At 65.0% G+C, this 55,181-nt stretch carries 53 protein-coding genes and 1 riboswitch (1 of these 54 running past the window's edge); of the genes, 16 read left to right on the forward strand and 37 right to left on the reverse strand.

What is annotated here, in order from left to right; genetic code table 11:
• Positions 1–419: 419 nt before the first annotated feature.
• The gene (gene thiC, locus ACQRBR_RS02765; RefSeq protein WP_427812262.1) at positions 420–1,706 is read right to left on the reverse strand and encodes a phosphomethylpyrimidine synthase ThiC; all 1,287 of its coding nucleotides are present in this window, start codon (positions 1,704–1,706) and stop codon (positions 420–422) included.
• Positions 1,707–1,763: 57 nt separating this feature from the next.
• Positions 1,764–1,877: riboswitch (TPP riboswitch) on the reverse strand.
• Positions 1,878–2,109: 232 nt separating this feature from the next.
• Between thiC and ACQRBR_RS02770 the strand changes: the two genes are divergently transcribed.
• Together ACQRBR_RS02770 and ACQRBR_RS02775 are read left to right on the forward strand one after the other, a co-directional pair.
• Positions 2,110–3,471 carry a TrkH family potassium uptake protein gene (locus tag ACQRBR_RS02770; protein ID WP_427812263.1) on the forward strand — a complete coding sequence of 454 codons (1,362 nt, stop codon included), beginning with the start codon at positions 2,110–2,112 and terminating at the stop codon, positions 3,469–3,471.
• Positions 3,472–3,578: 107 nt separating this feature from the next.
• Positions 3,579–4,238 (forward strand): potassium channel family protein, encoded by a 660-nt coding sequence (locus tag ACQRBR_RS02775; RefSeq protein WP_303878306.1) that lies wholly within the window; start codon positions 3,579–3,581, stop codon positions 4,236–4,238.
• Positions 4,239–4,297: 59 nt separating this feature from the next.
• Here the strand turns inward: ACQRBR_RS02775 and ACQRBR_RS02780 are convergent, their stop codons facing one another.
• Positions 4,298–5,038 carry a sulfite exporter TauE/SafE family protein gene (locus ACQRBR_RS02780; RefSeq protein WP_427812264.1) on the reverse strand — a complete coding sequence of 247 codons (741 nt, stop codon included), beginning with the start codon at positions 5,036–5,038 and terminating at the stop codon, positions 4,298–4,300.
• 8 nt (positions 5,039–5,046) lie between these two features.
• The gene (locus tag ACQRBR_RS02785) at positions 5,047–5,922 is read right to left on the reverse strand and encodes a M48 family metallopeptidase (RefSeq protein WP_427812265.1); all 876 of its coding nucleotides are present in this window, start codon (positions 5,920–5,922) and stop codon (positions 5,047–5,049) included.
• Between the two features lie 269 nt (positions 5,923–6,191).
• Between ACQRBR_RS02785 and rbr the strand changes: the two genes are divergently transcribed.
• Positions 6,192–6,767: a rubrerythrin gene (gene rbr / locus ACQRBR_RS02790; protein WP_006006079.1), complete on the forward strand. Its 576-nt coding sequence runs from the start codon at positions 6,192–6,194 to the stop codon at positions 6,765–6,767.
• A gap of 355 nt (positions 6,768–7,122) precedes the next feature.
• Here the strand turns inward: rbr and ACQRBR_RS02795 are convergent, their stop codons facing one another.
• The 20 genes from ACQRBR_RS02795 to ACQRBR_RS02890 all read right to left on the reverse strand — a co-directional run bounded on the left by ACQRBR_RS02795 (position 7,123) and on the right by ACQRBR_RS02890 (position 23,643).
• Positions 7,123–7,698, reverse strand: coding sequence for a hypothetical protein (locus tag ACQRBR_RS02795; protein ID WP_303878299.1), 576 nt, complete (start codon positions 7,696–7,698; stop codon positions 7,123–7,125).
• The gene (locus ACQRBR_RS02800; protein ID WP_427812266.1) at positions 7,698–8,156 is read right to left on the reverse strand and encodes a GNAT family N-acetyltransferase; all 459 of its coding nucleotides are present in this window, start codon (positions 8,154–8,156) and stop codon (positions 7,698–7,700) included. The genes ACQRBR_RS02795 and ACQRBR_RS02800 overlap by 1 nt, the downstream gene beginning before the upstream one ends.
• A gap of 14 nt (positions 8,157–8,170) precedes the next feature.
• Complete coding sequence (locus ACQRBR_RS02805) at positions 8,171–10,282, reverse strand: hypothetical protein (protein WP_427812267.1); 2,112 nt, start codon at positions 10,280–10,282, stop codon at positions 8,171–8,173.
• A gap of 243 nt (positions 10,283–10,525) precedes the next feature.
• Positions 10,526–11,113, reverse strand: a complete 588-nt coding sequence (locus tag ACQRBR_RS02810) for a hypothetical protein (protein WP_427812268.1) — start codon at positions 11,111–11,113, stop codon at positions 10,526–10,528.
• 762 nt (positions 11,114–11,875) lie between these two features.
• Positions 11,876–13,219, reverse strand: a complete 1,344-nt coding sequence (locus ACQRBR_RS02815; protein WP_427812269.1) for a hypothetical protein — start codon at positions 13,217–13,219, stop codon at positions 11,876–11,878.
• A 65-nt stretch (positions 13,220–13,284) separates the two neighbouring features.
• Positions 13,285–13,878 carry a hypothetical protein gene (locus tag ACQRBR_RS02820; protein ID WP_427812270.1) on the reverse strand — a complete coding sequence of 198 codons (594 nt, stop codon included), beginning with the start codon at positions 13,876–13,878 and terminating at the stop codon, positions 13,285–13,287.
• Positions 13,879–14,068: 190 nt separating this feature from the next.
• Entirely contained in the window at positions 14,069–14,491 is a 423-nt protein-coding gene (locus tag ACQRBR_RS02825) for a hypothetical protein (RefSeq protein WP_303878287.1), read from the reverse strand.
• Between the two features lie 227 nt (positions 14,492–14,718).
• On the reverse strand, positions 14,719–15,705 hold the full coding sequence (locus ACQRBR_RS02830; RefSeq protein ID WP_204673892.1) for a major capsid protein: 987 nt from the start codon (positions 15,703–15,705) through the stop codon (positions 14,719–14,721).
• A gap of 98 nt (positions 15,706–15,803) precedes the next feature.
• Complete coding sequence (locus ACQRBR_RS02835) at positions 15,804–16,355, reverse strand: hypothetical protein (RefSeq protein ID WP_427812271.1); 552 nt, start codon at positions 16,353–16,355, stop codon at positions 15,804–15,806.
• Positions 16,342–16,662 carry a hypothetical protein gene (locus ACQRBR_RS02840; protein WP_427812272.1) on the reverse strand — a complete coding sequence of 107 codons (321 nt, stop codon included), beginning with the start codon at positions 16,660–16,662 and terminating at the stop codon, positions 16,342–16,344. Before ACQRBR_RS02840 ends, ACQRBR_RS02835 begins: the two co-directional genes overlap by 14 nt.
• Complete coding sequence (locus ACQRBR_RS02845) at positions 16,652–18,445, reverse strand: portal protein (protein ID WP_427812273.1); 1,794 nt, start codon at positions 18,443–18,445, stop codon at positions 16,652–16,654. The genes ACQRBR_RS02840 and ACQRBR_RS02845 overlap by 11 nt, the downstream gene beginning before the upstream one ends.
• 32 nt (positions 18,446–18,477) lie before the next feature.
• A complete protein-coding gene (locus ACQRBR_RS02850) occupies positions 18,478–18,687 on the reverse strand; it encodes a hypothetical protein (RefSeq protein WP_168934540.1) in 210 nt (69 codons plus the stop codon).
• Positions 18,688–18,713: 26 nt separating this feature from the next.
• Positions 18,714–19,292, reverse strand: a complete 579-nt coding sequence (locus ACQRBR_RS02855) for a hypothetical protein (RefSeq protein WP_427812274.1) — start codon at positions 19,290–19,292, stop codon at positions 18,714–18,716.
• A gap of 206 nt (positions 19,293–19,498) precedes the next feature.
• Positions 19,499–20,833: a hypothetical protein gene (locus tag ACQRBR_RS02860; RefSeq protein ID WP_427812275.1), complete on the reverse strand. Its 1,335-nt coding sequence runs from the start codon at positions 20,831–20,833 to the stop codon at positions 19,499–19,501.
• A 23-nt stretch (positions 20,834–20,856) separates the two neighbouring features.
• Entirely contained in the window at positions 20,857–21,102 is a 246-nt protein-coding gene (locus ACQRBR_RS02865; RefSeq protein ID WP_427812276.1) for a hypothetical protein, read from the reverse strand.
• Positions 21,102–21,524: a hypothetical protein gene (locus ACQRBR_RS02870; protein WP_427812277.1), complete on the reverse strand. Its 423-nt coding sequence runs from the start codon at positions 21,522–21,524 to the stop codon at positions 21,102–21,104. Before ACQRBR_RS02870 ends, ACQRBR_RS02865 begins: the two co-directional genes overlap by 1 nt.
• 15 nt (positions 21,525–21,539) lie before the next feature.
• Positions 21,540–21,851: a hypothetical protein gene (locus tag ACQRBR_RS02875; protein ID WP_204625196.1), complete on the reverse strand. Its 312-nt coding sequence runs from the start codon at positions 21,849–21,851 to the stop codon at positions 21,540–21,542.
• Positions 21,851–22,534 (reverse strand): glycoside hydrolase family 108 protein, encoded by a 684-nt coding sequence (locus tag ACQRBR_RS02880; RefSeq protein ID WP_427812278.1) that lies wholly within the window; start codon positions 22,532–22,534, stop codon positions 21,851–21,853. Before ACQRBR_RS02880 ends, ACQRBR_RS02875 begins: the two co-directional genes overlap by 1 nt.
• Positions 22,535–22,844: 310 nt before the next feature.
• Entirely contained in the window at positions 22,845–23,348 is a 504-nt protein-coding gene (locus ACQRBR_RS02885; protein ID WP_427812279.1) for a Mor transcription activator family protein, read from the reverse strand.
• Positions 23,335–23,643 carry a hypothetical protein gene (locus ACQRBR_RS02890; protein WP_303878268.1) on the reverse strand — a complete coding sequence of 103 codons (309 nt, stop codon included), beginning with the start codon at positions 23,641–23,643 and terminating at the stop codon, positions 23,335–23,337. Before ACQRBR_RS02890 ends, ACQRBR_RS02885 begins: the two co-directional genes overlap by 14 nt.
• Before the next feature lie 272 nt (positions 23,644–23,915).
• On the opposite strand from ACQRBR_RS02890, the gene ACQRBR_RS02895 reads away from it, so the two are divergent.
• The 9 genes from ACQRBR_RS02895 (at position 23,916) to ACQRBR_RS02935 (ending at position 37,099) form a co-directional block, all read left to right on the forward strand.
• A complete protein-coding gene (locus ACQRBR_RS02895; protein ID WP_303878266.1) occupies positions 23,916–24,596 on the forward strand; it encodes an XRE family transcriptional regulator in 681 nt (226 codons plus the stop codon).
• A 255-nt stretch (positions 24,597–24,851) separates the two neighbouring features.
• The gene (locus ACQRBR_RS02900) at positions 24,852–25,241 is read left to right on the forward strand and encodes a YgiW/YdeI family stress tolerance OB fold protein (RefSeq protein ID WP_204673880.1); all 390 of its coding nucleotides are present in this window, start codon (positions 24,852–24,854) and stop codon (positions 25,239–25,241) included.
• Between the two features lie 52 nt (positions 25,242–25,293).
• Entirely contained in the window at positions 25,294–25,656 is a 363-nt protein-coding gene (locus ACQRBR_RS02905) for a NirD/YgiW/YdeI family stress tolerance protein (RefSeq protein ID WP_168934529.1), read from the forward strand.
• A gap of 100 nt (positions 25,657–25,756) precedes the next feature.
• On the forward strand, positions 25,757–26,461 hold the full coding sequence (locus ACQRBR_RS02910; protein WP_168934528.1) for a response regulator transcription factor: 705 nt from the start codon (positions 25,757–25,759) through the stop codon (positions 26,459–26,461).
• Positions 26,458–27,765, forward strand: a complete 1,308-nt coding sequence (locus ACQRBR_RS02915; RefSeq protein ID WP_303878264.1) for a sensor histidine kinase — start codon at positions 26,458–26,460, stop codon at positions 27,763–27,765. Before ACQRBR_RS02910 ends, ACQRBR_RS02915 begins: the two co-directional genes overlap by 4 nt.
• Positions 27,762–28,940, forward strand: a complete 1,179-nt coding sequence (locus ACQRBR_RS02920; protein ID WP_427812280.1) for an MdtA/MuxA family multidrug efflux RND transporter periplasmic adaptor subunit — start codon at positions 27,762–27,764, stop codon at positions 28,938–28,940. The genes ACQRBR_RS02915 and ACQRBR_RS02920 overlap by 4 nt, the downstream gene beginning before the upstream one ends.
• A 377-nt stretch (positions 28,941–29,317) precedes the next feature.
• Positions 29,318–32,413: a multidrug efflux RND transporter permease subunit gene (locus tag ACQRBR_RS02925; RefSeq protein ID WP_427812281.1), complete on the forward strand. Its 3,096-nt coding sequence runs from the start codon at positions 29,318–29,320 to the stop codon at positions 32,411–32,413.
• Positions 32,400–35,690, forward strand: a complete 3,291-nt coding sequence (locus ACQRBR_RS02930; RefSeq protein WP_427812282.1) for an efflux RND transporter permease subunit — start codon at positions 32,400–32,402, stop codon at positions 35,688–35,690. Before ACQRBR_RS02925 ends, ACQRBR_RS02930 begins: the two co-directional genes overlap by 14 nt.
• 278 nt (positions 35,691–35,968) lie before the next feature.
• A complete protein-coding gene (locus ACQRBR_RS02935) occupies positions 35,969–37,099 on the forward strand; it encodes an aminotransferase class I/II-fold pyridoxal phosphate-dependent enzyme (RefSeq protein ID WP_427812283.1) in 1,131 nt (376 codons plus the stop codon).
• A 287-nt stretch (positions 37,100–37,386) separates the two neighbouring features.
• Here the strand turns inward: ACQRBR_RS02935 and ACQRBR_RS02940 are convergent, their stop codons facing one another.
• The 4 genes from ACQRBR_RS02940 to ACQRBR_RS02955 all read right to left on the reverse strand — a co-directional run bounded on the left by ACQRBR_RS02940 (position 37,387) and on the right by ACQRBR_RS02955 (position 40,461).
• Complete coding sequence (locus tag ACQRBR_RS02940) at positions 37,387–37,677, reverse strand: HMA2 domain-containing protein (protein ID WP_168934525.1); 291 nt, start codon at positions 37,675–37,677, stop codon at positions 37,387–37,389.
• Complete coding sequence (locus ACQRBR_RS02945; protein WP_427812284.1) at positions 37,677–39,848, reverse strand: heavy metal translocating P-type ATPase; 2,172 nt, start codon at positions 39,846–39,848, stop codon at positions 37,677–37,679. Before ACQRBR_RS02945 ends, ACQRBR_RS02940 begins: the two co-directional genes overlap by 1 nt.
• 13 nt (positions 39,849–39,861) lie before the next feature.
• The gene (locus ACQRBR_RS02950) at positions 39,862–40,116 is read right to left on the reverse strand and encodes a DUF6110 family protein (RefSeq protein WP_168934523.1); all 255 of its coding nucleotides are present in this window, start codon (positions 40,114–40,116) and stop codon (positions 39,862–39,864) included.
• A gap of 105 nt (positions 40,117–40,221) precedes the next feature.
• Positions 40,222–40,461, reverse strand: a complete 240-nt coding sequence (locus tag ACQRBR_RS02955; RefSeq protein ID WP_006006138.1) for a FeoA family protein — start codon at positions 40,459–40,461, stop codon at positions 40,222–40,224.
• Positions 40,462–40,717: 256 nt separating this feature from the next.
• Between ACQRBR_RS02955 and ACQRBR_RS02960 the strand changes: the two genes are divergently transcribed.
• Together ACQRBR_RS02960 and ACQRBR_RS02965 are read left to right on the forward strand one after the other, a co-directional pair.
• A complete protein-coding gene (locus ACQRBR_RS02960; protein WP_320854717.1) occupies positions 40,718–40,939 on the forward strand; it encodes a hypothetical protein in 222 nt (73 codons plus the stop codon).
• A gap of 10 nt (positions 40,940–40,949) precedes the next feature.
• Positions 40,950–41,246 (forward strand): hypothetical protein, encoded by a 297-nt coding sequence (locus ACQRBR_RS02965; RefSeq protein ID WP_320854716.1) that lies wholly within the window; start codon positions 40,950–40,952, stop codon positions 41,244–41,246.
• 132 nt (positions 41,247–41,378) lie between these two features.
• On the opposite strand, the gene acs is transcribed toward ACQRBR_RS02965, so the two are convergent.
• The 4 genes from acs to ACQRBR_RS02985 form a co-directional block, all read right to left on the reverse strand.
• Positions 41,379–43,421, reverse strand: a complete 2,043-nt coding sequence (gene acs / locus ACQRBR_RS02970; RefSeq protein WP_006006145.1) for an acetate--CoA ligase — start codon at positions 43,419–43,421, stop codon at positions 41,379–41,381.
• Positions 43,422–43,816: 395 nt separating this feature from the next.
• Positions 43,817–44,449 carry a Maf family nucleotide pyrophosphatase gene (locus ACQRBR_RS02975; RefSeq protein WP_427812285.1) on the reverse strand — a complete coding sequence of 211 codons (633 nt, stop codon included), beginning with the start codon at positions 44,447–44,449 and terminating at the stop codon, positions 43,817–43,819.
• Positions 44,446–45,027 (reverse strand): phosphodiesterase, encoded by a 582-nt coding sequence (gene yfcE / locus ACQRBR_RS02980; RefSeq protein ID WP_168934518.1) that lies wholly within the window; start codon positions 45,025–45,027, stop codon positions 44,446–44,448. The genes ACQRBR_RS02975 and yfcE overlap by 4 nt, the downstream gene beginning before the upstream one ends.
• Before the next feature lie 8 nt (positions 45,028–45,035).
• A complete protein-coding gene (locus ACQRBR_RS02985) occupies positions 45,036–45,239 on the reverse strand; it encodes a Trm112 family protein (protein ID WP_006006155.1) in 204 nt (67 codons plus the stop codon).
• Positions 45,240–45,459: 220 nt separating this feature from the next.
• Between ACQRBR_RS02985 and ACQRBR_RS02990 the strand changes: the two genes are divergently transcribed.
• Entirely contained in the window at positions 45,460–46,320 is an 861-nt protein-coding gene (locus ACQRBR_RS02990; RefSeq protein ID WP_303878247.1) for a PHP domain-containing protein, read from the forward strand.
• Between the two features lie 544 nt (positions 46,321–46,864).
• Here the strand turns inward: ACQRBR_RS02990 and secA are convergent.
• Positions 46,865–49,456, reverse strand: coding sequence for a preprotein translocase subunit SecA (gene secA, locus ACQRBR_RS02995; RefSeq protein WP_427812286.1), 2,592 nt, complete (start codon positions 49,454–49,456; stop codon positions 46,865–46,867).
• Between the two features lie 586 nt (positions 49,457–50,042).
• Positions 50,043–50,411, reverse strand: a complete 369-nt coding sequence (locus ACQRBR_RS03000) for a molybdenum cofactor biosynthesis protein MoaE (protein ID WP_303878244.1) — start codon at positions 50,409–50,411, stop codon at positions 50,043–50,045.
• 232 nt (positions 50,412–50,643) lie between these two features.
• Between ACQRBR_RS03000 and ACQRBR_RS03005 the strand changes: the two genes are divergently transcribed.
• Positions 50,644–50,988 carry a DVU0772 family protein gene (locus tag ACQRBR_RS03005; protein WP_040369497.1) on the forward strand — a complete coding sequence of 115 codons (345 nt, stop codon included), beginning with the start codon at positions 50,644–50,646 and terminating at the stop codon, positions 50,986–50,988.
• Between the two features lie 326 nt (positions 50,989–51,314).
• On the opposite strand, the gene ybgF is transcribed toward ACQRBR_RS03005, so the two are convergent.
• The 4 genes in view from ybgF to ileS are tightly spaced (at most 19 nt apart) and all read right to left on the reverse strand, a layout consistent with a single transcriptional unit that may run on beyond the window.
• Positions 51,315–52,271 (reverse strand): tol-pal system protein YbgF, encoded by a 957-nt coding sequence (ybgF, locus tag ACQRBR_RS03010; RefSeq protein ID WP_427812287.1) that lies wholly within the window; start codon positions 52,269–52,271, stop codon positions 51,315–51,317.
• A gap of 19 nt (positions 52,272–52,290) precedes the next feature.
• Positions 52,291–52,491: a PLDc N-terminal domain-containing protein gene (locus ACQRBR_RS03015; protein ID WP_006006176.1), complete on the reverse strand. Its 201-nt coding sequence runs from the start codon at positions 52,489–52,491 to the stop codon at positions 52,291–52,293.
• Positions 52,488–52,988, reverse strand: a complete 501-nt coding sequence (gene lspA, locus ACQRBR_RS03020) for a signal peptidase II (protein ID WP_168934511.1) — start codon at positions 52,986–52,988, stop codon at positions 52,488–52,490. The genes ACQRBR_RS03015 and lspA overlap by 4 nt, the downstream gene beginning before the upstream one ends.
• A protein-coding gene (gene ileS, locus ACQRBR_RS03025; RefSeq protein WP_427812288.1) for an isoleucine--tRNA ligase crosses the window boundary here: on the reverse strand, positions 52,988–55,181 show its 3' portion. Its footprint extends 626 nt past the window's final position; only the last 2,194 of its 2,820 coding nucleotides appear in the window; its start codon lies off the right edge, out of view — the gene reads right to left on this strand; it ends in the stop codon at positions 52,988–52,990. Before ileS ends, lspA begins: the two co-directional genes overlap by 1 nt.

Genomic DNA, 55,181 nt, shown 5'->3' on the forward strand with positions numbered 1-55,181 from the left:
GTCCCCGCACCCCTCCCTTCCAAAAACTTTTGCCGCTGAGTCTGTGTTTTGCCAGCGGACCTGTGCATGGATGAGAATGCGGTTGCCTTGGCTGTGCAGATGCTCAAATCGAAAATGGTGTAAGGCAGCGGTGTTGCCATCGAACATTCAGCAATAGTGTTTGATTTCCGGGCCTGGCACGGAAAGCACACGATGGTATTTTATGGACCATCAGGCCTTTTCAAGGCGTCCTTCCCCCTACGGGCTGGTGATGGGCAGAATTTTTTTCAGAGCAGGAACATCCCTCAACTTGCGCCAGCCATAAAAAAGACTGCCTGTGATGCAGGCAGTCTTGATGGGCGGTTTTGGGGGAAGAGGGGGTGAGGGGGAGTGCCCCCTTTTCCTTACGGAAAGGGGCTCACTCCCCGCCAAAGGTTTTCCTAGTCCTTTTTCTGGTCCTTGAGCATCTTCACGGCGCAGAATTTGCCGCACATGGCGCAGACATCTTCATGCTTGTGATCTTCGCGGCGTTTGTCCAGCTGCTGGGGATCAAGGGCGGCTTCGCGCATCATGTCCCAGTCCAGGGCCTTACGGCCGGCGTTCATGGTGGCTTCGCGGCGCACGGCACGTTCGCGGCCCAGGGCCACTTCGCCCACATGGGCGGCCACGCGCGAGGCCATGACTCCGGCGCGCACATCTTCTTCATTGGGCAGGGTCAGGTGCTCGGCCGGGGTCAGGTAGCAGAGGAAGTCCACACCGGCTTCCACGCCCAGGGCACCGCCGATGGCACCGGCAATGTGGTCGTAGCCCGGGGCGCTGTCGCAGCACAGGGGGCCGAGGACATAGAGGGGAGCGTTGTTGGTCAGGCGCTTGATGCCCTGGATCTGGGTGCGGACCTGGTTCATGGGCACATGACCGGGACCTTCGATCATGCACTGCACGCCCTGTTCCAGAGCATACTTGGCCAGACGGCCCAGGGTGATGACTTCTTCCCACTGGGCGGCATCACCGGCATCCACACCGGCACCGGGGCGCAGGCCGTCGCCCAGGGACAGGGTGACGTTGAACTGGCGACACACGTCGATGAGACGGTCGAAATATTCCAGCAGGGGATTTTCCTTGCCGTTTTCCAGCATCCAGCGGGCCAGCATGGAGCCGCCACGGGAGACGACCCCCATGACGCGGTCCTGCTTGACGGCCATTTCCGCGCCGCGCTTGGTCAGACCGCAGTGCACGGTCATGAAATCCACGCCCTGGCGGGCCTGCTTTTCGATCTCGGCGAACAGGTCGTCAGGCTGCATGCTGGCGATGTTCCGGTCATTGTCCAAGATCTGCTGGCCCACGGAATACATGGGCACAGTGCCCAGCGGGCGGGGGCAGGCAGCCAGCATGCCGGTACGGATGGCATCCAGATCACCGGCGATGGAAAGATCCATGACCGTATCGGCCCCGGCTTCCAGGGCCACGGCCAGCTTGCGTTTTTCGGTGTGCAGACAGTTGCACAGCGGCGATGTGCCGATATTGGCGTTGACCTTGATGCGGGAAGGCTGACCCACAACGATGGGCGCCAGGCCCGCGTGGGCGGGGTTGCCCAGCAGGACCATGCTGCCGGCTTCGATGGCGCTGGTGATGGTTTCAGGGGCAAGGCCCTCTTCCTGGGAAAGGGCGGCCAGATGCTGGTCGAGAAGGCCGCGCAGGGCGGCGTTACGGGAGAGGATGGAAGACATGGGTTTGCATCCTTGGGTTTGGACGCAGGGCGCAAAAAAAGCCACAACCTGTCTTTCGCGGGTGCGGCTCAGCTTCCCTACGGCAGTGCGAACTGCGTCAGGTTCACAGGGTCTGGGACTATCCCACTCTCAGCCGTGCAACTGCCGTTCACGGCTCCCCTAGCTGGCGGGCACTGTAGCGGGCTTTGCTCCGGCTGTAAAGTATGCCCTCGGAGGCGCGGCTTGCAATAGCCGGGCAGCTGGACTAGGGTCAGGCGTCATCGCCCGGCTGCTGCAACCATTTTTTCAGGATGGCGGCAGGCCGGGATCGATGTCTGCTCAGGGCGCCGCGCGGCCCGGCTTTCGCTGTTCATGCGGAGGCCGTCTGCCGGATGGATGATGCGTCCTGGGCCCAGAGGAGAGCATGCAGCGTAAACGTTATCTCACCCCCCTGACATGGCCGGCCATCTCCTTTGCGGCCATGATCCTGCTGGGGACACTGGCCCTGTGCCTGCCCGTCTGTCATGGCGAGGGCGCTTCCCTTTCCGTGGTGGATGCTGCGTTCCTGTCCACTTCCGCCGTCTGTGTGACCGGCCTGTCCCCGGTGGACATCAGCCAGGTGCTGAGCCCTGTGGGACAGGGGGTGATGCTGGTCCTCATCCAGGTGGGCGGTCTGGGCGTCATGACCTATACCAGCCTGATCTTTCTCCTGTGGCGCAAGCAGGTGCCCTTCACCAGCCGCGAGGCCGTGAGCCAGGCCTTGCTGGGCGGGGATTTCAATATGGGGCAGTTCCTCCTGCAGGTCGTGTGCATCGTCCTGGGCGTGGAGCTGCTGGCCGCGCTGGTGCTGCTCCTGCATGATCCGGTATTCTTTTCTCCCTTCAGTGCCCTGTTTCATGCGGTCTCGGCCTTCTGCAACGCCGGTTTCGCTCTGGCGCCGGACAATATGGTCGCCTTCCGGGAAGATGGCCTGGTCTGCACGGTCATCTGCATCTGCATCGTCCTGGGGGGCATCGGTTTCGGCGTGCTGCGGGAATGCCTGGGCATCCTGAGCCGGGGGCGTCTGGCGCCGGTGACGCGTCTGAGCCGTCTGAGCCGCCTGGTCATCAATACCAGCCTGTTCCTCATCGTGGCCGGGGCGCTGCTGATCTTCGTGGTGGAGTGGCGTCGCGCCGGCAACGAGGATCTGGTGGGGGACGGCCTCCATCTGTTCCTGATCTCACTGTTCCACTCCATCTCCGCCCGAACCGCCGGTTTCAATATGGTGGACATGGCCAACTGGAGCCACGCGAGCTTGATGGTCCTGATGGTCCTGATGTTCATCGGCGGCGGACCGGGATCGTGCGCCGGCGGTATCAAGATCGTGACCTTCCGCCTGCTGGTGGGGTATGTGGTGGCCCAGGTGCGCGGGGATCGTCAGATCGTTTTCCACAAGCGGGGCGTGCCGCCGGAGAACCTGACGCGGGCCCTGACGCTCTTTTTGCTGTATACCCTGAGCATCTTTTTTTCCGTCTTTTTGCTGACCATCACAGAAAACGGCATCTTGCACCGGGTCGAGGGGCAAAGCATGGCCTTCGTCAATTTGCTGTTCGAGGTGGTCTCAGCGCAGGGCACCGTGGGACTGAGCGTGAATCTGACTCCGCAGCTGACCAGTGAAGGGAAGTGCATCCTGATATTCAATATGTTCGCCGGACGAGTGGGGCTACTCTCCCTGCTGCTGGCCCTGCGCAGCCTGCAGCCCAAGAAGGCCTATGCCTACGCGGAAAGTCAGCTGCCCGTGGGGTAACACCGGAGAAGGATAGTTTTGAAAGGACGCGGCCAAGACCGTGTCCGCGGCTGTTCCCGAAGCTGCCCCCGCGGGCGGCATCGGCGCCATCGTGACAAGGAGCCTGCATGGCAGAGAAAACTTTGGAAATCGGCATCATCGGTCTGGGGAAATTCGGCCTGCGCATGGCCACGACTCTGGCTTCCATGGGTCATACGGTCATCGGCATCGACATGTCCGATGCCCGTGTGCAGCTGGCCGAAGAGCTGCTGGACACGGTCTACAAGGCCGACGCCACCAGCCTGAGCGTCCTGCGCTCCCTGCATGTGCAGGATCTGGACTGGGTGGTCATCAGTGTAGGCGAAGGGGTGGAACAGTCCCTGAGCATCACGCTCAACGTCCAGGAGCTGGGCGGCCCCAAGATCTGGGTCAAGGCCTCCAATGAGGAACACAAAAAGATCCTGCAACGCCTGCATGTGGACAGGGCCATCGTACCCGAGATGGAAGCCGCCGTCATGGCCGCGCACCAGCTGTGCCATCCGGGTATGCTGGACCTGATCCCCAAATACGGCGGCATCGCCATCCAGGAGCTGCGCGTCAACAACTGGCACGGGCGCACGCTGGTGGACCTGAACCTGATCCAATCTTTCGGGGTCATGGTCATGGGCATCCGCCCGGCAGGCGAGCGCGCCTTCCAGTTCGTCCCGCCGGCACTCACCGTGCTGCACAAGGGCGATACGCTGGTGGTGGCCGGCAGGGCCGATGCCGTGCGCAAACTGGAGCCGTAGCCCTGCTTTGCTGTTTTTGACCAATAAAAAAGGACGCCGTGATGGCGTCCTTTTTTCGTTCAGCTGTCCAGCAGGGCCCGCGTCAGGATGGAGAAGCCCGACAGCCCTATGACGATGGCCAGCAGGCGTTGGAAGCTGGCCTCGCCGATCTTGCGGGCCAGAGGATAACTGATGAGCAGGCCCGTGCAACATCCCAGCAGGCAGGGGATCAGGCCCTGGAACACGGGGCCGGTATAATAGCCCGCCAGAAATTGCATGAGGACCAGAGGCAGGGAGAGCCCCAGAAAGTACAGGCTGATATTGCCGCGGGTGCGGTCCTTGTCCCAGTGGGCCAGCTGGGCATACATGCCGATGGCCGGGCCGCCAAGGCCGCTTACGGCCTGGATGAATCCGGCCAGCGCCCCGCTGACCGATCCCCAGAGCAGGGGGGAGCGCAGGGGACCCGGCCGGTGGGCCAGCAGATGCCAGGTCATGTGGGCCATGAGCATGATCCCCAGGCCCATCTGCAGGGCACGCGCGGGGATGAGCGGCAGCAGGGCCACGCCCAGCAGGGCACCGGGGATGGTGCCCAGGAGCAGCAGCCGGAGATCGGCCATGCGGTAATGATGGCGGAACTGCCAGCCCAGGATGGCAGGCAGCGGGATGCAGATGATGCAGGTGATGAGGGAGGCCGTCTTGATGTCCGTGACCAGCAGGACGATGGGCAAGGCGAAGATGCCCGCGCCCAGTCCGCTGATGCCGTTGACGATACCGCCCAGGGTCCAGCCTGTGAAACAGATGAAGAATGATGCCCAGTCCATAGGGGCAGTTACCCGGTTATGGTGGATGACGGAGAGGGCGCGTCGTCGTACAGCAGGGCCTCATATGCCGTCCAGGCGGGCAGACTCGCGTAGCAATGGCCCAAGGCTTTTTCCTGTTCCCGGCAATGCGGGGAACATTTCTCCAGGAACCTCCAGAATGCGGGGCCGTGGTTGGGGTGCCGCAGATGGGAGAGTTCGTGCCAGTACAGATGGTCCAGCAGGGCGGGCGGCAGCAGCACGGCCCGCCAGTTGAGGCGGATGCTGCCATTGGCCTTGGTACAGCTGCCCATGCGGAACTTCTGGTCCCGGATCGACACCCGCTGTAGCCGGAGGCCTCTTTGCGTCGCCAGTGCCCACAGGCGGGGCGGCAGTAAAAGTTCGGCCTGTCGGCGGCACCAGCCCCGCAGCAGATGGATGGCACTCTCGACGTCGTCGGTACCGTAGAGCTGCAGCTCGTCCTCCCTAACAAGGGCCAGCATCCTCGTGGTATCCTTGCGGAGGAGGAAGGGCGCTTCCCGGGCACTGTCCACGGCGCGGCGCCCCTCGGCCAGCGTGCCCGCGCGACGGATGTTCAGGACATCGCCGCGCAGGGGAAGGGCCACGGTGTCCGGCAGGGTCACCACGAGCGGCTCCGGGGCCAGGGGCAGCCATTTCTCCAGGGTGTCGAAACTGAGCGGCAGCAGATGGGGTATATCGGTGGCCGGGATATACGTCGGGAAGGCCAGAGCAAGGCGTCCGTCCTTTTTCCGCCGTACGGCCGGAATGCGCATGTGCGGGGAACGGACGATGGGCACACGCTTACGGCTGCCGTCCGCGAGTTCAAAGACGGCTTCCTTGAAGTGGGGGGCCACGGTGAAGCTGGTAATGGGAACTGGAGTTGTCATGGTCGTACGTTGCCACAGCGTCCCGGTGATGTAAACGGATGAAAGTAAATAAAAGATATAATAATTCAAGCGTGTTGTTTGTAACACTACTTGTTTTTTATGGATTTTGACGCTATGCAGACGACAGGCAGCCCGATAATTTTTTCGGGAAAATGGAAAAAGTGCTTGCATTCGCTAATGAGATTTATTATCAATAGCTCAACGGGGAACGAAACAAGACCTCCTCAACACCAAGCACACCAACAGAGCCACGGCTCGGGAGACAGCATATGAAATCTTTGAAAGGTACCCAGACCGAGAAAAACATCCTGACCGCTTTTGCCGGTGAATCTCAGGCCCGCAACCGTTACGACTTCTTTGCTGCCAAAGCCAAAAGCGATGGCTACGTCCTGGTCCGCGACATCTTCCAGGAAACCGCCCTGCAGGAAAAGGAACACGCCAAGCGCCTGTTCAAGTTCCTCGAAGGCGGCGATGTGGAGATCGTGGGTGCATTCCCTGCCGGCATCATCGGCGCCACCGAAGCCAACCTGCTGGCCTCCGCTGCCGGTGAAAACCACGAGCACACGGAAATGTATCCTTCCTTCGCCGCTGTGGCCGAAAAGGAAGGTTTCTCCGAGATCGCCGCTGTGATGCGCAATATCGCCGTGGCCGAAGCCTACCACGAAAAGCGCTTCCTGGCCTTGGCCAAGGACATCAAGGAAGGCCGCATGTTCATGCGTGAAAAAGCCACCGTGTGGCGCTGCCGCAACTGCGGTTGCCTGGTGGAAGGTACCCACGCTCCCGATCTGTGCCCGGCCTGTGCCCATCCCAAGGCCCACTTCGAAGAACTGAACTACACCTTCTAGTCCTTTCCTGACGTAGCCTGCCCGCTACAGTATGGATACCCGGGGCCGTGGCGAGATGCCGCGGCCCCTTTTTGTATACCGGGCAAAAAAGGCCCTCCCTTCGTAAAGGGAGGGCCTTTTGCGTTGCAAAGGAATATGCCTCAGGTGCAGGGCCGTCGCGGGGAGGACTTTTCCTGGCAAGGCGAGGTCTGACAAGACGTCTCTGCCGGGATGCGGATATGACGGGACAGAAAAGCAGACAAAGCAAAGCGGGCAAGCCCGCAGCTGGCGCGTCGCTGAGGCTGTCCGGCATCCCGCGCCCTTCCGGCATCAGGCAGCGCCCGGGAACCGTTTCACACCCTCTCCGCCACTTTCTTCAGGGCAGACGCGGCCCCTGGCCCGAGAACAGGTCAAAGTTGTTGCCCAGGCGTCCGGCACCATTGAGCAGGGTCTTGCTCAGGGAAAGATAGTCCGTGCTGCTTTTGCTGCGCAGCTGCCGTTCCCGGGCCTGGGCTCCCTGGGCGGCATTGCGCTGGTTCCAGGCCTGGACTTCCTGATTGTAGGCCGCGCGTTCGCCCTGTTCCTCAATGGACAGGGCATCCAGTTCTCCCTTTTCCCGCAGGTCGAGCTGGCTGTCTAAATGGCTGCCGCTATCGATCTGTGCGCCCGAGGCCCCGGCCTGTGCCCGCTGTTTGCCGACCAGCAGGGATGTTTCCTGGCGTTTGCGCACCGCCTTATCGTAACTGTCTGCCCGGGTCTGCCGGGCTTCTTCTTCGGCCATGCGGGCATTTTCTTCAGCGACCTGCGCATTGCGTCGGGCCATGTCGGCGGAGAATTCCGCCTGCTTGCGCTGCTCTTCCTGACGGCTCACGGCACTCCAGGTGCCCACGGCGGTGCTGGCAAGGGTCACGGCGGCCCCCAGCAGGGCCGCGGTACTGCTAGCCACGGCCATCAGCGCAGCTCCTTGTGCCAGACGCTTTCCGTATGGCGGGCCCCCAGGCGGCGGTACAGGGCGTCACAGGGGCGGGAGGCCGGGGAACTGTACTGGATTACGTCCGTACCACGTTCCTTGAGCCCGGCCTCGGCCGCACGCAGCAACTTCAGGACGGTCAGGCCCTTGCGGGCGGCTGGTGCCAGATACAGGCCATCCAGAGCGGCCAGACGCTTTCCCGGACGGTGCGGGCAATCCGTCAGGGTGAAGGCGGCGTAGCCCTGCAGGCTGCCGGAGCTGTCCCGGGCCGTCACCACATGCAGCATGCCCAGCCGCTCCCAGCAGGCATAGCGTTCCGTGTCCAGGGCGTAGACCTGCGGGCCGAACAGGGCGGCCTCGCTCTCGTCCCAGTGGGCCTGCAACAGGGGCGGCAGCTCCGGCAGCAGGCGTTCGAGCGGTTCACAGTGACAATGGATCATGCTCTCTCCTTGGTTCATATCTCCGCAAATTCCACATCCAGGCTCAGGGCCAGCAGATGGAAGGGCAGGGGACGTTCCTGTACCAGCCAGATGGTGGCCGAGGGGCTGTGTCCTCCGGCGGGCAAAAAATCCACATCGCCGCTGAAAGGTTGGCAGGCCTCATCCCAGCGCCGGGGCAGGAAGGGGATGTCGTAAAGTTCGTCGCGGCCGGCTCCGTAGCGCCCGCCCACGCTGCGGTACAGGCGCAGGCAGCAGCGGCCCAGCGCTCGTTGCCGTCCCAGTGTGCTGCCGGATTCGCCGTTGCCCTCCACGGGCAGGGGCGACAGGACGGAGGCATAGGGCAGGCCTGCCTGGACGATGCGGGCGGCAAAGGGCAACCGGATGCGGCCCTGCCGCACCACGCAGCCTTCCACGGGGCTCCCGTCCGCCAGCACGGCCAGGGACTGGCCTTCCAGATGGTCGAGCCCGTCCACGTCGTTGACCGCTTCTTCCCGGTGAAGGCTCAGACCGCAATCCACGAAGAAGGCTTTCTCCACAGGGTCGCTGTCCTGCCACTGGGGGGCCAGACGTTCCAGACAGTAGCGGGTGCCGCCGTCCGTATCCCGGCGGCGGACCACCAGCAACAGTTCGTCGCTGTCCGGGCCGGAGATGCTGCACACGGACAGCACCTCTCCGGCCGTGGGATGGCGGCTCCAGCCCCAGATGTCGTGCTCCTTGAGATAGGTCAGGGCCAGCAGCAGGCCGTCGTCGCGTACGATCCAGAGCACGGATCCCGGCGTCTGCTGGTAGGCCCACTGACGCAGGCGGTGGCCTTCGAACAGATGCGGCGCCAGGATGGAAAGGTCATTGCCCGCGTAGCCGTCTTTTTCCAGCGAATAGAAAAGGTCGCGCACATGGGCGCCATGGCGCTGCACATGCAGGATGGCATTGCCGATGATGATGGGCGCAAGGCCCGCGCTGCCCCAGTAGGACTGGGCCGTGATGGTGATGTTGCTTGGAGTGATGGCACTGCCGTTGCCGCCGGCCTTGTATTCGCTGCCCGAGGTGCCCAGCAGCAGGTCCCCGAAGCTGGCGGCCCAGGCGATGGCGTCGATGGAGCCGGACGCGATGAGGTATTCCACCGGGTCGTCGTCCTGCAGGGGGCGGGACTTGCGGAAGTTCTCGAAGTCCCCGCTGCGCGAAAGGTAGAAGGCCTGCGGGCTGTCGCGTGTGCCCGCCAGGACCATGCGCTGCTGGTGGAAGGCCACCACGGACGGATTGTTGCCGTCGGCGAACGGGTCCCAGTCCTCGCGCGGGGTATCGGCGGTGTCTGTCTGATAGTTGTTGTCCGAAAATGTCGTGCCGCTGCTGACGCCGATGAAGCCGTAGTACCCGGCCTCCTCCCGGTAGATATTGTATTCCGTGGCGCCTTCCACGGCTGTCCAGGAGATGTCCGTGCGGTTGCCCACCACCCAGTCGGAGGGATGCTTGCCGTTACAGCTGCCCGCCTCCGACGCCAGCGACTGTTTGCCGTTGGCGTCCACGGCCACGATCTTGTAGCGCAGCGTGTAGCCGAGGCCGGCGTCATCGTCGTTGTTGCCGCGCACGAACGTACAGCTGGGGGCTTTGGGGGCAGGCAGACTGCTGTTGAGGGCCACGGCTTCCAGCGTCCAGCGGTACCCGTGGCTGCGGATGGCATTTTCCGGCAGGGGGGCTTCCGGTTCGCTGTCCGTACTGCGGACGAGCTTGTGCAGCGGATAGGCCGTATGGGCCAGATAGACGGTATCCCCCACCTGCGCGGCGCAGATCTCCAGCAGATGTCGGGCTTCGTAGGGGGTGGGCAGCCGGGGGATGCTCCCTTCCTGCGGATCGAAACCGTGGATGTCGGCGATACTGAGGCTATTCCCCGAAAGGACGAGCACGAAGTTCTGTTCCGCCAGAGCATTGAAGCTGAAAGGCAGGAGCACGGCCTCGTCTTCGAGGCTGCCCAGGAACAGGGTCCCGGGGCGACGGCGCACGTCGCCGTGCAGGCCGGGCAGCATATTCTCCATGCATTGCACGGAACTGCCGTAACGGGAAAGGTCATAGCGGGCGGCCAGGATGGGGGAGACCTCGCCGCCGGTGAAGTTGTGCAGGGCTATGCGCATGGATCCTCGAAAAAGGTGGAGGTTGCGGGATGGGCAGGGGGGCCGGGGAAAAGCCTGTGGGAGCTGCCCCGGATCGTGTGGAAAAAGGCCGCATCACAGGACGTGGAGGGGGAATGGGATCGGCCAGACGCAGAAGGCTCGTGTTCACGTTGCCGCATCTGTTCAAGGCTGTATGCTTCCGGGCGTGTGCCGGGGCCGGTATCCGTTGCAAAGACGGTGGGCCGTCCTCGCATCCGCCGAGGCTCAGGCCGCGCTTGCTTCTTCCCATTGCCACATGCCCGCCGTGCCCGGCACCCAGACGCAGGCGGGCATGTCGGCCTTGGCCAGCCAGAGTGTGCCTTCGTAGCTGTAGTAGCTGTCCTTCGTGACATCCATGCCGTAGAGGAAGGCGAAGGGATGTTCCCGGCTGCCGTCCGGTTCGTCACCGGTCTCCGGGTCCACGGACAGCGGACGGTACACGGCCAGCATCCCGGCAGCATCCGGGGGCTGGTTCTCGATGGCCGTGACTTCCTGCATCACCTCATAGACGATGCCCTTGTGGGCCAGGCGGTAGCCCTTGGCATAGGTCTGCCCGGCGGCCCAGTCCGTGAACAGTCCGGCTTGGGCCAGTGTCGTGAACTCCTCCGGCCTGAATGATGCGGTCTGGATATGTGCCGCCACCACACTGGCGTTCACGACCGACATGGCAGCGGCATACATTTCATGCTGCCGCTCTTCGGGCGTCAGGGGCACCTGCTCCCATACACGCATGTAGTGCCCGTCGATGAGCCGGATAGCCCCCGGCTCGACGTTATGGCCATTCTCCGGCGCAGGGGGATCAGATTCGTACACTCTGTACCACGTTCCCCGTATCCGGTCGGCATCGGCAGGGAAGGACGTATGATACATGGCACACACTTCGGCATGTGCCCGTTCTTCTTTCGTATCAGGGTTGTAATACACTGTCTTACCTCCCAAGGTATTTTATGACCGCTATCCCGGGAGCCCCGTTGCCGCCCTGGCCGATGTTCCTGTCCTGAGTGGCCGGGACACCGCCGCCACCGCCACCGCCGGCCCCATAACCAGAGCCGCCTGTACCGCCGGCACCGGACGCTACGTTCGTATTGGTCCCCGGGTCCACCCCGTTGCTGGCTTTTACGCCGCTGCCGTAACCGTTCTGTCCGTTCCCGCCCCTGCGGCCTTCGTAGCCGCTGGCGGTCTCGCCATTCCCGCCGGACCAGCCCCCGGTACCTCCGGCGCTGTAGGACGCATTCCCGCCATTGGCTCCGGGAGAGGCGCTGACATAGTCCCCGAATCTCGACGTGCCGCCGGCAGAGGCGATGCTGACGGAGACGGAAGCCCCGCGCACGAGCGTGACGCGCTTCACCGTTACCGGCGCAGCGCCGCCCCCACCCCCGCCGCCGCCTCCTTTCAAGCGGTCTGAACCTGTAAGGCTGTAGGTCTTGCCGCCGGCACCGCCACGCCCTCCGCCACCGACAAGGGTGACCTCGTACGTCCCGGTCACGGGGACCGCAAACACGTCACTAGTGGTGAACGTCCAGGAATCCCCAGGTTTGGCCGGAGCGCCGTTGCCCAGGAGATGACGCCCGAGCATCATGCTACCCCCGTCATGACTTGCGCGGCATAGTAGGTCTCGCCACCGTCGATGGTAAAAAAGGTTATTACATCGACACCGCTTGCCATGAGCGAAGGCGGCACTCCATCTGCCCATTTGAACGAGTCAGGCCACGTTACGGCAGACGTTCCGCCGTTGGTCAGGACCAGCGTGCCGAGCTGGAAAGAGCTGCCGGCATGGGCCGTGACCGTAAATGTGGTATCGGCGGCCACGGCATGGGTGAAATTGTTGGAGGTCTTCAGGTCAAGGACCACGGCCTCGCCTGTGACATCCTGCAAGGCTTCGGCCACCGCACCGGTCAGGGTCCCGCCGGAAAGTTGCAGACAGTTGGCCGTCCAGCTCTCGTCCAGCGTGCCGTCTTCCCCGGCCTGGGGCACGGCGTTGGCTGCCGCCGTCACGCTGGCCAGCACGCTGCCCCGCCGGGTGGCGTCGGCCTTACGGACGCGCAATTTGCCGTCCTTCTCCAGCGAAAGACCATCCTCGTCGCCGGTCTGAGGCATGACGCTGCCCAGGCTGGTGGGGGTGGCGATGGCCGAAGCCCCGGAGTCGCCCTTGGGGATGCCGAGATGCAGGATGCCGGTCTCCGGATCATAATCGCCGCTGGCGGGCAGACCGGGATCGAGCGTGGCCACCTCTACCTGCAATCCCAGGATGGACGCAGCGCTCTGGGCGGCCCTGTCCTCGCTCCCTGCCGCGGCCTCCGCGCTCTGACGGGCTGCCGTGGCGCTTTGGGAGGCGGAAGCGGCACTGGCGGCTGCCTCTGCCCGGCTGTGGTCGGCGGCTTCTGCCGAGGTCGCCGCGGCCTGTGCACTGGCGGCTGCCTGCGAAGCGCTGGTGGCGGCTGCTGATTCGCTGGCCTGGGCAGCTGCGGCGCTGGCCTTGGCGGTCTTTTCCGCCTGCAGGAGCTGCTCGGCCATCTTGATGGGTGTCTCGTTGCTGGTGGGGGGCAGGATGACTGCCCGCTGGAGCTGTTCCAGCAGCTGCTGGCGTTCGGCCGTGGCCCGGTCGAGGCCTGTCTCGATGACTTCGGCATCGAAGCGGGTCCCGGACACCAGGTCGATCTGCTGCTCAAAAGGCATGTTGCGGGTGATGGCCAGTTTCCAGCCTGCGGGCAGGGGAGCGCCTTCGTGAAGATAGGTCACGCTGCCGCCGTCGTCGTTCAGGCGGGCGGTCCAGCCATTGGCCGGGCGGCTGTTGCCGTCGGGGCCGGTCAGGGTGACGGTCAGTTGTTCCGTCCCCCAGACTTTGAAGGAAAAAGGAAAATCCGTAGCCGTACCGTTGCCTTCGAACAGGGCGCGGCCGGGACTGTAAGGCATGGTCATGCGAACTCCCGGAAAAGAGGCGGACAGGGAAGGCCGCCATACAGTGAAAAGCTGGTATCGGGCCGTCAGCGGGCCTGCAACCAGCTGTCGGGCAGGGGCAGGGGGCGGCGCTCGCTGGCATCGGACTGCCTGGCCTGGGGAAGGCTGGCGCTGTAGAGCTGTTCCAGCTCCGCGATCTTCTGGCTGTTGCTCTTGAGCAGCGGTGCCGCCAGCAGGCAGGCCAGCTTGCGGGCCAGCATGTGGGCGAAAAGGTCGTCGAACTGGTGGCAGTGGCGCACGTCTTCCGTATAGAGCAGCAAGGCCCGGCTGGCGCTGGTGAGCAGGATGGTGGCATCTCCGGCGGGATCCCGCGCCAGACAGAAGGGGCGCGGCAGCAGGCCTTCGTGCCGGACCTCATGAGCTTTGAGGCAGGCCTCAGGCAGGGCGTAGGCAAAGCGGTATTCCTGTTCGAATCCCGTGGGCAGGGCCACCCGGGCCAGCCAGGCCCGGCGCTGGGCAAAGGCCCAGGGGTAGTCGCGCAGGGCCTGCCGCCGGGCACTGTCCCAGTACAGGCGGCATTGCAGGGCCTCGGGCGTGTTCTCGTCCTCGGCGGCGATGCTGCGGGCGCCCAAAAAGCCCAGGGCCCGGTTCCAGATGGCGATCTGGGTCAGGGTCTCCATATGTCTTCCTTGTGATGGCATCAGGGAAAAGGGAACGGGGGGCTCCCTCACGATGGGCAGGGGGGGGGCAAGCGTTCGCCCCACCCCATAAATGAGGGATCTGTCGCCCGCCGGTCGCGGGCATGATCCTGTCTCCGGTGCGGCGACCGGGCTATGAGATGGCCCGGCCGCTTCCGGGGCGGGAAAAGGACTAGCGCACGCGCAGTTCCTTTTCGTAGGGGAAGTCTTCTTCGCGCAGCAGGGCCGCGAAGATGTGCCCGTCATGGCTGCCGCTCCCGGCCGGAGACAGCTTGAGGCGCAGCCAGCTCTTGCGCACGGCCTGGGGCACGAAGCGCCAGCCCAGGCGGGCGCCCTCTCCCAGTTCCGCCCCCTGGACGGTGATGGCAGCACCGGGCACGTCCTGCCATTCGCCTTCGGCGCTGTCGGCTTCCTGCAGGGTCAGGGCCAGCGAGGTGGTCTGTTCTTCGGCGAAAGCCTTGGTCACGGAGATGCGCAGCGGCATGGGCTCCATGCGGCCGGGCAGGCGCAGGGCTGTGAGGGGGACGGCCTTGCCGGTGCTTTCGGCACTCAGGGGGCCCTCGAAAAGGATGCAATGACTGTCGATGATGGCCATGAAAACTCCTTGTTTCCTGAAAAAATGCATGGGGAGCGGACGTATGACGGCCGCAGGTCGTGCAGGCAGAGGGGAGGACAACCGGGGGGCGTCGGGGCACGATGGAGGCGGAGAAGGGGGCGCCGCTGCACGGACAGCGCGTCCGTTCGGGGAGCGTGCCGTAAGGTCGCAGCATCCTGGCAGCAGCGGCAGGGCAGGGCGATCCCTCCCTTTGGAAGGGCACGGCTCTAGATGGAAGCCTCGTCCGAGGCGATGGCATCGCACTGGCGCACGGGGCGGCCGTGCAGCACGGGAACGGCCTTGGCATCGAAAAACTCGCCATAGTGCAGCTGCACCTGCCCGGCGTCGGAGTTCTGGAGTTCCAGCGCGGTGAGCACATCGGCGTTGGCGTACCAGACGGCTTTCTGGCGCAGATGCTGGGGCATGCGGTTCTTGGCTTCGATGGTCAGCTTCTGCAGATCCACGAAACCTTCCTCGCCCTTGCGCTTGCCCAGCGCGGCCACGGGCACGTTGGCGATGCGCACCACCCCGCGCCAGTCGCGTACGGCCAGGCCGCAGCGCCAGTTGTATTTGTCGCCCGTGACCTGATATTTGCGGCCGTTCTCGTCCTGCGCCATGTAGGTCTTGAGATCTTCGTGGGAAAGGCCGCCGCGGCTGCCCTTGGGATAGATGCCGTGCACGGACTGCGGCCCCCAGGAGACCAGCCAGAGCGAGGTGCAGCCGCCGTCGCGGCCACCGGCATCCAGCACGTTTTCGGCATCGCTGGCCGGGTAACGCATGGCCAGGCCGTTGAATTCGTCGGGGTTGCGGTTGCTGTCGCCGTAGAACAGGGTGCGGGCCACCTTCTGGCGCATGGCCTCGGCAAAGGCGATGCCCTCGCTCATGCGGAAGGAGCGGTCACGGTCGCCGTACAGGCGGATCTCCTCCACATCCAGTTCCATGATGGCCTCAAGGATGCCGCAGCCTTCCTTGACCTGGCTCCACTGGGATTTGGCGGGCGGCGTGCCCTGATAGAGGCGGCGCCAGTACACGGCGGGCAGGCCGGTGCGGATGCGCGTCAGGTGCCCGTCGGACTGGTTGGCTTCCATCCAGGGCACGTCATCCATGATGTCGTTGGTCTTGTTCATCAGTTCGATGATCTGACCGGCCTTGTCGCCGCGATAGAACTGTTCCATTTCGGCCAGCGTGGCTACAAAACCCAGAGTGGCGGACATGAAGTCTCCTTGGCAAAGGTGGTCGGGGAGGGGCCGTCAGCGGCCCGGTACGAAACGAGGGAAAGGGAAGGAGCGTGCCTTGCCCGCGCCCGGCGCCGTCAGGGACGCTGCGAGCTCCAGCCCGCGTACATGCGTTCTTCCAGGGGCGGCAGGCTGCCGCCGCCTTCGCTGCCGGGCAGGCTGTCTTCCAGCAGACTGTCGGCCAGGCGGCTGAAGAAGCGCAGCACGGCCGGGTGATTGCCGTAGCCGCTTTCTTCCAGCAGGCGGCCGATGCTCTTGTCCGTGTCGAAGCGGTCCAGGGCCAGCTGGGCCCGGGCCACGGTGGCGGCCAGATGCTCACCGCCCAGCTGCGGATCGTCGGCCACTTCCTGCCGCCACTGTTCCACCTGCTGCTGCCAGCGGGCACGGCGCAGGGCATCGGCCTGGCGCAGATGGGCCTCCAGCCGGGCGGCGTCATCGGCTGCGGGCTGTTTTTCCTGCCCCTCGGCAGAAGTCTGGCCGGGGGCGGCGGACTGGCCTTCCTCCGGGCCGCTACCCAGCAAAGGCGCCGCAGGGGGCGTTCCTTCTTCGGCGGCGGGCAGGCCGTACAGGCCGCTTTCCGGCCGGGGAGCCATGCCGCCTTCGTCAAAGATCGCGTCAGTTTCGGGCATCGTCTTCCTCCTGTGTCAAAAAAAGTCTGGGCAGGTGGGAGGGATCGGCCTCCTGCAAAAGGCGGAGTACGGCCACGCCCACATGGCGGCGGCCCTCCTCCCAGTAGATCTGTCCGGCCGGGGTCTCCGGGCCCGGACAGGCGGCGGTGAAGCAGAGCCCGGCCTGCAACAGCCAGCGCAGCAGGTCGCGCCCTTCCGCCGAGGTCATGAGGCCGTCCACGGCCCGGCACAGTCCGGCCCTCCAGCGCTGCTGTACCGGGGAAGCGGGGGCAGGCTCCCCGGCGGGGAAAAGCCGGTCATCGTGCATCGTGTCCTCCTTCCGGGGGCGGCGTCGTGCCGCTCGTCTGTTGTGGCCGCAGGGCAGGGGCGGCCCCGGCGGCCAGGTTGGCCAATACCTGCAAGACGGAGCTTTTTTCCCCTTCCACGGTCAGGTCGCTGTCGGCCAGGGTGTGTCCCAGGTCGGCGGCCTTCTGCAGCAGCTCCAGCTGCTGTTCCGTCTGCCGCGCCTCCTCGCGTCCGGCCCGCAGCCGGGCCCGTTCCTCACGGGGACGTGTCAGGTTCGCGGGCAGGCCGAGGCTTTGGGCATAATTGTCCAGCAGATTGTCCACATCCACGCTGTCCAGGGCTTCGGGCCAGGCCGAGGCCGCCTTGAGGGTCAGGGCCAGATACTGGTCCGTGGCGCTGATGCCCACCAGTTTTTGGGCCTGTGCCAGCAGAGAGACGAATTCCACCTTGAGGTGGCGTCCGCTCAGTTCCGGCGGGCAGGGAGGCAGCATGTCCAGGGCCAGCATGAGGCGGAAGGTACGGTCGATGAGCGGGATCAGCAGCTCGTCATGCAGGCGTTCCAGCACGGGACCGATGAGCAGCAGCTTCTCTTCTTCGCGGGCGGCTATCTCGCTGGCCGTGACCTTGCTGCGCCCTTCCAGGATCAGGCGGAACAGATCGTTGTAGAGCCCGGCCCGTATCTGCTGCTGCACGGCTTCCATGGCGGAGCGCGCCTGGGCCAGATCGGGCTTGACCTGCAAAAGGGGCGTGGCCACGGGCTGGTTCTGACCGGGCAGGCTGTCCACGAAGTTGATGCCGCCGGGCGTCAGGTCGAGCCCCACGGAGCGCAGGCCCGCATGGACGCTCATGGGCGGGTCCACGGCTTTGTGGATGGCCTTGAGCGTGGTGATGCCCATTTGTTGCAGCATGCGGCAGTCGGGCAGGGCATCCATGGCGGGCGAGCGGCCATAGACATCGTTGGCCGCCACGTCCCAGCGCGGGCCGAAACCGGGAAAGCCCAGGAAGCCGGATTCCTTCAGGGGCACGACCTGCCCTTCCCGTCCTTCCAGCCAGTAGACCGAGGCCCAGGGCATGTGGCATTGCCCCGCCATCCGGGGCCGGCGTTCCGTGCGGGGCAGCACGGCATGGATGACCGCATGTCGCTGGTCCGGCGTGCGCCGGGCCGCCAGGCGCAGGTTCTCCGGCAGGGCCTCCGGACCGAAGCTTTGCACCATCTGGCGCAGGCTCATGTGCATGCGGTGGAAGACCGTGTCCACCCGCCGGGCCGCGTCCGTATCCAGCACATACTGTCCGGCGCAGAGCGGCACGAAGCGGAAGCCGTGGCGCAGGTCGGCCAGTTCGAAGACGAAGGCCGTGCCGAAGGTCCCCAGCTCCGCATAGATGGTGTGCATGGCGTTGTAGAAGTTGCAGCGCTGCAGCACCACGCGCATGCGGGCCTCCACTTCATCCAGATAACGCTGGCCCGCGTGGCTGCGCGAAAGTTCGGGATCGTCCAGGGCCAGCCGGAACCAGGGCCGGGCGGGGCTGGTCATGCCGCCCTGCAGACCGGCGGCCAGGGTCCGCATGGCCAGGATGCCCGTGGCGTCCACCAAGGAGCGGTTGAGCAGGGGACGGTCGTCTAGACTGTCGTCGGTGCGGAAACGGGTGGGCAGAAAGTGCTCGGCCAGGCTCTCCCAGGCCGTGTCCCAGGGCGAGCGCCGTTCCAGCAGGGCCCGGTAACGACGGGCCAGGGCCGGGACGCGCAGGGCAAGGCGCTCTTCGGCTTCCGGCCGATCCGCAGCAGAAAGCGAGGGCCCCTGATGCACCGCCCCGAGCAGGGCGCTGTGCCGGGCGCATCCTATTGCCCCAGCAGGGTCTTGCCGCGGTTCTCCTGCGAGGCCAGCGGCGTGGTGTGGATGGATGCCCGGATGCCCGCGGCCTTGCTGGCCTTGTCCTTCTGGTTCTGGCGGGCGGCCGTGGCTGCTTCGGTGACGGGTTTGGGAGTGGCCGCCTTGGGGGCGGGCTGGACTTCCGGTACGCTGGGGCTGGAGGAGCCTCCGAATCCCATATGTCCTCCTTGGGGATGAAGGTTGTTTACGGATGGGCCCTGTGGCCGGATGGAGACATCTTTACGGTGCGCGCCAGCGTTTCCGGCGTGCAGAGCAGCTGGATGCCGTCCACATGGACGCCGCGCCGGGCCAGCCAGCAGGCGGCGGGCAGGCGCCCCGTGATGACGAAACCGCAGGCCGTGGCCAGACGCCAGGCATGGCGGTTGCTGACCGGGCACAGGCCCCAAAGCGCGCTGGTCTCCGTATGGCGGAAGACCCAACGGAAAGCGGCACGGGCCAGAGGCACGGCCAGCGGGAATGCCGGGCGGAAGACCGTGAAATCGAATTCCCGGATCTGCCCGCGCCAGGGGCTGAACAATCCGTAGGCCAGCGCCGTGCCGTCAGGGGCCGTGGCCTGCAGGAGCTGGCGGCCGGGGGCGCTGACCAGACGCAGCCAGTCATCTTCCCGGGGATGGGACCAGGCGTACATGGCGCAGCCCGTGAGCCCTTCCCGGCACATGCGGGCGAAGAGGGCTTTGCGGCCCGCGTCGTCCCGGACGGCTTCCAGACGGAAGGCGTCCTGCACGTCGGTCTGGTCGCAGGGTTGCGGTCGTGTGTTCTCCATGCGGGGCTCCTGTTGTTGGGGGATTTGCGGGATAGGGGCGCGCGGGATGTCGTCGCAGTCATGACGCTGCCCGGGACGGGGGAGTAAGAACGGTCCCGACCGGCTTTCCCCTGTCCGGCAGGTATCCCGGCACGACCGTGTCGCGGGTGATCCCGGTACAGGTCTCTCCGGGATACCGATGGCACGGGTACGCGGCAGCCTTCCTTTCATCGCCCCAGTCCCAGCACGTCATAGCTGATGCGGGCCCGGGCCGGAGGCAGGGGGCCCTCCGGCGGGCGAAAGCCCGTGACCGCGTAGCGCAGGGCATCGGCGGCGTGGCTGGAGCCGTCATGCAGCGGGCCGGAGGAGAACTGTTCCTGCCGGGGTCGCCATTGCCGACGGTAGGAGCGCAGGGCCGCCAGTCCGGCGGCACAGTGACGGCTGTCGAACCAGAGCCGGGGCAGGGCGCGGCGTACGGCGTCGATACCGTCGGCCAGCGGCAGGGACGGCGCGATGTCGAAGCGGATGCCCAGACGGGCGGCGCTCTCCAGACGGCTCTGGCCCGTGCCCAGTTCCCGCACCCGGATGTCATGCGGGGCCAGGTGGCGGCCGTAGCAAAATCCGCGTCCCGCAAGGCCGTCGGCGGTGGCCGTCCCTTCCGGCCGGGCCTTGGCCGCCAGCACGGCCGCGTAATGGGCCAGCCCCTCGCCGCTGGCTTCGTAATAGTCCAGCATGCGCCAGTTGCCGGAAGGCTCCACCTGGAAGAACCAGATGGCCGTGGCATCATCCATGCCCAGGTCCCAGGCCGTATGCACGGGCAGGTCGGGGCTTACCGGCAGGGGGCAGATGCGTCCCGCCAGATCGGCGGCATCCAGCTGGGCGGCATAGTAGGCCCCGCGCACGGCGGCGGCGAAGGAACACTCGAATTCCTGCTGGTACTCGGCCTCGCTCATACCGCGGCGGGCGGCGTCCAGCTCGGTTTGCGGCAGGTAGCCTGTCTGCGAGGCCGGAAAGCGGAAGCGTGACCAGCCCTCCGCCGCCCCCAGGCTGCCCGCCAGCTGCCAGACATCGTGCAGCAAATTGTCACAGCCCTTGGGCGTGCCGCAGAACAAGGCCCGCCCCTGCCGGTCGGCCAGCGCGGGGCGCAGGATCTGGCTCCAGACCTCGCGGGGGATGTCGGCGGGCTCGTCCAGCACCAGATCATCCAGATACAGGCCGCGCAGGGCCTGGGCGTTGTCCGTGCCGTACAGGCGGATGCGCGCGCCGTTGGGCAGGTCACAGCGCAGTTCTCCTTCATGGAAACGGGTACCGGGGATCACGCCCGCGAAATGCCGCAGATAATCCCAGGCCACGGCCTTGTCCTGTCCCAGATAGGGGGCGGCGTAGGCGGCGCGCCAGTCCGTGCGGGAGGTGCGCAGGGCCGCCCGCAGCAGGTCGTTGACGGCGGCCACGGTCTTGCCGAAGCGGCGGTGGCAGAGCAGCACGCAAAAGCGGGTGCGCTGCTGGTGGAAGCGCCATTGCAGCGGGCGCGGCGTATAGGGGATGATGCAGGGCGTTTCCATGTCGGTCTCGCGGGGTCTAAAGGTTACGGAGGGCCATCTTCCGGCTCCTGCCCGGCCCAGATGACGCGCAGGGGCACAGGCTTCCTGTCGCTGTCCTGCGACGTGCCCTCCTGCTCCAGCGTGCGGGCAAGGGCGTGCAGTTCCTTGATCTCTTTGACGATGTCGATGCTTTTTTCCGAGACCTCGGCAGTGTCGAGATGTTCGGTCAGGCGTTGCAGGCGCTCGTGCAGGGCTTTTTCCAGGGCTTTTTTCCGGCGGCGTACCGGCATCACTGCACCTCCCGGGGAGGACGGCAGTGCAGCAGGGCGGGCAAGGCGGCACCGGGCAGCTGCTGCCAGCGGTCCTCCTGCCGCTCCAGATGCCGTTCCAGACGTTGCAGCAGGCGTTCCAGGCCGTAGAAGCGCGCTTCCTGGGCCTGCAACTGGCTGTGCAGGCGGCCTGCCTCCTCCCGCAGGGAGCGCACCTCGTCCGCCAGCGGCGTCAGGAGTTCCCGTTCCTGCGCCAGAGCCTGTTCCAGCAGATCGAGGCGGCGCAGCCACAGGGCTTCCCGTCGCTGTTCGTCCCGGCGGCAGCGCAGATGTTCGGCCTGCGGGACGAAGCTGCGGCGCAGGCTCCACAGGGCCCAGAGCAGCAGCCCCTGTACCAGGGCCAGCAGCAGGGGCAGGAGCGCGGCAGGCAGATGGGTGGTCATGGGCATCTCCGTGGTTCAGAAGGGCAGGCCCAGCATTCCGGCCAGCAGGCCCAGGATCTGGTCCAGGGCCGGGGGCGGCAGGTCGTCCAGCAGGTCGGGCGCCAGCAGGGGCAGGAGCAGCAGGCGCACGGGCACTTCCCAGCAAAAGAGCAGGGCCAGCACCCAGCCCAGGAAGGAACGCCACAGGCGCAGCACGCTGGAAGGGGCATTTTCCGTTTCCCGTTCGTTAAGGCGGATCTGGGCGGCCAGCAGTTCCTGCCGTTCCCGACTGCTGCCCGTCAGGTCGCGCAACAGCCGGGTGCCCAGATCGCGCAGCAGGTTCCACATTACTGCGCCTCCCGTTCCAGATCGGCCAGATGCTGGTGCAGGGCCTTAACCCGGTTGCGCCAGCCAGTCAGGAAGACCTTCATGGACGGGCGGGACGCGGCCAGACGGCGATAGAAGGCGTCCCGCAGGCGCAGGCTGCTCCGGGCCGCGTACCAGTCCAGATGCACGTCGGCCAGCGCGTTGGCCAGCTCGCGGGTGTCCGGGCCCATGATGCCGTCCTCGGCGATGGGGGAGTAGTGGTCGAGCTGGGTCTCGCCCGTGGCGTTCATGGTTTCCTGCAACTGCTTCACGGCCCGGCTGGCGCCCATGTTGACCGCGCCGTCATAGAGCGTGACGGCCAGCGGCAGGGGCAGGCGGTCGCAGCCCAGGGCCTCCCAGAAATGCCTGCGGAACAGACGGGCCGCCTGTTCTTTGGTACAGGCGCGGATATCGTCGGCGTCGATATCGCCGTCATTGTTCAGATCCAGGCTGAAGTAGTCGCAATCCGGGCCCGTACGCCGGGGGCAGGTATCGCATTGCCGGGCATCGCGCAGACAGCGTTCTTTGGCCTGCCGGGCCAGATCCGTGACCCAGCGCAGGGAGATGCCGTGATTGGTGATGCCGCCGGGATCGGCTTCGTGGTCGGAAAGGCCGCCTTCCCAGCGGGCCGTGAACGTATGGGCCAGAGTGAAATTATCGCGCATATGCCCTCCTGCATGGCGGTGGAATGATGGCGGGGCGGTGTCGCACCCGTGAGGCCACCATGCCGGAAAAGGGCGCCGGCGTAAGTTTGAAGGATTTCAGTAGGGGAAGTGTCGTGGAGGGACAGGAGGGGAAAGAAGATGGTGCGGGGCCGGAGAGGAAGGAAGGCAAGCGACCTGGAGAGGAGAGCCCGTGTACAGGCCTGCGGGGCTCATCCGTCCCTGCCTGACATGCCCGACAGGGGGCAGCCTGCGGACAAAAACGGGAAAGGCAGCTGCCTTTCCCGTCCGGCCTGAAAGGGAGGTGCGGGGATCAGCCCTGAAGGGCGTCGACGGGGGCCGGAAGGGCCTTGTCCGGCAGTTCGGCCTCCTGCTTGAGCAGCTGCCAGACGCGCCGGTCCGTGATGCCGTACCGGCGGGCCAGAAAGCGAACCTCGGTATTGCTGGAGGTACCGGCGGCGGTATGGCGGCTGAAGGCGCCGAGCAGCTCCCGCTGGCGCACCTGACGGGCGAGACGGGCGCAGCGGGGGATATACAGACAGGTGCCGCCGTAAGCTCCCAGCAGGCGGCGCAAGACGGACTCGGGCAGCAGGGCGCGCAGCAGGTGCCCTTCCGACGGGAAGCGGCGGGGGATGCGCAGGGTCAGGCCGCCGCAGTGTTCCAGAAGCCTGTGCAGGGCGGCATCATCTTCCAGAACCTGGCGCAGCAGGCGTACGCTTTCGGGCAAAAGGGGCAGCAGGCTGTCCCAGTCCACGGGGGCGGCGGGTCTGGCCGTATGCCGGGGATGCGTGGCAGGACTTCCGCTACTGGACCACATGGCGGGCCTCCGGGGCCAGGGGACTGCGGGGGCGCTGGAGATGTGCCTCCAACGGTTGTTCCGTGCCGTCCGCCCCTTGCCCGGCCATGAAGGCCCCGGCGGCAGGGAGGGCTTCCGGGGCAGGCGGCATGGCATCGCCGGACTGGCGGGGAGCGGCCTGCATGTCTTCCAGCATGCGGGCGATGCGGCGCAATTGCTCTGCCGCCCAGAGCAGGGAACCCTCGGCGGGTTCCTCTTCACTGTCGGCGGACTGCGTCAGGAGACGCTGGAACTGTTCCAGGGATCGTGTGTTCATGTCGGCTACTCCCTTTCTGATAATGGCACGGTGTCCCGCAGCGGATCTCTGCGGAAAAGTTATGTTGCGGAAAAAGTTTTCTTTTGCCCGGTAAAAGCGGGCCCGGGCTGCTGTATCCATTGCCATTAGCTACAGGTTGTTCTATGTTTGACAGCAGGCATAGCCGTACTTTTTACATGTTTTCTTTTTTCAATCAAAGGAAAAATTTTTAACTTTTCTTTTAAAAAGATTTAATATCCTATTTTTAATGAATAAAAAAATTTGGAGCGCGCATGGAAGATAAAAATAGATTTTCCTTTATCTCTACACAGGGCTTTGCCGAGCGCCTGCGCCGCCGTCGCCTTGGCCTTGGCCTGCGCAAGCAGGATCTTGCCGCACAGGTGGGGGTCAGCCTGACCACTATCCAGCAGTACGAGAACGGCCAGTTGCCCAAGGGGGAGTTTGCCGTCCGGCTGGGGGCGGCCCTGCGCTGTTCGCTGGACTGGCTGCTGGCCGGGCAGGGGAATGTGGAAGGGGCCCTGCAGGACCAGTGGGGCGGGCTGGTCATGGTGCCCATGGTGGAGGCGCGTCTTTCCGCCGGTACGGGGAGCTTTGAGACCAGCGGCGATGTGGTGCGGCACTATGCCTTTCGCGAGGATTTTTTGCGGCGCAAGGGCAGCCCGTCGCACATGGCCCTGTTGCGGGTCTCCGGCGACAGCATGGAGCCCCGCATCTGCCACAATGACGTGGTCCTTGTGGACCAGAGCCAGAAAGACCCGGTGCCCGGCCGCATCTATGCCGTGAGCGTGGAGGATCTGGTCTACCTCAAGGTGGTCAACGCCATGCCGGGGCGCCTGATCCTCAGCAGCTACAATCCTGCCTATCCGCCCATCGAGGCCTGCACTACCGACCAGCTGGCCGACCTGGTGCGCATCGTGGGGCGGGCGGTCTGGGTGGGGCGTGAGCTTGATTGACGGCACGCCCCGCGTGCCTTGTTCGACTTGTTAAACATAGTAAAAAACTTTATTTTTTTATTCTGTAAAATCAATATAATAACAAAAAATATTCGTAGCGCAGACGTTTTGGGGGCCTGCGCTGACACTTTGCTGACAGCCGCAGGCGCAGTGTGGAAATGCGGACAGGGCCCAGTCCGCAGGGGCCGGGACGTAGCCGTGCCCCCACCCGCAACTGTTACAGATGGCGGTCATGCCGCCAGAAGGAGATATCCCATGCGTCTGCTGCTTTCTTGTGTGATGGTTCTGGCTCTTGCTTTCCCCGCCATGGCTGCCCAGGGCGGCTTCCAGGGTCCGGGACAGGCTCCCGGCGGTTTCCAGGGGCCCACGTCCGGCGTCCAGGCCGATACCGTGGCCAAGGCCCTCAAAGCCTGGGACGACGCGCCGGTGATGCTGACGGGCCATATCGTGGAGCGTGTGGCCGGCAGCGATGATAAGTACAATTTCCGTGACGCCACGGGCACCATCGTGGTAGAGATCGACCATGAAGTGTTCGCCGGCCGTACGGTGACGCCCGCCGACCGGGTGCGCCTTTCCGGCAAGCTGGACAAGGAGATGATGGATCCCACCAAGGTCGATGTGAAGGTCCTGGAAATCCTCAAGTAGTCTGACAGGCGGGCCGTGCGCTACCGGCGGGCGGCCCGCCAGCGGAGTCGTGATGCGAATTTTTTCTGTGCTGCTTCTGCTGGCCGCCGGCCTGTTTCTGCTCCCGCCGGGTACCGGTGCGGCGGGTTTCGTGGGCCCCGGTGTCTCGCCGACGCTGACCCGTGCGGCCGACGTGCTCAATGCCTGGGATGATGCCCCCTGTGTTCTGGAAGGCCATATCCTGGAAAAGATCCCCCGCAAGGACCGTTACCTTTTTGAGGACGAGAGCGGCCGCGTGGTGGTGGAGATAGAGCACGAGACCTTCGGGCACCTGACGGTCACTCCGCAGGACAAAGTGCGCCTAGTGGGGCATGTGGACTGGAGCTCCAAGCACCCCAATGAGGTGGAGGTGGACGCTCTGGCCATCATCCAGTGATGTTCGGGCCCTGCGGGGCCTTTCGGACGGCGGGCCATCCGCCGGGTTTTCCATTCTTCAGGGGGCGCACGGCGCCCCGTCCTTTTTTGCGGAGGTGCGCATGGTGCCTGTCTCTGTCCTGCTGGTGGAAGATAACGAGGACATCCTCGCCAACCTGTACGCCTATCTTGAGCCCTTGGGCTATGAACTGGATTGCGCCCGCAACGGCCGCACGGGCCTTGAGATGGCCGCGTCCGGCCAGTTCGATCTGGTGGTGCTGGACATCATGCTCCCCGGGCTGGACGGCATCAGCCTGTGCCGTGCCCTGCGCGAGGAACACGGCGTACAGGTGCCGGTCATCATGCTGACGGCCCGTGATACCGTGGCCGACCGTGTGCTGGGCCTGGACGCCGGGGCCGACGACTATCTGGTCAAACCCTTTGCCCTGCGCGAGCTGGAGGCCCGCATCCGGGCCCTGCTGCGGCGGGGCCGGACGCAGGAGAGCGCCCAGGGCGGCGAGCTGCGTGTGGACGATGTCTGTATCGACGTGGCCGGGCACCGGGTCACGCGGCAGGGCCGCGAGGTCAAGGTGAGCCCCACGGGCTTCCGCATCCTGTGCGAGCTGGCGCGCCGTGCGCCCGCCCTGGTCCGCCGCGAGGAACTGGAGCGCCGCCTCTGGGGCGACGACCTGCCCGGCGGCAGCGCCCTGCGGACGCATATCCACGAACTGCGCCAGCATCTGGACAAGCCTTTCGGCAGCCCCGTGCTGCATACCATCTCCCATGTGGGCTACCGTCTCGGCCGTGAAGAGGAGCCCGGGGCGTGAGCGGCGGTTCCCCCATCCGGCGGCGTCTGCTGGTCTCGTTCATGCTGCTGGCCGCCGGTCTCGGCCTGACCATGGGCATGGTGGGCCTGCTCTCCTATGACAGGCTGGGCGCCCATCTGGTGGACTGGTACGCACGTCCGGTCATGAATGCCCTCATCGAGGCCGAGGAACGCTCGCGCCGTGCCGAGGACCGGGGACGGCACAACAACCTGGTCTATGGGGCCGACCTGGCGAACCTTATGGATCTGCAATTCCGGGTGGGCAAACAGATCCCCCGCGAATGGCATTCCCTGGAGCCCGGCCTGCACTTTTTCGACCGCATGGAGAATTTCGTCTTCCTCGAGGAGCACAAGGGCGTACGCTACGCCCTGAGCGGGCACACGGGCCTGCTGGTGACCATCAAGGCCCAGCTGACCCGGGTCCTGGGCCTGTGCGCGGGCCTGGGCCTGGGCGTGGCGGCCCTGCTGGCCGTGCTGCTCAGCCGGCGGCTCACGGGCCAGCTGACCGATCTGACCCGTACCGTGTCCCGCTGCCCCGTACCCCGTGCCGGGGGGGACTACCCCGGCCTGCCGCCCTTGCCGCAAGTGGCCCTTGATGACGAGGTAGGCGTGCTGGCCCGGGCCATCGCCAGCCGCGAGGAGGCCCTGCGCCGTTTCGTCCAGCGCGAGAGTTTCTTCACCGGTGATGTGAGCCACGAGCTGCGCACGCCCCTGACCGTCATGCAGGGCGGCCTGGAAGTGCTGGAACTGCAGCTGGAGCGCCTGCCCGGTTCCGAGCGCTGTGCGCCCACGGTGGAGCGCCTGCAGCGCACGGTGCGCGACATGTCCGCCACGGTGGGCATCCTTCTGCTGCTGGCCCGACGTCCCGAAAATATCGAACTCGAGCCCGTGGATCTGGCCCTGCTGGTGCGGGACACTGTCCAGGGGCAGGACTGCTTTTCGCTGGAGCTCCCCGAGAGCCGGGAAGTGCAGGCGCAGCCTGCCCTGGCGGGGATCGTCGTCAAGAATCTGCTGGACAATGCCCGGCTTTACTCGGAAAATGGCCGTGTTGCCGTGCGCCTGGACGAGCATGTGCTCCAGGTGCGCAACGCGGGACGCATCCCTGAGGATCTGGACATCTTTGCCCGCGGGGTGCGTGCCCGTGCCCGAGGCGATGCCACGCCGGGCGGCAGCGGTCTGGGGCTCTCGCTGGTGCGCCGCGCCTGCGAGCAGCTGGGCTGGTCGGTGAGCTACCGGCACAGCGGAGAAAATGAGACACTGTTCGAAGTGTGCTTTGCTCCGGACAGTGATGGAGAACGTGTGTGAAGATCAGCATGAGCAAGGGCCGCCTGCTGGCCGTACTGGCCCTGCTGCTGGGCTGTGCGCTGCTCTGGCGGGGCTTTTTCGAGCCCGGCAGGCAGCGCGGCATGCCGCAGGATACGCCGCCGGTGCGTGTGGCCACGGCCCTGGCGCAGGATATGCCCCATTTCCTCAACGGTCTGGGCACGGTGGAGCCGTCCAGTGACGTGCTGGTGACCAGCCGGGTGGACGGGCATCTGCAGCGCCTGCATTTTACGGAAGGTCAGTTCGTCCATAAGGGCGACCTGCTGGCCGAGATCGATCCCCGGCCGTTCGAGGCCGCTTTGGGCGAGGCCCGCGGTGCCCTGGCCCGCGATACGGCCCAGCTGGAGAACGCCCGCCGCGACCTGAGCCGGTATGAAAAGCTGGTGAGCGGCGGCCATATCGCCCGGCAGCAGTACGACAACCAGCGCGCCCTGGTGCGCCAGTATGAAGGCACGGTACAGTCCGACAAGGCTGCCGTGGATTCGGCGGCCCTGCAACTGCAGTACAGCCGCATCACCGCTCCGGCCGACGGCGTGCTGGGCCTGCGAAAGGTGGACGAGGGCAACATGGTGCATGCTTCCGACACCGAAGGGCTGGTGCGCATCACCCTGCTGACGCCTTCCTATGTGGTCTTCACTCTTCCGGAAAGCCGGGTGCCCCTGGTGGCACAGCACTGGCGCGAGGCCCGCAAGAGCGGTGGCCGCCTGCTGGTTCAGGCCTGGGACCGCGAGCAGCAGGCTCTGCTGGCCCAGGGCTATCTGCTGAGCATGGACAACCAGATCGACACCGCCACAGGTACGGTGAAGCTCAAGGCGGAATTCGCCAACGAGGACCACACCCTCTTCCCCAACCAGTTCGTCAATGCCCGTTTGCTGGTCACGGTCCTGCCCCAGGCCGTCACGGTGCCCACCGCCGCCGTGCAGCTGGGCAGCCGCGGCTCCTACGTCTATGTGGTGGACAAGGATACCGTCCGCCTGCGCGAAGTGACGCCCGGCGTGCGTACCGACAGCCTGACCGTCATCGACAAGGGCCTTGCCGCGGGCGAGGTCGTGGTGGTGGACGGTGTGGACCGCCTGCGTGACGGCCTGCGCGTGCGCGTGACGGCCAGCATGGAGACCCCGCGCGTGACCGTGCCTGCCACCGGGGGCGGGGAATAACTTCAGGGAGGGAAGAGGGATCCCGACACGGCTGCCGATGCCCGTGACGTTGCGGCTTGCAGCCGCCATCCGGTGATGCGGGCGTGCGGCATGGTCCCTTCCCTCCGGTTCGACCCCTTTCCCGCATGTTTTCCCGGTCGCCCGCCCCTTGGCAAAAAGGGGATGCGGTGAAAGCGCGGTGCAGGGACCCCGGGCATCCCTTCCCTTGCAGCGCTCCTGCCGGGGCGGTGTTGACGCTGCCGTGCTCCTGCCCCCTGGGGCAGCGGCAGGCCCTTTCCTCCTTCCTTTCCCGGCCTCCCGTTCTTTCGCAGGGCAGGGGACCGCCGTTTCCCGCTGACGGTCCCGCCGCCGTTTCCAGAAGACAGACGAGCAGCTCCATGAACATTTCCCGCATCTTCATCCTCCGGCCCATCGCCACCTCGCTGCTGATGGTGGCCCTGCTCCTTTCCGGGCTGCTGGCCTATCATTATCTGCCCATGGCGGCCCTGCCGCAGATCGACTATCCCACCATCCAGGTGCAGACCCTGTACCCCGGCGCGTCGTCCGAGGTCATGGCCGCGGTGGTCACCTCGCCGCTGGAACGGCAGCTGGGCACCATGTCGGGCCTTGTGCAGATGACCTCCCTGTCTTCGGCCGGGGCTTCGGTCATCACCTTGCAATTCGACCTTTCCGTGCCGCTGGACGTGGCCGAGCAGGAGGTGCAGGCCGCCATCAACGCGGCGGACAACCTGCTGCCATCCGACCTGCCCAACCCGCCGGTCTACAACAAGGTCAACCCGGCGGACCCGGCCATCATGACGCTGGCGGTCTACAGTGACGCCATGCCCCTGACCCGTCTGGAAGACCTGGTGGACACCCGGTTGGCGCAGAAGATATCGCAGATCACCGGCGTGGGCCTGGTGACCCTGTCGGGCGGGCAGCGGCCCGCGGTGCGTGTGCAGGTCAATCCCTCGGCCCTGGCCTCGGCCGGGCTGACCATGGCCGACGTGCGCTCGGCCATCGCCTCGGCCAACGTCAATGACGCCAAGGGCAGCTTCGACGGGCCCCAGCGTACCAGCACCATCGACGCCAACGACCAGCTGGCCTCGGCCGAGGAATACGCGCGGACCATCATCGGCTACAGCAACGGCGCGCCCCTGCGTCTGGAGGATGTGGCCACCGTGGAGGAGGGCGCGGAGAACGCCCGTCTGGCCGCCTATGTGGCCGACGGGGAACAGGGCTTCCGCCCGGCCATCGTGCTTTCCATCCAGCGCCAGCCCGGCGCCAACGTCATCACCGTGGCCGACAGCATCACCCGTCTGCTGCCGCAGCTGCAGCAGGCCCTGCCCGGGCATGTGCGGGTGCAGGTGGTGACGGACCGCACCACCACCATCCGGGCCACGGTGCACGACGTGCAGCTGGAACTGGTGCTGGCCGTGGTCCTGGTCATCGCCGTCATCTGGATCTTCCTGCGCAACGTGCAAGCCACCATCATCCCGGCCCTGGCCGTGCCCCTGTCGCTGGTGGGCTCGCTGGGCGTCATGTACCTGGCGGGCTTCTCGCTCAACAACCTGACCCTTATGGCGCTGGTCATCGCCTCCGGTTTCGTGGTGGACGACGCCATCGTGGTCATCGAGAACATCAGCCGCTATCTGGAGAACGGCTACAAGCCCCTGCAGGCCGCCCTCGTGGGGGCCGGGCAGATCGGTTTCACCATCATCTCCCTGACCCTGTCGCTGGTGGCCGTGCTCATCCCCCTGCTGTTCATGGGCGACGTGGCCGGGCGCCTGTTCCGCGAGTTCGCGGTCACGCTGGCCGTGACCATCCTCATCTCGGCCGTCATCTCCCTGTCCCTGACGCCCATGCTTTGCGCGGTCATGCTGCGGCCGGAGCGGCACAAGGAAGGGGAGGGCAATTTTTTCCCGGCCCTGCTGCGCTGGTATGAAGGCAAGCTGGACTGGGTACTGGCCCACCAGCGCCTGACCCTGGCCGTGGCCGTGGGAACCCTGTTGCTGAGCGTGGCCATGTACGCGCTGGTGCCCAAGGGCTTTTTCCCCACACAGGACACGGGCGTCATTCAAGGCATCGCGGAATTCCCGCAGGATACGTCCTTTGCGGCCATGGCCCGGCGCCAGAAAGAACTTTCCGACGTGCTGCTGGCCGATCCGGCCGTGGCCCGGGTGGCGTTCTTCGTGGGCGTGGACGGTATCAACCCCAGTCTGGCCACCTCGCGCCTGACCATCGACCTCAAGCCGCTGGAAGAGCGCGACCACCGCGCCCCGGTCATCGCCCGGCGCCTTATGGAACGGGCCGACAGCCTGCCGGGCATGGATCTGTTCCTGCAGCCCGTGCAGGATCTGACCGTGGAGGACCGCGTCTCGCGCACCCAGTACCAGCTTTCGGTGGAGGCCCTCAGCGACGCCCAGCTGGAAGGGCGCATCCCGGACATCCTGGCGGCGCTGCGGGCGCGGCCGGAGCTGAGCCATGTGACCAGCGACCTGCTGGGCCGGGGCCGCATGCTCTGGCTGGACATCGACCGCGATGCGGCCAGCCGTCTGGGCGTGAGCATGGACGTTATCGACAATGCCCTTTATGACGCGCTGGGCCAGCGCCTGATCTCCACCATCTTCACCCAGACCAACCAGTACAAGGTGGTGCTGGAAAGCGCCCCGCAGTTCCGGCGCGGCCCGGACGACATCGAAAAGATCTACGTCAAGGGCAGCGAGGGCAAGCCCATCCCGCTCTCGGCCCTGGTGCGCATGGAGGAACGCTCCGCACGCCCGGCCACCATGCGGCAGGGCCAGTTCCCGGTGGCCACCATCTCCTTCAACGTGGCCGAAGGCTCCTCCCTGGGGGCGGCCGTGAGTGCGGTGGAAGAGACCCTTGCTTCCCTGGAGCTGCCTTCGTCCCTGCGCTGCCAGTTCCAGGGCGCGGCCCATGCCTTTGCCTCGTCCACGGACAATCAGGTCTGGCTGCTGCTGGCCGCCGTGGTCACCATGTACATCGTGCTGGGCGTGCTCTACGAAAGCTACATCCATCCCGTGACCATCCTGTCCACCCTGCCGTCGGCGGGCATCGGCGCCACGCTGGCCCTTATGCTCTGCGGCATGGAGCTGGGCGTGGTGGGCATCATCGGCATCATCCTGCTCATCGGCATCGTCAAAAAGAACGCCATCATGATGATCGACTTTGCCCTGGAGGCCGAGCGGCAGGAAGGCAAGGATCCGCAGGCCGCCATCCGGCAGGCCTGTCTGCTGCGTTTGCGGCCCATCCTCATGACCACCATGGCGGCCCTGCTGGGGGCCCTGCCGCTGATGATCGGCTGGGGCATGGGCGCGGAACTGCGCCGCCCGCTGGGCGTGACCATGGTGGGCGGCCTCATCGTCAGCCAGGTACTGACCCTGTTCACCACGCCTGTCATCTATATCTGGTTCGCGCGTCTGGCCGAGAAGCTGGGCCGCCGTGGCGAGGAGGCCGGTCATGAGCAGGCCTGAGGAGACGCCCCGGGCCGCCGCATCCGGCCGGGAGAGCGGTCACGCCCATGAAGGGCAGGATCTGGCTCTGGCCGGGGAACGGCGCAAGCGCTTCGGGCCGGAATTCATCCCCCTGAACCTTTCCGCGCCCTTCATCCGCCGGCCCGTGGCCACCACGCTGCTGACCATCGCCGTGACCCTGGCGGGCATGGTGGCCTTTTTCCTGCTGCCCGTGGCGCCCCTGCCCGAAGTGGACTTCCCCGTGGTCAGGGTACAGGCCAACATGCCCGGGGCCAGCCCCGAGACCATGGCCTCCACCGTGGCCACGCCGCTGGAACGGGCCCTGGGCCGCATCGCCGGGGTGACCGAGATGACCTCCAGCAGCAGCCTGGGCTCCACGCGCGTCATCCTTCAGTTCGATCTGGACAGGGACATCAACGGCGCGGCCCGTGACGTGCAGGCGGCCATCAACGCCGCCCGCTCAACCCTGCCCACCATGCCGTCCAACCCCACCTACCGCAAGGTGAACCCGTCGGGCGCGCCCATCCTTATCCTGTCCGTCACCTCGGACGTCCTGAGCCGCACCCAGCTCTACGATGCCGCGTCCACGGTGCTGGCCCAGAAGATCAGCCAGATCGCCGGGGTGGGCGAAGTGACCGTGGGCGGCGGCGCCCTGCCTGCCGTGCGCGTGGACATCTCGCCCGATGCCCTGCACCGCACGGGCCTGAGCATGGAAGACGTGCGTGCGGCCCTGGCCGGGGCCAATGCCTTTTTGCCCAAGGGACATCTGGAGAACGAAAGCACCTCGTGGACGGTGGTGGCCAGCGACCAGCTGCGCACCGCGGCCCAGTACCGCAAGGTCATCGTGGCCGAGCGCGGCGGTGTCGTCATCCGTCTGGGCGACGTGGCCACGGTGACGGATTCCAGCCAGGACATCCGCCAGATGGCCCTTTCCAACGGCAAGCCCTCCATCCTGCTCATCGTGTTCCGTTCGCCCGGGGCCAACATCATCGAGACCGTGGACAGGGTGAAGGCCATGATCCCGCAGCTGCGCTCCTGGCTGCCCGAAAGTGCGGATCTTTCCGTGCGCATGGACCGCTCCCAGACCATCCGGGCCTCGCTGCACGAGGTGGAGAAGAGCCTGCTGCTGTCCATGGCCCTGGTGGTACTGGTGGTCTTCCTTTTTTTGCGCAACGGCCGCGCCACCAGCATCCCGGCCGTGGCCGCGCCGGTATCGCTCATCGGCACCTTCGGGGTCATGTATCTGTGCGGCTACACCCTGGACAACCTTTCGCTCATGGCCCTGACCGTGGCCACGGGCTTTGTGGTGGACGACGCCATCGTGGTGCTGGAAAATATCGTGCGCCGTCTGGAGATGGGCGAAAAGCCCCTGCGGGCCGCCCTGCGCGGTGCGCGCGAGGTGGGTTTTACGGTCATCTCCATTTCCCTGTCGCTGGTGGCGGTCTTCATCCCCATCCTGTTCATGGGCGGCGTTGTGGGACGCCTGTTCCGCGAGTTCTCCGTGGTGCTGGCCACGGCCGTGCTGGTCTCCATGGTGGTCTCCCTGACCACCACGCCCATGATGTGCGCCACGTTGCTGCGGCCCTTTGATGAAGAACTCTCCCGCCGCAGTGCCCGCCTGCGGGCGGAAGAGGGGGGACGGCCGGGGCTGTTCACCCGTGTGGGGCAGTTGTGGGGCCGCTTTCTTTCCGCCATGCAGGAGGGCTATTCCCGCAGCCTCTATGTGGTGCTGGATCACTGGAAGCTGACCCTGACCGTGCTCCTGCTGGTGGTGGCGGCCAATGTCTGGATGTACATCGTGGTGCCCAAGGGCTTCTTTCCCCAGCAGGATACGGGCGTCATCATGGGCGGCATCCGCGCGGACCAGAGTGCCTCGTTTCAGGATATGGAAGTCAAGCTGGCCCGGCTGGTGCGCATCCTCAGCGCCGACCCGGCCGTGGACCAGGTCTCGGCCCACATCTCGGGCGGCCGCGGCGGCGGGGGCGTGTTCATCTCCCTCAAGCCGCTGGAGGAACGCGGCATCAGCGCCCAGCAGGTCATCGGCCGTCTGCGCGGCAAGATGTCCTCGGAACCGGGGCTTCAGATCTTTTTACAGGCCGCGCAGGACATCATGATGGGCGGGCGCAGCTCCCGCTCCCAGTACCAGTACACCTTGCAGGCCGACGATCTGGACAGTCTGCGCCGCTGGGGACGGCGTTTGCAGCAGGAGTTCACGGGCATCCGCATCCTCAAGGACGTGGACAGCGACATCGAGGAACGGGGCCTGCAGACCCTGCTGACCATCAATCGTGATGCTCTGGCCCGGCTGGGCCTGACCATGAAGGACGTGGACGCGGCCCTGAACAATGCCTTCGGCCAGCGTCAGGTCAGCACCATCTATGAGGAGAAGAATCAGTACCGCGTGGTGCTGGAATATGCTCTGCCCTGGCTGGAAGGGGAGGACTCGCTGGGCAAGGTCTGGCTGCCGGGCAAGGACGGGGCCGTGCCCCTGCTGGGCGTGGCCGAGGTCTCTCCGGCCTTCGCGCCCCTTTCCGTGGCCCATCAGGGCCAATTCGCGGCCGTGACCCTGTCCTTCAACCTGGCGGAGGGCGCGTCCCTTTCGCAGGCGCAGGCGGCCATCGACGAGGCACGCGTGCGCATCGGCATGCCGTCCACCATCGTGGGCAGCTTCCAGGGCACGGCCAAGATGTACAGCGATACGGTCAAGGATCAGGTGCTGCTCATCCTGGCGGCCCTGGCCGCGCTCTATATCGTGCTGGGCGTGCTTTACGAGAGCCTCATCCATCCGCTGACCATCCTCTCCACCCTGCCGTCGGCGGGCATCGGGGCCCTGCTGGCCCTGCGGGCCTGCGGCATGGAGTTCAGCGTCATCGCCCTCATCGGCGTGCTGCTGCTTTGCGGCATCGTAAAAAAGAACGCCATCATGATGATCGACTTTGCCATCGAGGCCGCGCGCACCCGTAACCTGCCCCCGCGCGAGGCCATCCACGAGGCCTGCCGCCTGCGCTTCCGTCCCATCATGATGACCACGGCCGCCGCCATCCTGGGGGCCGTACCGCTGGCCCTGGGGCAGGGCGACGGCGCCGAGATCCGTCAGCCCCTGGGCATCACCATCGTGGGCGGCCTGCTGGTAAGCCAGTTGCTCACCCTGTACACCACGCCCGTTGTCTACCTCTGCCTTGACCGGGCCCGTTTGCGCTGGCGCCGGCGCTGGTGGCGGCTGCGCTACGGCGAACGCAAGGCGGCCCTGCTGGCGGCGCTTTGCCGTCAGGGCTAGGGGATTGTCTTTCAGCAGGAGGAGGCCGGGCCATGCCCCCGGCCTTCCTGTCGGCGTGTTTTTACGGAAAGGGCGGCGCTGCGGAAGGCCCCACCTCCCTGTGATGATTGCCTTGTCCGGACGGCTTCTGTCCTCCTGATCCGGACAGGAGCTTTTTCTGCGTCCTGTTTCTGCCTTTGCAAGTCCTTCATTTTCACTCCGCAGATTGACGGCCCGCATGGGGGCTCCTATGCTGGGACGGCGACAGTGTCGCCAAAGAGACAGCCTGTGGAGGGAATATGAAAATCAGGGACTTCGGACTGGAGATCTTTTTTGGACGGTATGAATTCAGCGCGCCGTATCTGCTGGCGCAGTCGGACTGCGAGTCCCTGAGCATCCGCGAGTTGCTGGCTCTGGAGCCGGGCGCGCAGGAAGGCTTTCTGGACACCTGGCTGGGCTACAGCGAAAACGACGGTGCTCCGGCCCTGCGGGAGGCGGTCTCCGGCCTGTACACGCAGTGCGGTCCGGAAAACGTGCTGCTGCATGTGGGCGCGCAGGAGGCCATCTTCGGGGCGCTCAACGTGCTGGTGGAGCCGGGCGAGCATGTGATCTGCCAGTTCCCCACCTACCAGTCCCTGTACGAGGTGGCACGGGCCGCGGGCTGCGAGCTCTCCCTCTGGCCCCTGCATCAGGGCGGGGACGGTTGGTATTGCGACCTTGATGAGCTGGAGCGGCTCATCACGCCCAAGACGCGCCTGCTGGTGCTGAACACGCCCAACAATCCCACCGGCTATGCCCTGTCCGTCGACGAGCGGCAGCGCATCTGCGAGCTGGCCCGCCGCCACGGCCTGCGCATCCTGGCCGATGAGGTCTACCGGGGCCTGGAAGCGCCGGATGCCGTGCCCCCGGCCTTTTGCGACATCTACGAACGGGCCTTTTCCGTGGGCGTGCTCTCCAAGGCCTATGGCCTGCCCGGCCTGCGCGTAGGCTGGATCGCCTCTCAGGAACGGGACGCCATCGGCGCCCTGAGCCGCTACAAGAATTATCTCAGCATCTGCTGTCCCACGCCTTCCGAAGCCCTGGCCCGCATCGCCCTGAAGCACGGCCCGGCCGTCCTGGCCCGCAACCGGGAGATCATCGCCCGCAATCGCCGTATCGCCGCCGACTTCTTTGCCCGTTACGACCACGTGTTCCTCCACAATCCGCCCCAGGCCGGGCCCATCGCCTTCCATGGCCTGCGGCCGGACTTTGTGGCTCGCTTCGGTTCCGCCCTGGCTTTTTGCGAACATCTGGCCCAGTCGGCTGGTGTGCTGCTCCTGCCCGGCAATGTCTATGACATGGACGCTCCCTATGTGCGCATGGGCTACGGCCGCGCCAATTTTGCCGAGAACCTGGCCGTGCTGGACGGCTGGTTGCAGCAAAACAGCTGATAAGCGCCGGGGAAAGTTTGTTGGGGAAGGCCCCGTTGCCCGTCCCCAAGGACCTTCATCCCCAAGCACGCTCCATCAAAACGGAAAAGGACGCCAGCACGGCGTCCTTTTTTATGGGGCTCCAAGGGAGGAAGCGATCTGGATGGGGCCCCGTCAGGCCGGGATGTCCCTGACCACGAGGCAGCGACGGGGACCTGTACCCGTGCCTGAAAAGTTTTTGGGGAGAGGGGTCCGGGGGAGAGACCCGTTGCCTGCAAAAAGTCCCTCCCCCGGAGTGTCCGTCATTCTTACAGTGGCGGCATCTCGCCAGCCTGACCGCGTGCGGCTTTGTCCAGCCAGTCGGCCCAGCGGCAGCCGGTTTCGATGAGTCTGTCCTGCGACAACCGGGTGCTGTCATATAAGATGAGGGCCGAACCGCTCAGGGGGTTGAGCTCTATGTCCCGCACACCGTCCACACGCAGGAGGGCGGCGCGGGCCTTGCCGGCGATGGCGGCGTCACGCAGGGCAGGGTGCCGGACACGCACGCGTCCGTCCATGAAGCTGCGGACGTATTTCACGAAGCGCAGGCTGTCGAGCATCAGGCGGCCTCCAGCTGGCGGGCGTGGCGACCGGGCAGATGCGGCCGCATGGCATTGAGGGTCACGCCCAGGGTCGTCAGGTTGTGCAGCAGGGCCGAGACACCGGGCGTCAGGATCATGAACAGGCCCCCGGCCAGGAACATGCTGTTGAGCAGCATGGTGGCCGCAAAGTTGATGTGGATGCGCCGCAGGGTGGCCCTGCCCAGCAACCGGGCCGTGATGAGCCCGCTGAGGTCCGGCCGGGTGAGCAGCACGTTGGCCACTTCGCGGGCCAGATCGGCACCGTCACACATAGCTACGCCCACATGGGAGGCGGACAGGGCCGGTGCGTCGTTGATGCCGTCGCCTACCATGAGGACCTTGCAGCCCTGGGCGGTGAGGTCGGCGATGACGTCGGCCTTGTCGGCGGGCAGAACCTGCGCGCGGTACTCCTTGAGCCCCAGCTTGCCGGCCACGGCACGGGCGGTACGCTCGTCGTCGCCGGTGAGCATGAGGATGCGGCGGAAGCCCAGCTCTTCGAGCTGTTTGAGGACCTGCGGGCATTCGGGACGCAGGGGGTCCTCGATGGCCAGGAACCCGGCCAGTTTGCCGTCGATAGCCAGATAGAGCAGCGAGCGTCCCATCTGGGCCTGGGCGTCGATCTCCGCCTCCAGGGGCGAAAGGTCGATGCCTTCATCGCACTCGATATAGTGGCGGCTGCCCACACGCACGGCCTTGCCGTACAGGGTGGAGGCGATGCCGTGGGCCACCACATATTCCACCTGGGCGTGCTCTTCCTCATGCTGCAGGCCTTCTTCCTGCGCGCAGCGGACCACGGCGCGGGCCACAGGATGGGGAAAGTGCTCCTCAAGGCAGGCCGCAAGGCGCAGGACTTCGTCCCGCTCATGACCGGCGGCGGGGATGACCTCCACCACATGGGGGCTGGCGTTGGTGAGGGTGCCCGTTTTGTCGAAGACCACGGTATCGGCTTCGGAAAGGGCCTCCAGAAAACGGCCGCCCTTGATGACCACGCCGTGGCGCGCGCCTTCGCGCATGGCGGCCAGTACGGCCAGCGGGGTGGCAAGACGCAGGGCGCAGGAATAGTCTACCAGCAGCACGGAAGCCGCCTGCAGGGGATTGCGGGTGATGAGCCACACAAGGCCCGCCAGAGCAAAGGTGAAGGGAACGGCCATGTCGGCCATGCGTTCGAACTTGCCCTGGATGCCGGCCTTGAGGGCCTCGGATTCTTCGATGAAGCGCACCACCTGCTTGAGGCGGGTGCCGTCGCCCACATGGGTGGCGCGGATGACGAGGTGCCCCTGTTCCACCACCGTGCCCGAGTAGACGGCAGCGCCCTTGCTGCGGGGCACGCCCAGGGGCTCGCCGGTCATGCTTGCCTGGTTGACCACGGCCTCGCCGTCCTCGACGATGCCGTCCACCGGGATGGAACCGCCGTCGCGGACCACGACCAGATCGCCTTCACGCACATCGGAGAGCGGCACGCTGGTCTCCACACCATCGGCCAGAACCCAGACGGTATCCACGTTGAGGGCCAGGCTCTCGGTCAGGCTGTCCATGGAGCGGCGGCGCGTCCAGTATTCCAGGGCCTCGCCCAGTCCCAGCAGCAGGGTCAGCACGGTGACGGTACGGAAGTCGCGCCGCAGCAGGGAAACCCCGATGGCTGCGGCATCCAGCACGTCCACATTGAGCTTGCCCTGAAGGAGAGAGGCGAGGCCCTTTCGCAAAAAGGGAAGGGCTCCCATGACACTGCTGGCCACGCGCAGCTTGAACGGCAGGAACGGACGGACGAAAAGAAAGCGCATCAGGGGACCGAAGCCCTGGGCTCCCATCTCGTCCTCATCATGGGCCGGCGGGCGGCTGCCGGAAGCGTGCCGTTCGAGGCTGCTTTCCAGCTCCTGAGTCAGGGTGGCCAGGACGCTGCCGTCATTGAGGGCACCGGCGTCCTGGGCGGCCAGGGAGCGGAGCACGTCCTGCCGGGCCTGCGCATGCCGGTAGAGCACGAGGACGCTGGGCACGCGCGGATTGACCCGCACGCCTTCCACGCCGTCGATGGCATCCAGAGTATCGGCCAGGATCTCGGCCTGCACCTGTGTCATGGGGCGGCAGGCACGCGCACGCAGCCGTCCGGCCCCGTTGGAGCAGCTCAGTTCATGAACCAGAAAAAAGCGCATGCGCGTGCCCTCATTAGGCCTGAGGATCGGCAGCTTCGGCCTTGCGCTTGTCAGCGGCCTGACGGGCTTCGGCGGCCAGATCTTCCATATCTTCCTTGACGGCTTCCACCTTGCTCATGATGGCGTCTTTCATGTCCATGCCGCGGCTCACCAGATCGGTAGCCAGGGGTTTGAGATCGAGTTTGCCGCGGGTGACGGCAACGGTGCCCACGACGCCCAGCGCCAGACCACCCAGGAAAAAGAGACCGTATTTCAGACCGTTGTTCATGCTTGTGCCTCCGTTTGCACAGGTAAAAGGATACAGAGGGCCATCCGGGCCATGTTCTGGCACGGCCCGGACAGCAAAAGACGCATGGTTGGGAGAAGAAAGGGGCTAGTTGGAGACGTCGACGGTGATGTGGTCGGCTTCGCTGTTGCGCAGGGTGACGGTCACGCCGGAAAGGCGCAGCGCAACGGGGTCTTTGAGGGGCGCGCGGCCCACGATGGAAACGGTGGTCCCGGGGATCAGACCCATGTCCCGGATGCGGCGGCCCATTTCTCCAAGGGCTTCCACAGTGGCGATCCTGCCGCTCTGGCCGATCTGCATCTGACGAAGGCTGATGATGTCGCTCATGATCTTCTCCTTTGCTGGTACGGGCCCGGAGCAGGGACCGGCATACCTGCGCAGTGCGATCCGGCCGGGACGATCCCGACCGGGCTTGGGGGGCGGCTGATCCGGCATGTCGAACCGCTACTCCGGGCTTGCAAAGAAGCATGGCGTAAACTAGGATGACTGTCAAGAAAAAAGAAAATCACTTTCATTTTTCTTTTGATTGGTATGTAAAATTTTTTATCTTTTTATTTTAACCTGTTACCCCAGGAGTGTTCTTATGGAAGAAGTCTGTCTCGCTACAGGAAACCTGGCTGTTCCCGCACGGCCCGCGACCAAAAAGCTCAGCGGGCGCAAACTGGCCATGCGCATCATGCTCGGTGCGCTGGGGGCATCGGTGGTGCTGGGCTTTGCCGGCAACAAAACGGCCCATGTGCTGACCGGCGCCGTGTTCAGCGCCCTGCTGGCCGACCACGTCTGGAAGCGCCGCAAGGCCCTGTAAGGATCATTACATGGAGCGTCCTTCCGACAGGAATGCGGCCCTGCCCGCTGCTTCGGGGGCGGCCGTTCCCCGGTGGAAAGCCCTGCTGGCCACGGGTATCCGGCGGCTTGCGGTCTGGGGAACGGGCCTGCTGGCGGCCCTGGTCGCCCTGCTGGCCCTGGCCCAGATCGTCTGCCTGGCCCTGTGCCTGCTGGCTCTGGTGGCCCTGGCCCTGTGTTTCCTGATGGCTTCCTATCCCGAGGAATGCCGCCAGTTCTGGCGCATGCTGCGGGAGACGCGCGCGGAGGGACGCGGCAACGATTCCTGAACTTTGGAGCGGCCGTTGCGGCCTGGGGGGCCGGCCGCTCCGCAAGGGAAAGGAGCCCGCAGGAGGCTGAGGACAAAAAAAGACCACCCGTCGGCGGGTGGTCTTTTTTTGTATCAGGGAGCGGGGGAGAGCCTATTCCTTGGGCTGGTCCTCGTCGGGCAGGTTGGCCGTCTCGTGCTGGCCCTGCAGCAGGTTGCGGTGACCGACGATGATGTGGTCGAGCACTTCGGGCTTGGCCAGGGCCGTGGTATCGCCCAGATCGTCATAGACGTTGCCCGCGATCTTGCGCAGCATGCGGCGGATGACCTTGCCGGAGCAGGTCTTGGGCATGGCTTCCACGAACTGGATGTATTCGGGGGAGGCCAGGGCGCCGATGTCGCGGCGCACGGTGTCGCGCAGCTTTTTGCGCACGTCGTCGCTCCAGGGCACTTCGTCACGGGTGACGACGTAGGCGTAGATGCCTTCGCCCTTGAGGGCGTGGGGCATGGGCACCACGGCGGCTTCCGCCACTTCGGGGCAGGAGGCCAGCACGGCCTCGATCTCGGCGGTGGAGAGGCGGTGGCCGGAAACGTTGATGGAATCGTCCACGCGGCCCAGGATCCAGAAGTAGCCGTCCTCGTCCACTTCGGCGCCGTCGCCGGATTCGTAACAGCCGAAGCGCGAGAAGTAGGACTGGTACTTTTCTTCGTCGTTGTACACGCCCTGCATCATGCCGGGCCAGGGCTTGCGGATGACCAGATGGCCGCTGCGGGTGGAGCCGTCGCCGTCTTCCTCGTCACGGGTGGCGCTGCCGCCCATGACGGCCGCGTCGATGCCGGGCAGGGGCCGCGAGGCCGAGCCGGGCTTGAGCTTGGTGGCGTAGGGCAGGGGGCTGATCATGGCGCCGCCGGTCTCGGTCTGCCACCAGGTATCCACGATGGGCAGCTCGCTGCCGCCGATGTTCTTGTGGTACCAGTGCCAGGCTTCGGGGTTGATGGGTTCGCCCACGGAGCCCAGGATGCGCAGGGTGCGCAGGTCATAGCGTTCGGCCCAGGCTTCGCCCAGACGCATGAGGGAACGGATGACCGTGGGGGCCGTGTAGAGGATGTTGACGCGGAATTTTTCCACGATGCGCCAGTAGCGGTCCGGCTTTGGCCATGTGGGCACGCCTTCGAACATCACCACGGTGGCGCCCAGGGCCAGCGGCCCGTACACGCCGTAGGTATGGCCGGTGATCCAGCCCATGTCGGCCGTGCACCAGTAGACGTCGTCGTCGCGCATGTCGAAGACCCATTGCGTGGTATGCGCCGCATAGGTCAGGTAGCCGCCCGTGGAGTGCATGATGCCCGTAGGCTTGCCGGTGCTGCCGCTGGTATGCAGCAGGAAGAGCGTGTCGTTGGCGTCCATAGGCTCGCAGGGGAAGTCCACGTCCAGGGTGAAGTCCTCGATGAGGTCATGCCACCAGATGTCGCGGTTGGGGGTCATCTTCACGTCGTAGAGGTCGGCGTGGTTCACCACCACCACATGGGCCACGGAGGGGCACTTTTCCAGGATGGGGTCCAGGTTGGCCTTGAGGGGCTTGATCTTGCCGGCGCGGATGGCGGCATCGGCGGTGATGACGACCTTGGCCTTGGAGCCCTGGATACGGCTGCGCACGCCGCCTTCGGCATAGCCGGAGAAAATGGCCGTATGGATGGCGCCGATGCGGGCACAGGCCAGCATGGCGATGACCAGCTCGGGGATCATGGGCATGTACAGGGCCACACGGTCACCCTTGTTGATGTGCAGGGAGCTCAGGGCGTGGGCCACACGGCAGACCTCGGTATAGAGCATCTGGTAAGTGAAGCAGCGCACGTCCATTTCCTTTTCGCCCTGCCAGATGAGGGCGGCCTTGTTGCGGCGGCCGGAGATCAGGTGGCGGTCGATGCAGTTGAAGGCGGCGTTGAGCTTGGCGCCGGTGAACCATCTGTACTTGTGCCGCGCTTCGTCGGCCTCCAGTACCTTGTCCCAGCGCTTGAACCAGTGGATCAGCTGCGATGCGCGTGCACCCCAGAAGTCATTGGGGTCTTCCAGAGCTCGCCGGCAGATGGCGTCGGCTTCGTCCTGACCGCAGATCCACGCGGACGACTTGCCGTGCTCGGGGGGGAGGTAGCTACGCTTCTCGGTTAAGAGAGTGGTAATCCGTTCCTGGGACATGATGGCAACTCCATAAGCTTAAGACTGCAAACAACAGTGGAAAATCATCCATGCTACCGGCGTAAAGTGATTTCTTACGGGCGTCAAGGGCCAGAAAACTGTTTGTGCTACCAGTCATTGTGGAGAAAAAAGGGACAAGGGGCTGAAACAGAGTGCAACAAAACGGCAGCAGACACCGGTGTGCACGGAAAAGATAGATAGTGAAATAAATCTCAATCTAAGGGCATTTTTTATGAAATTTTTTTAAAAATTTTTTCGATGCGTGAGGACATGTCCTGATTTTCCGCACAAAAAATGCAGGATCTCCGGGAGAGTGCCCGGCAGCGCGGCCGAAAAATGAAAAGGGCGGCCTCATGACGAGACCGCCCTGAAAAGCAGATGATGATGCGGAAGGATCAGTCCACGGGACGCATCCAGCCCCCCTCCAGCAAGAGGGCGGCAAGACGGCTCACCGGCAGGCCCACCACCGTGGACCAGGAACCGTGCACGCTTTCCACCAAAAAGGCCCCCTGGCCCTGGATGGCATAGGCTCCGGCCTTGTCGGCCGGTTCGCCGCTGCGCACATAGGTGCGGAGAACGTCGTCCGGCCAGGCGTGGAAGCGGACGGCGCTGGTATCGGCAAAGCCCGCGCTGTTCCCGTCGGGGAAAAGACAGCAGACGCCGGTGATGACCTCATGCTCGCGACCGGAAAGGCGCCGCAGCATGTCCAGAGCGTCCGCATCGTCGGCGGGCTTGCCGAGGATGTCGTGGCCCAGGGCCACCACGGTGTCCGCGGCCAGGATCAGGTCGTCGGCCCCGGCATCCGCCGAGGCGGCCACGGCCCGCGCTTTGGCCGTAGCGGCACGCAGGGCGTAGGCGGCGGGCGTTTCCCCGTGTTCGGGGCGCGGTTCCACCCCGGTGGGACGGACGATGGTATAGGGCAGGCCCCACTCATCCATGAACTGGCGGCGTCGCGGCGAGGCCGAAGCCAGCACCAGACGGATGCCGGGCCGCAGGAGGAAAAGGGGCTGGAGCGGGGCCGTGTTCATCGGCCCGCCTGATGAGGCCAGTTCTGGCGGGGCCAGTGGCGCAGCAGTTCCTTGCCTTCCATGTCGTAGACGTGGAAGCAGCCGTCCTCATACAGGCCGTAGCTGCGGGGGAATCCGCCCTTGGGCAGGCTGAGGGAGCCGGGGTTCCAGAAGTGCAGGCCGTCCAGGCTCTCGCCGCGCGGGATGTGGGTATGGCCGCGCAGGATGACCGTACCCGGGGCAAAACCCGGCAGAGGCGGGTTCTCCGGCAGACGGTGCCCGTGGCTGGCGAAGATGCGCAGGGCGTCGGCCTCTATCCAGGCGTTCTCCGAAACGGCGAAGGGCGTGAGCATGATGTCCACTTCGGCATCACAGTTGCCACGCACGGCCGTGACCGGGCAGGGCAGATGGTTCAGGCGATCCAGTTCTTCCAGCACGGAGCGGGTGTCGTAGCCGCCGGGCAGGGGATTGCGCGGACCGTGGTAGACCAGGTCGCCCAGCAGCACCAGCATGTCGGGCGACAGGCGTTGGGCCGTATCACAGAGAAAGCGCAGGCTGTCCAGCGAGCCGTGCAGGTCGGAAGCGATGAGCAGACGCATGGACGGCCCTAGCCTTTGTGTTCCTCATCCCAGCGGGCGCGCTCCACAGCGGCGTCCACCAGCATGATGGGGATATCGTCACGCACGGGATAGACCACGTTGCAGGCCGGGCAGGCCAGGCCTTCGGGATGCTCGGCAGAGGGCAGGGGCTCCAGGGAACCCATGCAGCGGGGGCAGGCCAGAATCTGCAGCAATTCCTGTGTGTTCATCATGATGTTTCCTTGTCTTGGGGGACAGCGGCCCCCTGTTTTGCGAGGGCAAAAGCATAGCTTTTTGCCGTCTGTTCTTCAAGCCAAAGCTGCCGGGAGCGCCTGCCGAAAAGCGTGACCTGCCGGGCCGTGCGTACCTTGTGGCGGCCGTGCTCGGCTTGCTTTTTTTTCATAAAGTCGTAGTTTACTTGAAAAGAAAAAGATAACTGTCAGGGATGAAAGCATGCAATTCATTGATTTACATACGCATTCACAGGCCTCTGACGGAACGGACAGCCCCGGGCAGCTCGTGCGCAATGCCCAGTTGCAGGGGCTGGCGGCGGTGGCGGTGACCGATCACGATACGGTCTCCGGCCTGGATGAAGCCGAGGCGGCAGCCCGTGACCTGGGGCTGGACTTCGTGCGTGGATGCGAACTGTCGACCAGTACGGAGCTGGGCGAGATGCATGTGCTCGGCCTGTGGCTGCCCCGGGAGCTGGCTCCCCTGCAGGACAGGCTCCAGTACCTGCGCCGCAAACGCAGCGAGCGCAATGTCCGCATCGTGGAAAAGCTCCAGGGCCTGGGCGTGGAGATCGAGCTTGACGAAGTGCTGCACGAGGCCCGCGGCGAGAGTGTGGGACGTCCGCACATCGCTGCCGTACTGGTCCGCAAGGGCTATGTGAAGGACGTCAGTGAGGCCTTCAAGGAATATCTGGGCTATTACGGCCGGGCCTACCTGCCCAAGGAGGTCCTGCAGCCCGAAGAGGCCGTGGAAGTCCTCTCTTCTCTGGGAGCCACGGTCTGCCTGGCCCACCCCATGCTGCAAAAGCTGCCCGAAGGCTGGCTGGAAGCCTTCATCGAACGCCTCCTGCCCTGCGGGCTTACGGCCATCGAGGCCTATCACAGCGAACATTCCGAGGCCGCTTCCCGGCGCTGCCTGGAGCTGGCCCGCCATTACGGCCTGGGCGTCAGCGGCGGCTCGGACTATCACGGCACCAACAAGCCCCGCATCCGTCTGGGCAAGGGCTACGGCTCCCTGCGCGTGCCCTACAGCGTGCTGGAAGAGCTGCGCGAGATGCGCGCCCGGCGCGGCCTGCCCTGCTAGGGTGTGGTGACTTATCCGCAGTTTGTTTGTGGGGGAAGGGAACCCCCTCATCTCTGCTGTCGATGCCCGTCAAGCGCCTTCGTCGTTGACGGGCACGGCTTGCGGCCGCCTTCGGTCGCTGCTCGCGCGAGAGGGGGGCCCTTTCCTCAAGCCCCATCCTTTCCCCAGCGCGCTTTTTCAGATAAGCGCATGGCTCATGCGGCGGGCATCCTTCTTTGGGGATGCGTAGTTGTAATTCTTTGTTTTATTGAAATAAAACGCAAAGTTGCGTTGAAAGGCCCAAGGTAAAAGGGGGCTTGGGGAGGCTCACCCCTCTTCCCATGAGCCTCATGCGGCCCGTACATGCAACGGGCCCTCTGGGGATGCGTCCGCATGGCGGGAGCTTCCTGCGCGGCCGTGCGCTGCCCTTCGTGCTGTCATCCTCGCGGCGCCCTGTTTTCCTGTCCGTACCATGCCTGCCGAGCAGCCTCCGCCGGTGTGGATGCAAAAAGCGGGACCCTCATATGGAGGGCCCCGCTTTTTTCGTCAGTGAGGTCAGGAGCGGCTAGACTTTGCCCATGCCGCAGCACTTCTTGTACTTCTTGCCGCTGCCGCAGGGGCAGGGATCGTTGCGGCCCACGCGGGGCTTGGCCTTGGCGGGCTGGTTGCCGGCGTCCGTGGTCTGGCTGCCGGAGTAGGCCAGGTCGTCGTTCTCCTTGTGGCGCAGGCTCAGGGTGGGCTTGGCCTTGGGGGCTTCCTGCTGCGGAGCTTCGGCCGGGGCATTGCCCTCTTCCACGGCGCCCTCGGCAGGGGCGGGCTCGGCAGGCTGCACATGCACGCGGGTCAGGGCGCGGAACACGCCTTCACGGATCTGGAAGAGCATGGACTGGAACATCTCAAAGCCTTCACGCTTGTATTCCAGCTTGGGGTCCTTCTGGCCGTAACCGCGCAGGCCGATGCCGTCACGCAGGGCGTCCATGTTGCGCAGATGTTCCTTCCAGGTGCGGTCCAGTTCTTCCAGCAGGAAGTAACGCAGGATGTCCTGGTACAGGGGACCGGCTTCTTCGCGCAGCTGCTGGAAGATCTGGTGGATGCATTCCTCACAGCCGGCACGGTCGGGCACGGGGGCATCGGCCGCCAGCACGCGGCCCAGGTTGAAGACGTCGGCCAGACGGGCCTGCAGGGCCTTGCGCAGCTCGATGGCCGTGTCGGTATCGGCCTGTTCCAGCGGCGTATAGGCATCGTCCAGGATGTCGTTGCGGAATTCGCTCAGCACGGGTTCCAGATCTTCTTCCACCATCATGTCGCGGCGCAGGGTGTAGATGACCTCGCGCTGCTGGTTCATGACGTTGTCGTAATCCAGCAGGGTCTTGCGGATTTCGAAGTGGTGGGCTTCCACGCGCTTCTGGGCGCTTTCCACGGCGCGGGTGACCATGGTGTTCTCAATGGCTTCACCGTCCTTGAGGCCCAGCTTCTCCATGAGGCCGCTGATGCGGTCGGAGCCGAACAGGCGCATGAGGTCGTCTTCCAGCGAGAGGTAGAAGCGGGAGGAACCGGGGTCGCCCTGACGGCCGGAACGGCCGCGCAGCTGGTTGTCGATACGGCGGCTCTCGTGGCGTTCGGTGCCCAGGATGTGCAGGCCGCCCAGTTCCAGCACGCCTTCGCCCAGCACGATGTCCGTACCGCGACCGGCCATGTTGGTGGCGATGGTCACATGGCCCTTCTGGCCGGCCTGGGCCACGATCTCGGCTTCACGGGCGTGCTGCTTGGCGTTGAGCACGCTGTGCGGGATGTTGAGCTTTTTCAGGCGCTGGGAGAGCATCTCCGAGGTCTCGATGGAGATGGTGCCCACCAGCACGGGCTGGCCCTTTTCGTACAGCTCGCGGATGGCCTCGATGATGGCATCGTACTTTTCCTTGCGGGTACGGTAGATAAGGTCGGGGTAGTCCTTACGCTGCATGGGCTTGTTGGGCGGGATGGAGACCACTTCCAGATTGTAGATCTGGTGGAATTCCACGGCTTCGGTATCGGCCGTACCGGTCATGCCCGCCAGCTTGTCATACATGCGGAAATAGTTCTGGAAGGTGATGGAGGCCAGGGTCTGGTTCTCGGCGGCGATGGTGACGTTTTCCTTGGCTTCCAGGGCCTGGTGCAGACCGTCGGAATAGCGGCGGCCGTCCATGAGGCGGCCCGTGAACTCGTCCACGATGACCACCTTGTCGTTCTGCACGATGTAGTCCACGTCGCGCTTGAAGACGTGGTGGGCCTTCAGGGCCTGCAGGATGCAGTGCTGCTGGGTGATGTTGGCCGGGTCGAAGAGGTTGTCCACATGCAGCAGGGCTTCGCAGTGGGCCACGCCTTCTTCGGAGAGCATGGCGGTACGGGCTTTTTCATCCACAGTGTAGTCTTCGGGGCCCAGCTGGCGCACGATCTGGTCCATGGCGCGGTACATGCCCACGCTTTCGTCGGAAGCGCCGGAGATGATGAGCGGGGTACGGGCCTCGTCGATGAGGATGGAGTCCACTTCGTCCACGATGGCGAAGTTGTGGCCGCGCTGCACCAGCTGCGTGGCGTAGAACTTCATGTTGTCGCGCAGGTAGTCGAAGCCGAATTCATTGTTGGTACCATAGGTGATGTCGGCGGCGTAGGCTTCCTTGCGGGCCTGGTCGTCAAGACCGTTGACGATGACGCCCACGGAAAGGCCCAGGAAGTTGTAGAGCTTGCCCATCCACTGGGCGTCACGGGTGGCCAGGTAGTCGTTGACGGTCACCACATGCACGCCCTTGCCGGAAAGGGCATTGAGGGCCACGGGCAGGGTGGCCACCAGGGTCTTGCCTTCACCGGTCTTCATTTCGGCGATCTTGCCGCGGTGCAGCACGATGCCGCCCACCAGCTGCACGTCATAGTGGCGCATGCCCATGACACGGCGGGAGGCTTCGCGGACCAGGGCGAAGACTTCGGGCAGAAGGTCGTCCAGAGTGCGTTCACCGGCCTGCACCTGCTGGCGGTATTCCGCCATGCGCTGGGCGAAGTCCTCGTCGGCCAGTTCCTGCATCTGGGGTTCGAGCGCGTTGATGCGCGCCACGATGGGGCGCAGGCGGCGCAGGTAGCGGTCGTTCTTGCTGCCGAAAATCTTTTTGAAAATGAAACCGAACATGCGTTCTCCTCGTTTGGCGGGATGGCCTGCCCCGGGGCAGGCGCGCGACCGTGTGCATCCTGAAAAAAACGGACGGGCCGTGCGTGAAAGGGCCCGGCACCGGGGGCCGGGCGTCACAAACGGTCGCGCATGCCGTAGAAGTAAGGTCAAAACACGGCTTTGGCAATGCACCCGGGGGGAAAAATGCCCTCACGGACAGGAGAAAGCGTTCCTGGGAGACTCGCTGGGGTGGGGGCGGGCTGTAGGAAAAAGCTGCGACAGCCTCTCTGCGGGAGCGGGATCTTCGTTGGACAGGGCCGGATGTGTCCGCCTGCGGAAAGAGCCGGGCCGGGGAAGATCAAGGGGAAGGCCAAGGGGAAGGGAGGAGCAGAAGGGAGAGGCCTTTCCCGTTGAGACAGGGGCCCCTTCTTTAAAGAAGCTTGCCCGCAGGCCCTGCCTGTTGGGGCAGGAAACTGCGGGCGATACGGGGATCTACGGGCATCCGAAGCGTCTGCTGTTGTCACCATCGTCCTTGCGGGCAAGGGCGCCGCGGTTCCGTACGGATGCGGCAGCAGGGCAGAGGGGCTCCTCCCTGAACGGCATCGGTCTAGGCTTCCGGGCCGTGTTCCTGTTTGATGACGGCTTCGGACTTGATGCGGTCCAGCAGCTCGGCAAAGGTGGCTTTGACGTTCTCGCGGATGTCACCGGCCACCACCAGCAGGAGCAGGTCGTCACCGGGCTGCAATTCCCCTTCATTGGCCTGGGCCACGATGGCGAAGATGCCGGGGCGCTGCTCCATCTCATGACAAATGGCGTCCATCTTGGCCTGGTCATGGCTGACGGTGATGGAGCTGACCGGCGCATGATCCTTGCGCGACCAGCCGCGGACAACGCCATTGTGTACCAGCATCATGCCCACATGGTCGGTGAAGCCGGGGCGGGCCTTGAGTTCCTGCAAAACCTTGTTGACGTCCATACTGACTCCTTTGTCTGCGGTGCCGGATCGGTCCGGCGCAGGAGCAAGCATACACGGCCCAAGCCCGTGGATAAAGGGCGGACGGCGCGGAAAAACTGCTTTTTTCGCGGATATCAGCGCTACAATATATTGGAATGATTCAGGAATAAAAAAATATTACTTATTTTTTCGCTAGGTATTGATTTTTTAATTAAGAATCATTACTATTCAAAAAAAGCACATGGAGGAGTATATGAACAGCCTGCAAGATTATGCTCTTTATGATATTTCCTGGAACCTGAGCCCTGAACACGCCGTGACCATGTACCTCGAATGGGGCAACAACGACTGGCACTCCGAATATCCGCCCGTGCGCTCCAAGGAAGATGTGTCCCACTACTTCGTGGTGGACAGCTGGGGCAAGGAACCCGTCATCCGCCTGGTGCGCCGCAACTCCGAACACGCTGAAGACCTGTTCACCATGCCGCTTCCCCACCACCTGCTGTCCGAGTACGAATCCGTGCACGGCAAGTGGCGCGGCATCAGCGAACCCACCCCCGCCATCAAGAGCTGGCTGCGCCACGAACTGGGCCAGTAAACAGCCTTGACGTCATAACGATCCTTCCTTCTTCATTCCCTCCTCAAACCCATAAACCTCCACACCAAACGCACCAGACAGGGCCCCGGCAACGGGGCCCTTCGTCTTTTTGGGCCAGAGTGCAGCCTCAGTCCGGATCGGACAGGCAAAGCTCAGAGCCGGGCACCTTGCTCAGCAAAGCGGACTGTGGTCTCCACTCGCATCCCTGACGCCAGTCCCACAGCTGTCCGTCACGGGGCGTTTTCTACGTGCTTCCCCGGACGGCGGGCATAAAAAAAGCCGGTGGCTTTGGCCACCGGCTTTTTCATATCTGTCAGGCGCGTGCCTTACTTGTTGGTCTTGAGGAAGTTCTTGGCACGGGCCGCTTCGGGCGAGTTGGGGTACTTCTTGATGAGCTCGTTCATGCGGGCCTTGGCGGCGGCCTTCTGGTTCATCTTGCTGAAGCAGATGCCCTGCTTCAGGTAAGCGCCCGGAGTACGGTTGCTCTTGGAGAACTTGGTGATGACCGTGTCGTAGGCCAGGGCGGCGTCAGGGAACTGGTTGCGCTGGAAGTAGCACTCGGCCAGATAGTACTGCGCGTCGGGAGCCATGCTGTGCGTGGGATAGTTCTTCATGAAGTCAGCGAAAGAACGCTGGGCCTCATCGTACTTGCGGGCCTGGAAGGCATTGAGGCCGGCATCATACAGGGCCAGCGAGATGTCCTTCTTCGCAGCGGGCTTGGCTTCGGGCTGGGGCGTAGGCTGCCCCCAGGTGCTGCCCGCAGCGGCAGGAGCGGCGGCAGGAGCAGCAGCGGCATCACCGTAAGGACCGGTCGCCAGACCGGCAGCGGCACCGGCGGCAGCGGCAGGCGCGGCGTAGGGGTTCTGCTGGGGCTGGAACAGGGGCGCATTGGCCTGGGGCGCGGCGGCATGGGCAGGAGCGGCGCCACCGGCGGCCATGGGCTCGCCCAGGTTGAGGTTGAGGGCCATGCTGGTCTCCACCTGGCGCAGGGCGGCATCATGGGCACGCACGCGTTCAGCCAGGGCAGCGGCACCGCCCACGTTCTTCAGGTCGTCCACCAGGCCCTTAAGGGTATTCAGTTCCTGGCGCATGGCCTGCACCTGGTTCCAGACTTCGGCCTGGGCAGGCTGCATCTGGCGCAGCAGGGTATCGTGTTCCTGCACGCGCTGCTCAAGATACATGCTTTCGTTGGCAGCGTTGCTGCTGCCCTGACCCACGCAAGCGCCCAGCATGGCGGTGGCGCAGATCAGGCCACACAGAGGAAGAAGACGTTTGCTGTTCATAGAGTCTTGGTCTCCCGTTTTAAAGTTTTTCACCGGCGTGCTTGCGACCGGCGAAAATATAGATCAGGCCCCCCAGCACAGGCAGGAAAACTGCGATGACCAGCCAGATGGCCTTTTGCTGGAAGGATGAAAAGCGGTGGTTCCAGATATGCCAGATGCTCCAGAGGTTGGGCAGGATGGGGATCAGGGCCACCAGGACGTGCCACCAGGCAAAGGTCATGATTTTTTCTCCTTGCTCTTTTCCGGGGCTTCCGGGGTGCGCCAGATGACGATGCAGGCCAGGAAGGCGCCGACGCAGATGGCCATGTCCGCCACGTTGAAGGCGGGCCAGTGCCACTGCCCCACATAGACATCCACAAAGTCGATGACCGCCCGGAAGCGGATGCGGTCCACCAGATTGCCCAGTGCGCCCCCCAGCACCAGCCCCAGCCCGGCACTGAGCCAGGCATTGAAGCGGGAGCTGCGCAGCAGGGCCACGATGGCCACGGCAGCCACCACGGTCGCGCCCAGGAACAGCCAGAACTGCCACTGGATGTCGGAACGGTTCAAAAAGCCGAAGGCAGCGCCCCGGTTGTGGACCAGCACCAGATCCAGCAGGCCGGGGATGACCGTCACGGGCTGCAGGGGATCGATGGCGGCCACGGCCCACCACTTGGTCAGCTGGTCAAGGACCAGCGCCAGCAGGCCGTAGCCGCCCAGGATCGTATATTTGCGCATTACGCCTCGGGCAGTTCCGCCATGACCTTGGCACAGCGGGGGCAGAGGGTGGGATGCGCGGGATCGCTGCCCAGTTCGGTGCTGTAGATCCAGCAGCGCTCGCACTTTTCACCGGCGGCCTTGGCCACGCCCACGGCCAGACCGGCCACTTCGGCGTCCTGCACGGCGTCGGCCGGAGCTTCGGCCAGAGGCGCCAGATGCAGCTGCGAGACGATGAAGAAGGCGCGCAGGTCGGTATGCAGGCCTTCCAGGCGTTCACGCAGTTCGTCGGCCACATAGAGGGTCACGCTGGTATCCAGCGAATGGCCCACCACGCTGTCGCGACGCAGGGGTTCGATGGCGCGGGTCACGGCGCCGCGCACGGCCAGCAGCACGTTCCAGTCGTCGCGCACGCCGTCTTCCAGCAGATAGGGCTTGCTGTCCACGGGTGGCAGGGCGAAGACGGTGGGCACGTCGTCGCGCAGGTCGTTGGGCAGGTGGTGGAAGATCTCTTCGGCGGTGAAGGACAGCACCGGGGCCATGTCGCGCACCAGCATGCAGAGCAGGTGGTACAGGGCGGTCTGGGCCGAGCGGCGTTCCTTGCTGGCGGGAGCGGAGGAGTACAGACGGTCCTTGAGGATGTCCAGATACACGGCCGAGAGGTCGGTCACGCAGTAGTTGTGCAGGGTATGGTAGACCTTGTGGAAGTCATAGGTCATGTAGGCATCCTGCACGCGGTCATGCACCTGGGCGGCGGCATGGAGCGCGTAGCGGTCCAGAGGCAGCAGCTGGTCCAGGGGCAGCAGGTCGGCACGGGTCAGGTCGTTGATGGTGCCCAGGATGAAGCGGCAGGTGTTGCGGATACGGCGGTAGGCATCCACCAGACGGCCCAGGATCTGTTCCGAGATGCGGATGTCTTCGCGGTATTCCACCGAGGAGACCCACAGGCGCACGATCTCGGCGCCGTACTTGTCGATGAGTTCCTGCGGGGCGATGACGTTGCCGATGGACTTGGACATCTTGCGGCCGTCGCCGTCCACCACATAGCCATGGGTCAGCACGGCCTTGTAGGGCGGATCGTTGCGGGTGCCTTCGGCCACCAGCAGGGAGCTGTGGAACCAGCCGCGGTGCTGGTCCGAGCCTTCCAGATACAGGTCGGCAGGCGCGGAGAGCTCGGGGCGGGTCTCCAGCACGGCGGCGAAGCTGGTACCGGAGTCGAACCACACGTCGAGGATGTCGTCTTCCTTTTCCCAGTGCTGGCCACCGCAGTGGGGGCACTTGAGGCCTTTGGGCACGATCTCTTCCAGGGGTGCTTCATACCAGTAGTCGCAGCCCGTGGGGTGCTTGGCGAAGCGGTCGGCCATCTCGTGCATCCACGTGGCGTCGTTCCAGGCTTCGCCGCAGTCCTTGCAGAGCAAGGCCATGATGGGCACGCCCCACTGACGCTGGCGCGAGATGCACCAGTCGGGACGGGACTCGATCATGTTGTAGATGCGGTCGCGGCCCCAGGCGGGGATCCACTGCACCTTGTTGTCGATGGCGTTGAGGGCCTTCTTGCGCAGGTCGTTCTTTTCCATGCTGATGAACCACTGGGTGGTGGCACGGAAGATGACCGGCTGCTTGCAGCGCCAGCAGTGCGGGTAGGAGTGGCTGATCTTGGCGGTCTTGAGCAGGGCGCCCACTTCGGTCAGCTTTTCGATGACCTTGGGGTTGGCTTCAAAGACGTTGAGACCGGCGAAAAATTCCACGGACGGCAGGAAGCGGCCCGCATCGTCCAGGGGCGAGTAGACGTCCAGCTTGTAGGCCAGGCCCACTTCGTAGTCCTCGCGGCCGTGGCCGGGAGCGGTGTGGACGCAGCCGGTACCGGCATCCAGGGTCACATGGCGGCCCAGGATCAGGGGAGACTGGCGGTCATAGAAGGGATGGCGGGCGATGAGGCCTTCCAGTTCTTGACCGGTGGCGCGGCCCACCACGGTTACATCTTCCCAGCCGAAGGACTTGGCGCAGCCTTCCAGCAGCTCTTCGGCCAGCAGGTACTGGCAACCGCCGGTCTCCACCAGCACGTAGGTGAATTCGGGGTGCAGGCAGACGGCCATGTTGTCCGGCAGGGTCCAGGGCGTGGTGGTCCAGATGACCACATAGGCGCGGGACGGATCGGCGCCGGGGATGCGCTGAGCCAGGGCGGCGTCGTTGAGGGCGAAGCGCACGAAGATG

It is taken from the genome of Desulfovibrio sp. SGI.133, assembly GCF_050313955.1.
Taxonomy (GTDB): domain Bacteria; phylum Desulfobacterota; class Desulfovibrionia; order Desulfovibrionales; family Desulfovibrionaceae; genus Desulfovibrio.

Excerpts from the sequence above, each read along its gene's own strand:
- thiC (WP_427812262.1), bottom strand. The coding sequence starts at position 1,706 with ATGTCTTCCATCCTCTCCCGTAACGCCGCCCTGCGCGGCCTTCTCGAC.
- ACQRBR_RS02770 (WP_427812263.1), top strand. The coding sequence starts at position 2,110 with ATGCAGCGTAAACGTTATCTCACCCCCCTGACATGGCCGGCCATCTCC.
- ACQRBR_RS02775 (WP_303878306.1), top strand. The coding sequence starts at position 3,579 with ATGGCAGAGAAAACTTTGGAAATCGGCATCATCGGTCTGGGGAAATTC.
- ACQRBR_RS02780 (WP_427812264.1), bottom strand. The coding sequence starts at position 5,038 with ATGGACTGGGCATCATTCTTCATCTGTTTCACAGGCTGGACCCTGGGC.
- ACQRBR_RS02785 (WP_427812265.1), bottom strand. The coding sequence starts at position 5,922 with ATGACAACTCCAGTTCCCATTACCAGCTTCACCGTGGCCCCCCACTTC.
- rbr (WP_006006079.1), top strand. The coding sequence starts at position 6,192 with ATGAAATCTTTGAAAGGTACCCAGACCGAGAAAAACATCCTGACCGCT.
- ACQRBR_RS02795 (WP_303878299.1), bottom strand. The coding sequence starts at position 7,698 with ATGGCCGTGGCTAGCAGTACCGCGGCCCTGCTGGGGGCCGCCGTGACC.
- ACQRBR_RS02800 (WP_427812266.1), bottom strand. The coding sequence starts at position 8,156 with ATGATCCATTGTCACTGTGAACCGCTCGAACGCCTGCTGCCGGAGCTG.
- ACQRBR_RS02805 (WP_427812267.1), bottom strand. The coding sequence starts at position 10,282 with ATGCGCATAGCCCTGCACAACTTCACCGGCGGCGAGGTCTCCCCCATC.
- ACQRBR_RS02815 (WP_427812269.1), bottom strand. The coding sequence starts at position 13,219 with ATGACCATGCCTTACAGTCCCGGCCGCGCCCTGTTCGAAGGCAACGGT.
- ACQRBR_RS02820 (WP_427812270.1), bottom strand. The coding sequence starts at position 13,878 with ATGGAGACCCTGACCCAGATCGCCATCTGGAACCGGGCCCTGGGCTTT.
- ACQRBR_RS02825 (WP_303878287.1), bottom strand. The coding sequence starts at position 14,491 with ATGGCCATCATCGACAGTCATTGCATCCTTTTCGAGGGCCCCCTGAGT.
- ACQRBR_RS02830 (WP_204673892.1), bottom strand. The coding sequence starts at position 15,705 with ATGTCCGCCACTCTGGGTTTTGTAGCCACGCTGGCCGAAATGGAACAG.
- ACQRBR_RS02835 (WP_427812271.1), bottom strand. The coding sequence starts at position 16,355 with ATGCCCGAAACTGACGCGATCTTTGACGAAGGCGGCATGGCTCCCCGG.
- ACQRBR_RS02840 (WP_427812272.1), bottom strand. The coding sequence starts at position 16,662 with ATGCACGATGACCGGCTTTTCCCCGCCGGGGAGCCTGCCCCCGCTTCC.
- ACQRBR_RS02850 (WP_168934540.1), bottom strand. The coding sequence starts at position 18,687 with ATGGGATTCGGAGGCTCCTCCAGCCCCAGCGTACCGGAAGTCCAGCCC.
- ACQRBR_RS02855 (WP_427812274.1), bottom strand. The coding sequence starts at position 19,292 with ATGGAGAACACACGACCGCAACCCTGCGACCAGACCGACGTGCAGGAC.
- ACQRBR_RS02860 (WP_427812275.1), bottom strand. The coding sequence starts at position 20,833 with ATGGAAACGCCCTGCATCATCCCCTATACGCCGCGCCCGCTGCAATGG.
- ACQRBR_RS02865 (WP_427812276.1), bottom strand. The coding sequence starts at position 21,102 with ATGCCGGTACGCCGCCGGAAAAAAGCCCTGGAAAAAGCCCTGCACGAG.
- ACQRBR_RS02870 (WP_427812277.1), bottom strand. The coding sequence starts at position 21,524 with ATGACCACCCATCTGCCTGCCGCGCTCCTGCCCCTGCTGCTGGCCCTG.
- ACQRBR_RS02875 (WP_204625196.1), bottom strand. The coding sequence starts at position 21,851 with ATGTGGAACCTGCTGCGCGATCTGGGCACCCGGCTGTTGCGCGACCTG.
- ACQRBR_RS02880 (WP_427812278.1), bottom strand. The coding sequence starts at position 22,534 with ATGCGCGATAATTTCACTCTGGCCCATACGTTCACGGCCCGCTGGGAA.
- ACQRBR_RS02885 (WP_427812279.1), bottom strand. The coding sequence starts at position 23,348 with ATGTGGTCCAGTAGCGGAAGTCCTGCCACGCATCCCCGGCATACGGCC.
- ACQRBR_RS02890 (WP_303878268.1), bottom strand. The coding sequence starts at position 23,643 with ATGAACACACGATCCCTGGAACAGTTCCAGCGTCTCCTGACGCAGTCC.
- ACQRBR_RS02895 (WP_303878266.1), top strand. The coding sequence starts at position 23,916 with ATGGAAGATAAAAATAGATTTTCCTTTATCTCTACACAGGGCTTTGCC.
- ACQRBR_RS02900 (WP_204673880.1), top strand. The coding sequence starts at position 24,852 with ATGCGTCTGCTGCTTTCTTGTGTGATGGTTCTGGCTCTTGCTTTCCCC.
- ACQRBR_RS02905 (WP_168934529.1), top strand. The coding sequence starts at position 25,294 with ATGCGAATTTTTTCTGTGCTGCTTCTGCTGGCCGCCGGCCTGTTTCTG.
- ACQRBR_RS02910 (WP_168934528.1), top strand. The coding sequence starts at position 25,757 with ATGGTGCCTGTCTCTGTCCTGCTGGTGGAAGATAACGAGGACATCCTC.
- ACQRBR_RS02925 (WP_427812281.1), top strand. The coding sequence starts at position 29,318 with ATGAACATTTCCCGCATCTTCATCCTCCGGCCCATCGCCACCTCGCTG.
- ACQRBR_RS02930 (WP_427812282.1), top strand. The coding sequence starts at position 32,400 with ATGAGCAGGCCTGAGGAGACGCCCCGGGCCGCCGCATCCGGCCGGGAG.
- ACQRBR_RS02935 (WP_427812283.1), top strand. The coding sequence starts at position 35,969 with ATGAAAATCAGGGACTTCGGACTGGAGATCTTTTTTGGACGGTATGAA.
- ACQRBR_RS02940 (WP_168934525.1), bottom strand. The coding sequence starts at position 37,677 with ATGCTCGACAGCCTGCGCTTCGTGAAATACGTCCGCAGCTTCATGGAC.
- ACQRBR_RS02945 (WP_427812284.1), bottom strand. The coding sequence starts at position 39,848 with ATGCGCTTTTTTCTGGTTCATGAACTGAGCTGCTCCAACGGGGCCGGA.
- ACQRBR_RS02950 (WP_168934523.1), bottom strand. The coding sequence starts at position 40,116 with ATGAACAACGGTCTGAAATACGGTCTCTTTTTCCTGGGTGGTCTGGCG.
- ACQRBR_RS02955 (WP_006006138.1), bottom strand. The coding sequence starts at position 40,461 with ATGAGCGACATCATCAGCCTTCGTCAGATGCAGATCGGCCAGAGCGGC.
- ACQRBR_RS02960 (WP_320854717.1), top strand. The coding sequence starts at position 40,718 with ATGGAAGAAGTCTGTCTCGCTACAGGAAACCTGGCTGTTCCCGCACGG.
- ACQRBR_RS02965 (WP_320854716.1), top strand. The coding sequence starts at position 40,950 with ATGGAGCGTCCTTCCGACAGGAATGCGGCCCTGCCCGCTGCTTCGGGG.
- acs (WP_006006145.1), bottom strand. The coding sequence starts at position 43,421 with ATGTCCCAGGAACGGATTACCACTCTCTTAACCGAGAAGCGTAGCTAC.
- ACQRBR_RS02975 (WP_427812285.1), bottom strand. The coding sequence starts at position 44,449 with ATGAACACGGCCCCGCTCCAGCCCCTTTTCCTCCTGCGGCCCGGCATC.
- yfcE (WP_168934518.1), bottom strand. The coding sequence starts at position 45,027 with ATGCGTCTGCTCATCGCTTCCGACCTGCACGGCTCGCTGGACAGCCTG.
- ACQRBR_RS02985 (WP_006006155.1), bottom strand. The coding sequence starts at position 45,239 with ATGATGAACACACAGGAATTGCTGCAGATTCTGGCCTGCCCCCGCTGC.
- ACQRBR_RS02990 (WP_303878247.1), top strand. The coding sequence starts at position 45,460 with ATGCAATTCATTGATTTACATACGCATTCACAGGCCTCTGACGGAACG.
- secA (WP_427812286.1), bottom strand. The coding sequence starts at position 49,456 with ATGTTCGGTTTCATTTTCAAAAAGATTTTCGGCAGCAAGAACGACCGC.
- ACQRBR_RS03000 (WP_303878244.1), bottom strand. The coding sequence starts at position 50,411 with ATGGACGTCAACAAGGTTTTGCAGGAACTCAAGGCCCGCCCCGGCTTC.
- ACQRBR_RS03005 (WP_040369497.1), top strand. The coding sequence starts at position 50,644 with ATGAACAGCCTGCAAGATTATGCTCTTTATGATATTTCCTGGAACCTG.
- ybgF (WP_427812287.1), bottom strand. The coding sequence starts at position 52,271 with ATGAACAGCAAACGTCTTCTTCCTCTGTGTGGCCTGATCTGCGCCACC.
- ACQRBR_RS03015 (WP_006006176.1), bottom strand. The coding sequence starts at position 52,491 with ATGACCTTTGCCTGGTGGCACGTCCTGGTGGCCCTGATCCCCATCCTG.
- lspA (WP_168934511.1), bottom strand. The coding sequence starts at position 52,988 with ATGCGCAAATATACGATCCTGGGCGGCTACGGCCTGCTGGCGCTGGTC.